The following is a 56450-nucleotide window of genomic DNA, read 5'->3' as shown; positions in this document are numbered from 1 at the left end:
TCGCGCGCGCCCTGTCCAGTTCGGTTCCGCAGCGCGAGGCGGGTCGGGCACTGCCCTCCGGCGCCGTGTCGACCCCGCGCGAGACCGGCGCCGAGTTCATCGAGGACGTCCGACGAGCGCTGTATGCGTCCAAGGTCATCGCCTACGCCCAGGGGTTCGACCAGATCACCGCCGCCACCGCCGAGTACGGGTGGGATGTCGCGCGGGGCGACCTGGCCACGATCTGGCGTGGGGGGTGCATCATCCGCGCCACCTTCCTCGACCGCATCCGTGAGGCCTACGCCGAGAACGCCGACCTCCCCACCCTGCTGGCGGCCCCGTACTTCGCCGAGGCCCTCGCCGACTGTGTCGACAGCTGGCGCCGCGTCGTCACCACTGCGGTCACCGCGGGGATCCCGGCTCCCGGATTCTCCGCCGCCCTGGCCTACTACGACGGGCTCCGGACCGAGCGACTTCCCGCCGCACTCATCCAGGGTCAGCGCGACTTCTTCGGAGCCCACACCTACCTGCGGACCGACCGGGAGGGCAGCTTCCACACTCTGTGGAGCGGCGATCGTACGGAGGTGCGGGCCTGACCGGCTCGGCTCAGACCGATCTGGGCCGCCTCCTCGCCGAGCTCGGCGTGTCGGTCCCGGTCAGGCACGCCGTCTCCACCGTCGTCGACGGAGCCGCGAGCGCGATCCAGGCCGCCGCGCTCGAGGACGCGGTGGCCGGCCGAGATCTCCTCGCGGTCGCTCCGACCGGCTCCGGCAAGACCCTGGTGTTCGCCATCGCCGTGGTGCACCGTCTGGCCGGGGCCCCGAGCCTGCCTCGTCGTCCGCGCGCCGTCGTGGTCGCGCCGACCCGCGAGCTGGCGGTGCAGAACGCCGAGGTACTCGCCGAGGTCGGCGCGGGTGCAGGCCTCCGCGTGGCCACCTTCGTCGGAGGCCAGCCACTGTCCAAGGATCGCCGGACCCTGGTGGCGCCGGTCGACATCGCGGTGGGAACCCCGGGCCGCCTCACCGATCTGCTCCGAACGGGTGACCTGTCCACCGAGGATGTCCGGGTCCTCGCCCTGGACGAGGCGGATCACCTGCTGGGGCCGTCCTTCGGCGAGCAGACGGCGGTCCTGCTGGCGGACTGCGGTGACGCGACCCTGTTGTCGACAACGGCCACGGCGGACCCCGGGGTCGAGGACGCCCTACAACGCCGGCGACCGGGGCTGTGTATCCACCGGGTGGACTCCCCCACCGCCCAGTCACCGGGGCACTCCCCCACCTCCCCGTCACAGGCGCCCGTCGCCGCGGCGGGAGCACCCCGACGACTGATCGTCGTCTCCGCATCGGATCCCGACTCCTATGCGGTCGCCCTGGCGGCCCGGTGCCGACGGGCATTGTTCTTCGTCACCCGCCGCGACGCGGTCGAGCAGTTGCGCGCCTCGATCTCGGCTACCGGCGTCACCGCGGCCGGAGTGGCGGGTTCCGCCTCGCCGACGAGACGATCCGGCGCCTTCGCCGATCTCGCCTCGGGCAAGGTCCGGGTCCTGGTGAGCACCGACCTCGCCGGGCGCGGACTCGATCTCGACGGGATCGGCCACGTCATCCACGTCGGCCCGCCGCATTCCGTCGAGGATCTGGTCCATCGCTCAGGCCGTACCGGGCGCGGGGACGACACCGCCGGGGTGGTGGCCGCGGTGGTCAGACCGTCGGAGGTCGCGCGGATCAGTGCGCTCGCACGTGAGGTGGGCATGACCGTCGACGTCGTCGATCCCACCCGACCACGCGCCGCCACTCTGCTCGACGACCTCTTCGGACCGGAGATCACGCCACCCCGCCGTCGGCGGGAACCCGCGCCACCGGCGCGGTCCCGACGCCCGGCCCGGTCCCGGGTGCACCGCCCCAAGAAGAAGCGACGCACGTGACCACGAGCCATCGCGCACCCGATGTCGTTCTGCTTCCCGAGGCCCTCTGGCGCACGCTGGAACTCCGGCACACCGGGGCCGTGGATTCGATGACCGGAGATCACCTCGAGCGACGACGACGAGGTGAGCCCCACCCGGTCGCGGACTTCCTCTTCACCTACTACCGGACGAGCGTCGCCACCGTCCGCCGCTGGCACCCCGGCCCCGGCATCATCCTGGAGAACGCCCACCTGACCGAGCGGGTCCACTGGCGCCACTACGAGCGGGCCTCGCTCCACGGTCGGGCCGGTCTGATCGTGGATCCCGAGTCCGTCCGGGCCCGCTGCGCCCCGCGGATCGCGCGGGCACGCGCGATCGTCGAGGCCACCGCCTCGAGGCCGGGCGCCATGGGGTGTTTCGGCCTCCATGAATGGGCCATGCTCTACCGCGGTGGGGACGACGACTTCCGGCACCACCGGGTTCCTCTACGGGTGTCGCACGCGCGGATCGACGAGGTCGTCGAGCAGTCCCGGCTGCGATGCACCCACTTCGACGCCTTTCGGTTCTTCACCGATCCGGCCGTCCCCCTCAACCACCACGTGCTCACACGCGAGGGGCAGTTCCGATATGAGCAACCGGCCTGTCTGCACTCCGGCATGGATCTCTACTCGCACGTCGCGGCCATGGAGGCCGGTGCTCCCGGCGAGCTCCTGCGGGACACGCTGGGCGCCGCATTCGATGCCCGCGAGGTCGATATGCGGTCCTCCCCCTACGACCTCTCCGCCTGGGGTCTGGAGCCGATCCCGGTGGAGTCGCCCGAGGGCCGTGCGGTGTTCGTCGCCCACCAGCGCGCGTGGATCGGGCGGACACAGGCGCTCCGAGCCCGCTTCCTGGAGTCGGTCCGGCGCCTGGAGCCCTCGACACTGAAGCCCTCGACACCGGAGTCGTCGAGACTGGACTCGTCGAGACCAGTCCTGTCGGTCGACAGCGACGGACGACCCGTCAGGCGGGAACAGCACCGAACAGCCGCTGGGCGACCCCGGTGATCACGCTGCCGAGTTCGGTGTAGGCGTCGTCGTCGGCGGTCGCGGTGCGAAGCACCAGGCCCATCGTCCGGCCGGGGGCGGGCTCGCGGAACCGGGCCACTCCTAGTCCCGGGTCGCGACTCTCGGACACCACGGCGGACTCCGGGACGATCATCACCCCGAGTCCCCCCGCGACGCATCTCACCGCGGTGGTCAGGGACGCCGCGCGCGACCCGCCACGGCCCAGGATCGGAGCCGACACCCGCCGACACAGGTCCACCGTCTGGTCACGCAGGCAGTGACCCTCGTCGAGCATGAGGAGGGGCAGTTCCACGAGCGCCTCCAGGGAGAGGTCGTCACGCCCGTCGAGCGGGTGGCCGGCCGGGACGAGGAGTGCGAACGGTTCGGCGTACAGCGGCATGCCTGCCGCGCCCGCCGCATCGGTCGGCAGGGCCATGATCGCCACGTCGAGCGCACCCGACCGCAGCTGCTCGAGCAGTCGCGCGGTCTGGTCCTCGACGATCCGCGGCCGCAGATCCGGGAAGCGGTCCGAGAGAGCGGGAAGGAGCCCCGGCAGCAGGTACGGGGCGGCCGTGGGGATCACACCGATCCGGACGTCTCCGGACATCGGACCCCCGCTACCCGCGGCGATGTCTGCCACGGCGTCCATCGCACCCACCGCCGCCCGCGCGAACGGGAGGAGTTGGTGCCCGACCGGTGTGACGAGCACGGTCCTGGTGCTGCGTTCGACCAGATGGACCCGCAACCCCTCCTCCAGTGTCGCGAGGGCCTGGGAGAGGGAGGGTTGACTCATCCCCAACTCCTCAGCGGCACTTCGGAAGTGAAGGCGTTCCGCGACCGCGAGGAACACCCTGAGCTGGGTCACGCTCGGAACGAACCGCTGATTGACCATGTCGATCAGTGTAGAGCGATCGATAGCTCGCCGTCGATGATTATTTGCTCCCCCCTATGAGTGATCTTTGCCTCATTAGGCTTCACCTCTCACCGGATGTCGGGCATAGTCTCTGCTGCCCGTTGAATGACGGCCGCCAACTTCAGGAGGACACATGGCTATTCTCACCATCGGTGACCAGTTCCCCGACTTCACGCTGACCGCGCTCAAGGGCGGCGACCTCCAGCAGGTCAACGCCCAGCAGCCCGAGGACTACTTCGAGACGATCACCAACCAGTCCTACGCCGGCAAGTGGCGCGTGATCTTCTTCTACCCGAAGGACTTCACCTTCGTCTGCCCCACCGAGATCGCGGCGTTCGGCAAGCTCGACGAGGACTTCCAGGACCGCGACACGCAGGTTCTGGGTGGTTCGATCGACAACGAGTTCGCCCACTTCAACTGGCGTGCGACCAACGACGAGCTCAAGGGTGTCCCGTTCCCGCTCCTGTCCGACATCAAGCACGAGCTGATCCGTGAGCTCGGTGTGGAGAACGCGGACGGGGTCGCCGACCGCGCCACCTTCATCGTCGACCCGGACAACGTCATCCAGTTCGTCTCCGTGACGCCGGACGCCGTGGGCCGCAACGTAGACGAGGTCCTCCGGGTGCTCGACGCGCTCCAGTCGTCCGAGGTCTGCGCGTGCAACTGGCAGAAGAACGACCCGACGAAGAACATCAACAAGATGGACATGTTGCAGGAGGGGATCAAGTGAGCATCGAGAACCTGAAGTCCGGACTCCCCGAGTTCGCGAAGGATCTCAAGCTCAACCTCGGGTCACTGGCGCGTTCCACCGAGCTGACCCCTCAGCAGCTGTGGGGCACCTTCCTGGCCACCGCCGCGGCGACCCGGTCGGAGACTGTGTTGTCCGAGATCGCCGATGAGGCGCGCGAGCATCTGACCGAGGAGGCGTTCAACGCCGCCCTGGGTGCCGCGTCCATCATGGCCATGAACAACGTGGCCTACCGCGCCAAGGAGTTCCTGGGCGACGACTACACCCAGGTCCGGATGGGCCTTCGGATGAACATCATCGCCAACCCGGGCGTGGAGAAGGCCGACTTCGAGCTCTGGTCCATGGCCGTCTCGACCATCAACGGCTGCGAGAACTGCACCGCCGCGCACGATGACGTCATCCGCAAGGAGGGCATCACCAAGGAGCAGGCCTGGGAGGCCGTCAAGATCGCCGGCACCGTGGCCGGAGTCGCTCAGGCTGTGGAGATCCACGCCAACGTCTGACGCCCCGTTCCGGGCACCGGAGCCAGAGCCCCGTCGACATCGTCGACGGGGCTCTGCTGTGTGACCTGCCTTTCCCTGAAGTGCCTCTCCCAAAAACGCCGTGGTGGGACTAGGTTCGGACGCGGAGGAGTGGAAATATCATTCACACCAGTTCCGCGCCACCGAACCGACGAGAGATGGAGATGCCATGACCACCGGAGGCACACCGCCGCAAGGCGGGTACCCGAATGATCCGAACGGCCCCGGCCCCACCCCCCAGAGCTGGGGCGGGGAGCCATACGGAGGCCAGGGTGACGCCCAGGGCTTCGGTCAACAGTCCTTCGGGGGCCACGGATACGGGGACGCCTACCCCCAGTCCGGCCCGGCGGATTGGCCGGTGATGTCCGGCAAGGTGTCCGCGACCGACGCCATCGGCGCGGGCTGGCAGATGTTCAAGAACAATCCCCTGCCGTGGGTCCTGATCATGCTGATCATGTTCCTCGCCAACGGCGTGGGGAGCTGGATCCAGAACTCGCAGTCTGCATCGGTGTCGTTCGTGGGCTCGATCCTCACGATCGCGGTGAGCCTGGTGTTCCAGGCCTTCCTCATCCGGGGCGCCCTGCTTGAGGTCGACGGCCACAAGCCGGAGATCGGCGACTTCTTCAAACTCCACAACTTCGGGGCGTTCGTCATCGCGGCGATCCTCGTGGCCATCGCGACGACCATCGGGTTCATCCTGCTGATCATCCCCGGGATCGTGATCGCGTTCTTCCTGTACTGGACTCTCCACTTCGTCGTGGACCGCAACATGACCGCCATCGACGCGATGAAGTCCAGCGTCAACGCGATCAAGTCCGATGCCGGCAACCTCTTCGCCCTAGCCCTGCTCAACATCCTCATCGTCATCGCCGGTGCCCTGGCCCTGCTCGTCGGGTTGCTGGTCGCGGCCCCGGTCGCCGCCCTGGCATCCGTGTACGCCTATCGCACCATCACCGGTCCGAGCGACTTCTCGCGCATGGCCACCAGCGGGGTCTGATCGCAGCCTCACACGCACTCGCGGGAGACCGGTGACCCGCTCCCACAGGGAACTGCCCCCGACGATTCCGTCGGGGGCAGTTCTCGTGTCCACGACCGCAGCCCTCTGCCACCGTGGATCGGGGATCACTCGTCGGAGGCGTCCCGGGCCGCAGCGGGCTCGTTCTCGTGGGCCATCGCCCGTCGGACAGCCCAGATCGTCGCGGCGAACGCCACCAGCGCCAGCGGCCACCCCATGGCGATCCGCGCGGCCCCGAGCCAGTTGACCTCGTCGTTCAGGTAGAGCGCGTACTGCAGGACGGCACGGATCGCGAAGAGACCGGCCCAGATCCAGGTGGCGATGGCGTACCACCGTCGCGCGGGCGGGTTCCGACGCCACGCCATCCCTCTACCGTCGATCAACCCCCAGATCACGCCGACGAGCGGCCAGCGCACGAGCGCGGACAGCGCGAAAGCCCCGCCGTACACCGCCTGCGTGATGATGCCGTAGAGGAAGTACCCCTTCGCGTCGCCTGTCCGCCAGGCGATCAGCACACCGATCGCGACACCGATGAACCCGGAGATCGCCGGCTGAGGGTTCTCCCGTCTGAGCAGGGACCACATCAGCATGGCGACCGCCACACCGAGCGCGGCCCAGATCGCCACCGTCAGCCCCCAGAACCCGTTGACCGGGACGAAGGTCAGGATCGGGATCGAGGAGTAGACGAGCCCGCGGACACCGCCCATCTGCTCGAGCAGCGAGGCGTCCGGGTCACCGAAGGCAGACTTCCGCTTGGGTGGCGTGTCCACGGCGGGGGCGTCCCCGGTGTTCTCTGTGGAGGCCTGATCCCCCGCGCGTTCAGACTCGGTCACACTTCTCCTCCGCGTCCCGCGCCCGGTTGTCCGCTGAGCAACTCGTAGCGTGGATTGAACATGATCTTCTGGCCGGACCGGACCCCGATGCGGCCGGTCACCTTGATGAACCGGCCGGTGTCGATCCCGGGAATCGATCGTCGCCCCAGCCAGCACACGTCGACAGCCCCCGTGCCGTCGTAGACCTCGGCGGTCACGCCCAGGAACTGCTCTCCCCCGCCGGACAGGACCGTGCGCACCCGCCCGGCCAGGGTCACCAGTTGACCTCGCTGCGCACTCTCGACCGGCGAGCTGCACAGTCCCTGCACCCGCCCGGCCAGGTCCACGGCGTCGAGGGACTCGAGCGGCGCGGTCAGGCGGGACGAGAGTCCTCGGAACATCCGCGAGACGGACATGGCTTGCCTCTCAGCGCGTCGGCGGGGTCAGAGGTCGTCGGAGGTGCGGAGTCGGTCCATGGCGCCGGCGTCTCTGCGAGAAGGCGACCCGGGCTGCTGCTGGGCCTGCCCCGGCGACGGTGTCGACGCGGGCGCCTGGGGAGACGAGGGGGCCTGGTTCTGTGCGGCCTGGGGCCGCACCTGCGGCGCGGCCTGGCCCTGCTGACCCGCCGCCATCTGCTGCTGGTAGGCCTGGGCCTGCTGCTGCGCCGCGAGTTGCGACTGCGCCTTGACCAGCGCCTGCTGGATCTCGTCGGGGATGGTCAGCGGCAGCGCCTCGCTTACGGGCATCGGCCCGTCACCACGGTTGATCATGAGGTGCGCGAACACCTCCCGGCCCTCCTCGGCGGCCTGCTCTGCCAACTCCGGGGTGGCCATGATGCGCACCTCGGCGGTCCACCGGTGCCCGTCGACCCCGATGGCGCGGAAGACCGCGCCCGGCATCGCGGCCACCAGCTCACGACCCCACGGGCCGTCGACGACGGTCACCTCGGCTCCCTGCGCCTCGAGTTGCTCGCGCATGCCCGCGACCATGGTCCGCCACTGCCCTGCGGACTTCGGCGCGGCGAAGGCGCGCGGGATGACCCGGGAGACGGAGGTGACCACGTGGAATTCCGGCTGACCGTTCGGGTCCAGCGCGACGTTCAGATCGCGCCCCTTGGGGACGCCGATCACCAGGGACCCTAGATCGATGTGTCCGTACCCGAGGTCGGTGTAGTACCGGGCCACGTCCCCGACCGAGGAGCGGTCGTGAGGACCGGTCGTGGACGGTGCGGAGTCCGCGGGCTCCGCGGGGGCGGCGGCGACGCGGTCCCCGGTCACCGACTTCTTGCGTCCGAACATGGTCGAATCCTCTCCGCGTACGACCCGGTCCCGGACGGGACCGTGCCTCTTGACGCTACCCAACGATGAATGGCGCCGGTCAGGCCAGGCGGTGGTGACCGCCGGTCGACCCGTGACCCCGGTCGCCCCGGGCGGTCTGATCGAGCTCGTCGACCTCGAGGACCTCCCAGAGCTCGACCCTCTGGATGATCAACTGCGCGATCCGGTCCCCGCGGCCGATCCGCACCGGCTCGGACGGATCGAGGTTGACGAGATTGACCTTGATCTCGCCCCGATATCCCGAATCGACGGTCCCCGGCGCGTTGACGATCGAGAGCCCCGCACGCGCGGCGAGCCCGGATCTGGGGTGGACGAGTCCCGCATATCCGTCCGGGATGGCCACGGATACCCCCGTGCCCACAAGTGAACGATGCCCGGGCTCCAGCACGAGGTCCTCGGCGGAGTAGAGGTCGATGCCCGCATCCGAGGGGTGTGCGCGGGACGGCACCGGGAGACCCGGGTCCAACCTCCGTAGACGCAACGGTCCGCCCCCTCCGGGCGAGTGATCCGGGTTGTTCATCGCTGTACGCCCTCCTGCCGGGCGGAGCCCGGGTGATGGATAGTCTTGATCTCGTGACCGAAGATGATCTCCGACCGTCTCCCGACCGTGTCCCGCGTCCCGTTCACTCGGAACGATTGCGGGTACCGGGATGGTGGTGGCTCGTGCTGGCCGCCGTCACCGCCCTCGTCGTCGCGGTGGCCTCGATCCTGGGCGCCCCGTGGTGGCTGTGGCTCCTGTGCGTTGTCGTGCCCGCCCTGTTCGCCTGGCTCTTCGTCACCGTCGGTCGCGAGAGTATCGAGGTCGAGGCCGACGGTCAGGGCGGAGGAACCCTCTACGCGGGCCGGGCGCGTCTGCCGTTCGAGGCGATCGCTCGGAGCGCCGTCGTGCCCGCGACCGCCAAGCAGGCCGCGATGGGGCGCCAGCTCGACCCGGAGGCGTTCGTCGTGCATCGCGGTTACGTCCCCACCATGGTGATCGTCGTTCTGGACGACCCGCTGGACCCCACGCCCTACTGGTTGATCAGCACCCGCGATCCGGAGGGTCTCGCGGCCGCCCTGCCGGACACGCGCTACAGCTGAACGATCAGCCCGCGCAGTCCACGCAGATCGGCAGACCGTCCCTCTCCAGGGCGAAACGACTGCGGTGGTGAACGAGGAAACACTCGCCGCAGGTGAACTCGTTGTCCTGTTCAGGGATCACGCGGACGGTGAGTTCCTCCCCTGAGAGGTCCGCCCCGGGAAGCTCGTAGGACTCGGCGGTGTCCGTCTCGTCCACGTCGACCTCGCCGGTGGCACCCTCCGCCCTTCGGGCCTTGAGTTCCTCCAGCGAATCGCCGGCCAGCTCATCGGCTTCGGTCCGGCGGGGTGCGTCGTAGTCGGTTGCCATGTGTCTCTTCTCTAGCGGTCTGGTGACGAGGGGCGGACGGTGCGATCGTGGACCGACCGGCGCCCGCATATTAGCGGAATCCAGCAGGGATTTCATCCGCGCTGGCGGACCGTGTCCCCGTCGGGTCGCCGATCGCGCGGCGATTACAGTGATGGCGCGGACCCGGGCCGGGCTCCGACACCGTTTCCCCTGCAGGAAGGGCCCTCATGGTCGTCCACCTCAGCGCCCAGGCGACACCCAGTCCGACCCCCGCTCGGGGGTTCGGCCGGATGCGCAGCCCCTACGTCCTGTTCGTGGTGGCCGCGTTGGTCCTCGGGGGTCTCGTGTGGGTGACCGCCCTGAGGGGGAGCGATGCCGCGACACAGGCCGCCGCCTGCCCGGTGACGCCGGCCGCCCAGGAGGCGGGCCTGGAGGAGCAACCCGCCGGCGCGCTCGACTCCGTCGAACCGGCCGTGCTCTCGGACACGAGGATCCGGGTGCTCAACGCGAACGGGCAGAGCGGGCAGGCGGGCGCGGTCGCCGCCCAGCTCGTCGAGCGCGGATTCCAACCGGTGGGAGCCGATGCCACCGGGAACGACCCCGTGTACGCCCAGGATCTGGAGTGTCACGGCCAGATCCGGTACGGGGAGGCCGGGCAGGCGAACGCCCGCTCACTCTCGCTCGCGGCGCCGTGCATGCAGCTGGTGGCCGACGGGCGGACAGATTCGTCGGTGGACCTGGTGCTCGGGACGATCTTTTCCCGGCTGTCGGATTCGGCGGAGAGTGTGGGCGCACTCGACGAGCTGAAGCTGGGTCGTCAACCGATCTCCGCTGAGCTGGACGCGGCGCGCTCGGTCAACTGCTGACCGGACCCCCGAGGCCCTCGAGCGCGGCCAGGAAGTCTTCCGCCACACCGGGCGCGGCGGCGACGGTGGGGACCTCGTCGTCGGCGGCGACCCTCACCATCGCGCCGGCCTCGGCGGCGATCAGCGCCCCGGCCGCGTGGTCCCACGGCTTGAGGCAGCGCTCGAAGTAGGCGTCGATGCGGCCGGTGGCGACCATGCACAGGTCCAGCGCCGCGGAGCCGCACCGTCTGATGTCACGGATCCGTGGGAGGAGGGCAGCGACCGCTCGCCCCTGCTCCGCCCGAACGTCCGCGTCGTAGGAGAACCCGGTGCCGACGAGCGCCATCGACAGGTCGTCACACGCTGACGCCGTGAGTCCGGTCACCGTTCCCGCGGCGGATCGTAGGCTCGATCCGCGGCCGACCGCCGCGGTCCAGGTCTCGCCGGTGACGATGTTGTGCACCGCCCCCGCGAGCACCACCCCGTCGACCTCGGCCGCCACGGAGACAGCCGTGAAGGGGATCCCGTAGAGGAGGTTGACCGTTCCGTCGACCGGGTCCACCACCCACCTGACCACGCCCCGCCCGGCGGCGGCAGGCTCCTCGCCGCCCTCTTCACCGCCTTCCTCGCCACCCTCCTCACCCAGGACCCGGTCACCGGGCCGCTCGGTGGTCACCAGCTCGCGCAGATGCCGCTCGACGGTGGTGTCGATGACGGTCACCGGGTCGGTCGCCGAGCTCTTGGCGCGTGGATCCAGCCCTGTGGAGTCGAACTGCTCCAGCATCCGCCGGGCAACGCCCCCGCCCGAGACCGCGAGCCGGTCCGCGAACATCCTCAACTCGTCGACATCCACCGGATGGTCTCGTCCGGCGAGGCCCTCCACCGTCTGCTCCGACACGTCTTCTCCCCTCGTCATCACCGAATGGCCCGGTCCCCCGGCGCACCGGGCGGATACTCTGACGAACGGGTGCTCGCCCGCCCCCATCGTGCCCCGCCGGCCCGGTGGTCTCCAACCCTCAGCCGTGACCCCGCGGCCCGTCCCACGGGAGCCAGAGATGCCGACCACCAGCCCCTCCGAGCGCACCCAGGCATCGGACACCCCCACCGGCGTGGGGGTGGACGTCGGCGGCACCGGGATCAAGGTCGGACGGGTCGATCTGGGCACCGGCGAACTCATCGGCGACCGGCTGACACACCCCACCCCGCAGCCGGCGACCCCGGACGCCGTCGCCGGGGTCATCCGCTCGATGGTCGAGGAGGTCGGGTGGGACGGACCGGTGGGCGTGGCGCTGCCCAGCGTCATCCACGACGGGATCGCGCGGATCGCCCACAACATCGACCGCTCCTGGGTGGGCTGCGACGTCGTCGCACTGTTCGCCGAGCACCTCCCGGGACGCCCGGTGGTGATGCTCAACGACGCCGACGCCGCGGGGATCACGGAGGTGCACTACGGCGCCGGTGAGGGCGTGGACGGACTGGTGATCCTCCTGACCTTCGGCACCGGCATCGGGTCGGCGTTGCTGCTGAACGGTCATCTGATCCCCAACACGGAGTTCGGGCACCTTCTGGTCCAGGACATCGACGGCCGGGGGGTCGACGAGGCCGAACACCTCGCCTCCGCTGCGGTGCGGCACCGGGACGGGCTGACCTACGAGCAGTGGGCACCGCACGTGTCCAACGTCCTGCGGTCCCTCGAGGACCTGCTGTGGCCTCGCGCCTTCGTCATCGGGGGCGCGATCAGCGAGGCCGCCGAGGAGTGGTTCCCGCTGCTGGAGAACCGCACCCCGGTTCGCGTGGCGGTCCGACGTGGCGACGCCGGGATCATTGGCGCCGCCCTGTACGCGGCGGCGAGCACCGGACTGCTGGACCTGGACGCGACGGTGTCCCCGTCCGACCGCTGATCCCTCGCCGACAGCGCCTGATGCGACCTCCGGGCCCGATCCTCGTTACAATGGCGCAGGCCGGGATCACCTACCGGCCGGGGACGGGCCCGGTACCGCAAGGCGGACGGCTCGCGAGTCGGCACACTGTGCGGCATCGATCCCCGTTTCCCATCGAATCACCGGTTGTGAAGGGGCGTTTGTGGCAGCCACGAAGACCACCAGTTCGGATTCCGCGATGAGCGGCGATCCGTCGGACACCGAGGTCACGGGCGAGGCCCCCGCCAAGAAGACCGCGGCGAGCAGGACACCAGGGAAGAAGACCGCCGCCGCCAAGAAGACCGCGGCCAAGAAGACCGCTCCCGCCCGGAAGACGGCGGCCAAGAAGACCGCCGCGAAGAAGACCGCGGCCAAGAAGACGGCGGGTGCGGGCGATCCCGCGGACGCCGCGTCGATCGACGACGCACCCGTCGAGGCCCTCGAGGTCGAACCGGACACCGCCGAGCTCGAGGACGTCGAGGTCGATGTCGTCGACGTGGAGGACACGGAGGCCGACGAGGAGACCAAGGACGGCCCCACCGCCAAGGACAAGGCGTCGGGGGACTTCGTCTGGGACGAGGACGAGTCCGAGGCCCTCCGCCAGGCCCGCAAGGACGCCGAACTCACCGCCTCCGCCGACTCCGTCCGCGCCTACCTCAAGCAGATCGGCAAGGTCGCCCTGCTCAACGCCGAGGAGGAGGTCGAGCTGGCCAAGCGGATCGAGGCCGGCCTCTACGCCACCTGGTTCATGGCGCAGGTCGCGGAGCGTGGCGAGAAGCTCACCACCGCCCAGCGACGGGACTACAAGTGGATCGAGCGGGACGGGGTCCGCGCCAAGAACCACCTACTCGAGGCCAACCTCCGCCTCGTCGTGTCCCTGGCCAAGCGGTACACCGGTCGCGGAATGGCGTTCCTGGACCTCATCCAGGAGGGCAATCTCGGCCTGATCCGCGCCGTGGAGAAGTTCGACTACACCAAGGGTTACAAGTTCTCGACCTACGCGACGTGGTGGATCCGCCAGGCCATCACCCGTGCCATGGCCGACCAGGCCCGCACCATCCGGATCCCGGTCCACATGGTGGAGGTCATCAACAAGCTCGGCCGCATTCAGCGGGAGCTGCTCCAGGACCTGGGCCGCGAGCCCACCCCGGAGGAGCTCGCCAAGGAGATGGACATCACCCCCGAGAAGGTGCTGGAGATCCAGCAGTACGCGCGAGAGCCCATCTCGCTCGACCAGACCATCGGTGACGAGGGCGACTCGCAGCTCGGCGACTTCATCGAGGACTCCGAGGCCGTGGTGGCCGTGGACGCCGTGAGCTTCACGCTCCTGCAGGACCAGCTCCGCTCCGTTCTCGACACCCTCTCCGAGCGCGAGGCGGGCGTGGTGCGCCTGCGCTTCGGCCTCACCGACGGGCTGCCCCGCACGCTCGACGAGATAGGGCAGGTCTACGGCGTCACGCGCGAGCGCATCCGCCAGATCGAGTCCAAGACCATGTCGAAGCTGCGTCACCCCTCGCGATCCCAGGTCCTGCGCGACTACCTGGACTGAGCTCCGAGACGGAAAAAGGGCCCCGCCGGTGGCGGGGCCCTTCTTCGGTGTCCGGGGGTTGGAGTCGCGGTTCTACCGCGGATCACCAGCTCCGCAGCAAGGAGATACGCTCACGGATCTGATCGGCCGAGGCCATCGGCACCGGTGGACCCCCGCAGGCGTTGCGCAGCTGCGTGTGGATCGCGCCGTGGGACCTGCCCAGACGGCCGGAGTACACCGAGACCAGCGTGTTGAGTTGGCGCCGGAGGTCCTTGAGCTCCGCCGCCGACGCCACCCGGGCGGCCGCCGCGCCCGCGTGCGCCCCCGGGCCGCCGGCATTGCCCGGCAGGGTGGTGCCGGAGATGGCCGGATCCGTTCCCACGCCGACCACGGCGACGGGCCCGGGCGCGGAGGCCTCGCCGGAGGTCCGCCGGATCTGCTCCTTCTCCCGCTGGCGCAGGAGCGCCTTGACGTCATCGGCACCGAGTAGACCCGGAAGCCCGATGTAGTCGGCCTCCTCTTCGCTCCCGGCGAAGGTGGCCGTGCCGTAGGAGGACCCTTCGTAGACGATCTGATCGAGCTCGGCGTCCGCACCGAGGGATATGTATCCCTTGTCCTCCTCGTCGGCGGTGTCGGGTTCGTCCTGCTGCTGGTTCGCCTGGGCCAACAGTTCGTCCTCGAGCCCGTCCTCGCGGTGGGGTTTGCCCAGGACATGATCCCTCTGGGCCTCCATCTGCGAGGCGAGCTGCAACAGGACCGGGACCGACGGCAGGAACACCGACGCGGTCTCCCCGGGCCTGCGAGACCGGACGAACCGCCCGATGGCCTGGGCGAAGTACAGGGGAGTCGAGGCGCTGGTGGCGTACACCCCCACGCTCAGTCGCGGCACGTCCACCCCCTCCGACACCATGCGGACGGCGACCATCCACTCGTCCGTCGAGGCGGAGAACGTGCCGATCCGGCTCGAGGCGGTGGGGTCGTCGGACAGGACGACGACGGGGGCCCGCCCGGTGATCTCCGTGAGCAGTGCCGCGTACTCGCGGGCGCGTTCCTGGTCGGTGGCGATCACCAGCCCGCCGGCGTCCGGGACGCCGCCGGCCCTGATCTGCCGGAGCCGGGTGTGCGCGGCCTGGAGTACCGCCGGCATCCAGTCGCCATGAGGGTCCAGGGCGACCCGCCAGGCGCGGGAGTTCTGGTCCGCGCTGAGCGGTTCGCCGAGCCGGGCGGAGAACTCCTCGCCGGCGTTCGTGCGCCAGCGGGCCTCGCCGGAGTAGGCCAGGAAGACGACGGGCCGCACGACGCCGTCGGCCAGGGCGTCGGCGTAGCCGTAGGAGTGGTCCGCCCTGGACCGCTGATGGCCCTGGCCGTCCGGCTCGTAGGTGACGAACGGGATGGGACTGTCGTCCGAACGAAACGGTGTCCCGGTCAGCGACAGTCGACGCTCGGCATCGTCGAACGCCTCGCGGATGCCGTCGCCCCAGCTCTTGGCGTCCCCGCCGTGGTGGATCTCGTCGAGGATCACCAGCGTTCGGCGGGACGCGGTCCGTTCGCGGTGCTTGAAGGGATGTGAGGCCACCTGGGCGTAGGTGACCACCACGCCGTGGAACTCCGGTGCCAGGGCCCCGGAGGAATTGGAGTACTCGGGATCGAGCGCGATCCCCGCCCTCGCGGCGGCCTCGGCCCACTGGAACTTGAGGTGCTCGGTGGGGGCGACGACAGTGATCGCGTCGACCGTCCGGTCGGCCAGGAGTTCGGTGGCCACGCGCAGACCGAACGTCGTCTTACCGGCGCCGGGGGTGGCCACGGCGAGGAAGTCCTTCGGCCGTGCCATGAGGTACTTGCGCAGGGCGGTCCGCTGCCACGCGCGCAGTGGTGCGCCGGTGGCCGTCGCGGTGGCGGGATCTGCGGTCTGCTCCTCGGTGCCCGGGACCGCGCCGGGATCACTCACCAGGCTTCAGGGTCTCGTAGACGCGCTTGCACTCGGGGCAGACCGGAGAGCCCGGCTTGGCGGACCGGGTGACCGGGAACACCTCGCCACACAGGGCGATCACGTAGGAGCCCATGACCGCGCTCTCGGCGATCTTGCTCTTGTCCACGTAGTGGAAGAACTTGGGCGCGTCGTCCTGCGTCTCCTCGGTCGTGGTGACCTCGGGACGCTCGAGTGTCTTGGTCCGGGTGGTGCTCACCCCCTCATGATGCCGCACGCCACGGCCGCGGCGCCAACGCCGGAGTACCTTGGGGCCATGGCACCCGACTCCCGTCGCACGCGGTCCGAGGATCGGGACGGTTCCGCGAGGCCCGTTCTGATCACCGCCGCGCGTGAGTCCTACCGGGACGAGCTCGCGGCGCGGAAGAAGCGGTACTTCCTCCTGATGTCCGTCCGGATCCCCGCGCTGCTCCTGGCCGCGGGTTCCCTGGCTCTGTGGAACAACCCGTGGATCGCGCTGGCCATTGTCGCGGGGTCCATCCCGATCCCGTGGATCGCCGTGCTCAGCGCCAACGACAGGCCTCCGCTACCCAAGGGACAGGCGCGTCTCTACACCGCGGGTGCCCTGTCCGCGAACACACCGTCCGTCGTGCCGCCGGGGCTCGCGGGCATCTCCTCGCGTCCCACCCTCTCCCTGCAGGGCACGGTGGGTGAAGACCCGGTACCCGAGCGGTCCGCGCCCGGCGACGGGGCCCCGGAGGGCACCGACTCCCCGAAAGGCCCCGACTCCCCGAAAGGCCCCGACTCCCCGGGCGGCGCCGACCTCCCCGACGAGAGCGACGACGCCCGGTGACCCCTGCAGTCCCGACGCTCACCCGGCTCGCGCCGCTCCTGGCGGAGGCCTTCCGAGAGCACCACTTCACGGTCCCCGGGCTGGAGAATGCACTGGGGCCGGCGGCGATCGCGGCCCTCGCGCGCTCTGATTCGGCATCCGTCCGGAGGCACGCCCGCACAGCCGGACCGACCGGGACGTTGGTCCGTCTGTTCGTGCTGAACGACGCGGTCCCCGAGAGCGAGGTCGTCCTGGCCCTGCCCGGGGTGGACGCCGAGGACGGGATCGATGCCGGGTTGTGGACGCGCCCGTCCGCCCCCGGAGGAACCCTTCGTGCACTTCTCGACCTCCGCCCCGTGGACACCGGCCACGGCACGCGATGGGTGTTCGCCGACATCGACGGGTCGATGGTGCACTCCTCGACGAGGTCCGATCACGTTCTCGGGGTGGGTCAGGCCACGCTGTCCCTCCTGAGGATCACCCCCACCTCCCGGGTGGGCTCTGTTCTCGACCTGGGCACCGGCTGCGGCATCCAGATGGTGCACGCCCTCGAGACCGCGGCGACGGCGACGGGCACCGACATCGCCCCGCGGTGCCTGGCGTTGGCCGCCGCCACGCTCGCGATCAACGGGCTGGAGGGGGAACTGCTCACCGGCCCCTGGTTCGAGCCCGTGGCTCACCGACGATTCGACCGCGTCGTCGCCAACCCACCGTTCGTGGTGGGCCCCGCGGATCCCGCCCACTCGTACCGGGAATCCGGGCTCGCCCTCGACGGCGCGAGTCAGACGGTCGTCTCCGGGGCCCACGGCCACCTGACCGAGAACGGCACCGCGGTCATCCTCGCGTCGTGGGTGGAGCGTTCGGACGCCGACTGGAGGACCCACGTGGCGTCGTGGATCCCCTCGGAGGGCGTGGAGGCCTGGGTTCTGCGGCGCGACCGCTCGGACCCCGAGCTCTACGTGTGGACATGGCTCACCGACGAGGGTATGGATCCGCGGGACGAGTCCACCGCCCTCGCCGCGGAGACCTGGCTCGACCACCTCCGGGACCACGAGGTCGACGGGATCGGGTTCGGATACGTCTACCTTCGGCGGATCGACGGCGCCTCCTCCGTGCTCTGTGAAGACCTGACCCACCCCTTCGACGAGGGGCTCGGCGACGAGGCCGAGGCCTACTTCGCACGGTCGGCGTGGCTGCGGTCGGCGACGACCCGGCAGGGTGGGCAGGCGCGGGCCCTGGACACGACCGTGTTCACGGTCTCCCCCGATGTCTATCTCCACTCCTCGGAGAGCCTGGCGCCGGACCCCGATCCCCCGGGAGCGGAGGAACCCGATTCCGCGGCGCGGACCGGATCTGTAGTCGTCGAGCGGGTCACCGGGGCGCGCTGGCGCCACGAGATCGATCCCCTGACCGCGACCGTCCTCCGGGGGGCACGGATGGGCGCGCTACCACTCGAGGACCTGGTGGTCCTGGCCGCCGCCGGGGCGGGCGAGGACCCGGTGGAGCTGGCGGACCCCGTGCGCAGGGTCGTCGCCGATCTGTTCCTCCACGGTGTCGTGGTCCCCGCCGGGGTCCCCGGGATGCTCCCGCCCGGCGTCTCGGCCGCGGCCTCCGCGGGGTCTGGGGGGTCCGGGGGGTCCGGGGGGTCCGGGGACCGATGAGAGCCGTGATCTCCCGGGTCACCGAGGCGTCTGTGACCGTGGACGGGGCTGTCGTGGGTGCGCTCCCCCGCGCCGGGCTGCTGGTCCTGCTCGGCGTGTCGATCGACGACGACGAGACGGACGTCTCCACGATGGTCCGCAAGATCGCGGAATTGCGCATCCTACGGGGCCGGTCGGGCGACGACGACGACGGCGCGGTCCAGGACGCCGCGGGCTCGGTGGGCAAGGTCGATGTGGGCGCTGTCGAGGTGGGCGCTGTCGAGGTGGGCGCGGTCGAGGCCGGCGCGCCCGTCCTGGTGGTCAGCCAGTTCACCCTCATGGGCTCGACGGCCAAGGGGCGCCGGCCGTCGTGGTCCCGCGCCGCCCCCGGCGAGCAGGCCGAAGCAGCTGTCGATGCGGTGGTCCGCGGGCTCCGGGAGCGTGGGCTCGAGGTCGCGACCGGGGAGTTCGGCGCGATGATGCAGGTCAGTTCCGTCAACGACGGCCCGTTCACCGTCCTCGTGGACACCTCTGCGTCCCGCGTCTCGTGACGGGCGTCATCATCCCGGGAACATTCCCGTCGGCCCCGCCGTTGTAGCAGTACGTGACCGTGACCCGGACACGCGCCCGTTCCGTCCATCAGCAACCGACCGCCGGCTCTGATCTCCCCGGGCCGGCAGGAGGAGGAGACATGACGTCAGCCACCACCCGATCGGATCGTCGGACGGAGGCGGAGTCGGAAGGCCAGAGCCCCAGCGCGGACCTCGTCCGCGTCTACCTCAACGGGATCGGCAAGACCGCCCTCCTCAACGCAGAGGACGAGGTCGAACTCTCTAAGCGGATCGAGGCCGGTCTGTACGCCTCCCACCTCCTGGCCACCAAGAAGCGGATCGGTCCAACCAAGAAGGCGGACCTCAAGGTGATCGTCGCCGAGGGGGAGGCGGCCCGTGCACACCTGCTCGAGGCCAACCTCCGTCTGGTGGTCTCCCTGGCCAAGCGCTACACCGGTCGCGGTATGCCGCTGCTCGATCTGATCCAGGAGGGCAACCTCGGACTGATCCGCGCCATGGAGAAGTTCGACTACGCCAAGGGGTTCAAGTTCTCGACCTACGCCACGTGGTGGATTCGCCAGGCGATCACCCGGGGTATGGCCGACCAGTCCCGCACCATCAGGCTCCCCGTGCACCTGGTGGAGCAGGTCAACAAGCTCGCCCGCATCAAGCGGGAGCTGCACCAGCAACTCGGGCGCGAGGCCACCCTGGATGAGCTGGCCGAGGAGTCGGGGATCCCCGCGCACAAGATCGAGGAGCTGCTCGACCACTCCCGGGACCCGGTGAGCCTGGACATGCCGGTCGGTGCGGACGAGGAGGCGCCCCTGGGCGACTTCATCGAGGACGCCGAGGCCACCAGCGCCGAGAACACGGTCGTGACCAACGTGATGCACTCGGACGTCCGCGCGGTGCTGTCCACGCTCGAGGAGCGCGAGCAGCAGGTCATCACCCTGCGGTTCGGGCTCGACGACGGCCAACCGCGCACGCTCGACCAGATCGGCAAGCGTTTCGGTCTCTCGCGAGAGCGTGTCCGTCAGATCGAGCGCGAGGTCATGGCGAAGCTCCGGGAGGGGCGCCGCGCCGACAAGCTCCGCTCCTACGCGGTCTGAGGGACGGACGGGTCACACGGGGACACGACGCAGCCCCGGCCGCCGGAGCGGGTTCACCCCGCCGAGGGAGCCGGGGCTGCGTTGCGCATGGGCCCCGGCTGCCGTGTCCGGCTAGCGCGGTCGCCGGGGGCCCTCACCGGCTAGCGCAGTCGCCGGGGGCCCTCGTCCCCACTGGACCTCGGGGGCGGGCCCAGGTGCACCTGCGCGTACAACACCGCCACCCCGTCGGGGGCGGCGAGCGCGGGGTCGATGGACAGGCGTCGCAGTTCCGGGACGTCCTCCACCAGGCACGACACCCGGCCCATGAGTTCCACCAGTGCCTCCCGGTCAGCCGGTGTGTCCCCGGCGTACCCGTCGAGAATGGGCGCTGCCCGCGGGCGATCCAGGAGCGATCGGGCCTCGGAGGGGGAGACCGGTAGCGTGCTGAACGCGCGATCGGCGAGGAGGTCCGAGAGCATCCCGGACACCCCGAACGAGATGAGCGAGCCGAAGATGGGGTGGTCCGCCACGCGGATGGTCACGGCGACCCCCTTGGTGGCCATCTTCTGCACGTGCAGCGACGGCGAGCCGGTGGTCGTCTGGAGGTCGTCGAAGGCGTGACGGACCGCCGCCGCATCGGTCAGATCCAACCGGACGCCGGACTGGTCGCTGCGGGTCCGCCACTTCTCCCCCATGGCCTTGACGGCCACCGGGTACCCGAGTTCCTCGGCCGCCATGACCGCCTGCTCGACCCCGGCCACGACGAAGTAGTCCACGATCCCGACCCCGTAGCTCTCGAGCAGACTCCGGACCTGCCCCTGGGTGAGTTCGAACGAGGTGCGTCCGGCGTTCGAGTGGCAGAGGGAGTCCACGAGGTCCCGTGCGCGTGTGCGGTCGATGTCGTCGTACTCGGCGGGTTCCTCCGCGGGCTGGTCCAGCCACTCGGCGTAGCGGCGGGCTCGGACCAGGGCAGACACCGCACGCTCGGGGTACGGGTAGGAGGGGATGGAACCCCGCGAGGCGACGCCGGAGTCGTCGGTGACGGTGAGCCCCTCCGGCAACCCCTCCCCGGCCAGGAACGTACTCACGACCGGCTTGGAGCTGCCGGACGCCGCGGCGCGGATGGCCTCGGCGTACGCGTCGGGCTCGGTGGCCACCGGTGGCACGAACACCGTGAGGACCGAGTCCACCTCGTCCCGGGCGACCACGTCGGCTATCGCGGTGCGGAAGTCCTCGGGAAGAGCCCCGGCTCCCAGGTCCACCGAGTCCGCCACCGTGAATCCCTGCAACCGCGCGGAGTCCCCGCCGAGACGGCCGACGGCCGTCGAGTTCCCGACGATCGCCAGGCGTCCGCCCGCGGGCAGCGGTTGGTAGGCGAGCAACGTCGCGGTGTCGAACATGTCGGTGATGGAGTCCACCTGGATGAGGCCGGAGTCGCGGAACAGTCCACGGATGGCCGAGGCGGTCAGGCCCCGTACCCCGGATTCCAGGTCGTCGACGGCCCTCCGGACCACGACGACCGGCTTGTTGCGGGCCACCCGGCGCGCGATCCTGGAGAACTTGCGGGCGTTGCCGAAGCTCTCGAGGTAGAGCAGGACCACCTCGGTCCCGGTGTCGGTGTCCCAGTACTGGAGTAGATCGTTGCCGGAGACATCGGCCCGGTTACCCGCGGAGACGAAGGTCGACAGCCCCAGACCGCGGCGGGCGGCGGCGGCGAGGATGGTGATGCCGAGGGCACCGGACTGGCAGAAGAACCCGGCCCGTCCGGGTCCGGGGACCACCTCGGCGAGGGTGGCGTTGAGTTGGACGTCGGCGGAGGTGTTGATCACCCCGAGCGCATTGGGGCCCACCACCCGCATCCCGTGCGCCCGGGCCTCGCTCACCAGACGACGCTCGGGCACCACGCCGGCGCTGCCGACGTCGGAGAACCCGGCCGAGATCACCACGAGCGTCGACACGCCCTTGGACAGGCAGTCGTTGAGCACCTCGGACATGGACGCGGCCGGGACCGCCACGACGGCGAGGTCGACCGGGTCGGGGATGTCGCGGACGCTGGCATAGGCGCGGACGGACTGCACCGAGGTCGCATCGGAGTTGACCGGGTACACCGGACCGGAGAACCCGTTGCCGATGAGGTTGCGCAGGACGGTGTGGCCGATCTTGCCGATCTGGTCCGAGGCGCCGATGACGGCCACCGACGCGGGGGTGAGAACCCTCGCGACACTGCGCGCCTCGGCCGCCGTCTCGCGCGCGTTGCGGACGTTCGTCAGGGCCTCGGTGGGGTCGATCGCGAACTCGAGGTGCAGGGTGGATCCGTCGAAGGAGCGGGAGATCTCGTACCCCGCCCGACGGAACACCTGGATCATCGACCGGTTCTCGGACAGGACCTCCGCCTCGAAGTGGTCGATCCCGCACTCGGCGGCGGACCCCGCGAGGTGCTCCAGGAAGATCGATCCGAGCCCCCTGCCCTGGTGCTGGTCAGAGATGGTGAACGCCACCTCGGCGAAGGTCGAGTCGGGAAGGCGTTCGTAGATCGCCATCCCGATGATCTCCGCTCCCAGCTCCGCGACGAACGCCATGCGGTCGCGGTAGTCGACATGGGTCATCCGCTGCAGTTCCTTGGCCGACAGGACGTCATGGGAACCGAAGTAGCGCAGGTAGCGCGTCCGCTCGGAGAGACTCGAGTGGAAGCGCGCGATCTTCTCCGAGTCGTTGGGCAGGACCGGGCGGATCCGCACCGCCCGGCCGTCGGAGCCCAGGACGTCGGCCGCCCACTCGTGGGGGTACCCCTCCGGATACTCGTCCACCGTCGTGTCGGTGGAGGCGTGCTCCGGCGGAGTGACGACGGGCGCATCGCCCTCGGGGGTGCCGCCCTCGGGGGTGCCGCCCTCGGGGGTGGCGCCCTCGGGGGTGCCGACGTCGGTCGTTCCGTCACCGGGGTTGGCCATCGTGGTCCTCCAAGAGACTTCAGTGGTGGATGGTGGGCACCCGCGCGCGGGCGTGGCGGTCAGTCCCGGGGGTCGTCCGGGTCGAGCCCGAGAAGGGGGTAGACGGAACGGCGGGTGTCGAGGATCGACTGGTCGAGTCGGGCCAGCGTCCGGTCGACCTCTCCACCGCGATCGGCGCCGGCGGGCTCCCACGGCGTGTGCGCGGGGGCGGCGCCGTCACTCATCGTCCGCGGGACCCTGTCCGGAACGGTGTACCGCGCGGCCATGGCCGCCCATTCCTCCGGCACCCGGGTCCCCGGATCCACGGGGGCCCCGAGGATCGCGGCGATGAGATGGGTCCACGACCGCGGAACCACCCGGACCAGTTCGTACCCGCCTCCGCCGATCGCGATGATCCGCCCCTCGCAGAGCTCCTCCGCGAGCGCGATCACCTGGAGGTAGGACTCCCGGTGCCCGTCGACGGTGAGAGAGAGGTCGGCCAGCGGGTCCTCCCGGTGCGAGTCGCACCCGGCCTGCATGACGATGATCTGCGGCTCGAACGCACGCAGGGCCCCGGGGACGACGGCGTGGAAACCCCTCAGCCACAACCCGTCAGTGACCGCGGGCAGGAACGCGAGGTTCACCGCGGTGCCCTCCGCCCGCCCGACACCCGTCTCCGACGCCCACCCGGTCGACGGCCACAGCGTGGCGGGGTGCTGGTGCAGGGACACCGTCAGCACACGCGGATCCTCGTAGAAGGCCGCCTGGACACCGTCCCCGTGGTGGACGTCGACGTCGACGTAGGCGATGCGGTCGTACCCGTTGTCCAGCAACCAGCTGATGGCGACCGCGGCGTCGTTGTACACGCAGAACCCGGCCGCGGCGGCGGGCATGGCGTGGTGCATGCCGCCCGCCACGGACACCGCCCGGGTCGCCGCGCCGCTGGCGATCGCGCGCGCGGCCGCGAGGGTCCCACCCGCCACCGCGGCGCTCGCCTCGTGCATGGCCGGGAACGTCGGGTTGTCCGCCGTGCCGAGTCCGTGGCTCATCCCGTAGTGCTCACCGGGGGGCAGGTCGCCGGCCGCCTTGACCGCGCCGATGTAGCGCGAGGTGTGGACGCGCAGCAGCTCCTCATCACTCGCCGAACCGGGGTCGAGCATCTCCACGCCCTGCAGAACCCCCAGCTCAGTGGCGAGAGACATCGTCAGATCGAGTCGGCGGGGGCTCATGGGATGGTCGGCGGAATGCTTGTACTCCATCAGCGACGGACTCCACACCACCGCCGCGGCGACGCCGTCCCGGATACCGGCCATTGCCACCCGTCCTCCCCTCTCACCGGGACGCTCCCGGCCACCCACATCCGGTGGGATCACCGAGATGTACGCCCCACGAATCTACGCGGCGAGACCTGACTCGGCCCCCGATTGCCCGCTCCCCACCCCGGTTCGAGGACCGGCGGTAGTCTCGTCTGTGAACCCGGAGGGGATCGTCGACCACCGGGGCACCTACCTGCGACGATCCGACGTGGAGGATTCAGCGTGAAAGACCTGGTGGACACCACCGAGATGTACCTCCGCACGATCTACGAGCTCGAGGAGGAGGGTGTGATCCCGCTCCGTGCCCGCATCGCGGAGCGACTCGAGCAGAGCGGACCGACCGTGAGCCAGACGGTCGCGCGCATGGAACGCGACGGCCTGGTGCACGTGGCACCCGACCGGCATCTGCAACTCACCACCAGCGGCCGGGACCTGGCCGTGGACGTCATGCGCAAGCACCGTCTGGCCGAGCGGCTGCTCGTCGACGTGATCGGGCTGGAACTGGAGAAGGTCCACGCCGAGGCGTGCCGCTGGGAGCACGTGATGAGTGACGACGTGGAACGGCGTCTGATCGAGGTACTCGAGGATCCGAGGACGTCCCCGTACGGCAACCCGATCCCGGGACTCGACAAGATCGGCTACGCCTCCGCGATGGCCGACGAGACCGCGTTCACCCGTCTGTCCGCCCTGGACACGGACATCCCGCACAGCGTCCGGATCCAGGCGATCGGCGAGAACGTCCAGATCGACACCGACCTGATCTCCGAGCTCCGCGCGGCCGGGGTCGAGCCGCTGAAGACCGTGACCGCCACCCGGCGGGGCCACCTCGTCGAACTCGACTCCGGTGACGGTCATACGGTGGAGCTCGACGGCGATCACGCGCACGCGATCCAGGTCGAGATCCTCCCGTGAGACTGCTCGTCACAGGAGGAGCCGGGTACGTCGGCGGGGTCTGTGCGACGGTTCTCGTCGAGCGCGGACACGAGGTGGTGATCCTCGACGACCTCTCCACCGGCAACAGGGACGGCGTCCCCTCGGCGGCGACGTTCATCGAGGGGGACGTCGCCGACCTGGCGGGCGAGGTCCTGCGGTCGGGACCCGGCTTCGACGGCGTGGTGCACTTCGCCGCCCGCTCGCTCGTCGGGGAATCGGTGGAGAAGCCCGGGGAGTACTGGCAGGGCAACGTGGTGACCTCCCTCGCGCTCCTCGACGCGATGCGCGCTGCCGACGTGTCCAACCTCGTCTTCTCCTCCACCGCGGCGACCTATGGCGAGCCGGAGCAGATCCCGATCACCGAGGACATGCCCACCCGGCCGACCAACACCTACGGCGCCACCAAGTTGGCGATCGATCACGCCATCACCTCGTACGCCGCAGCCCACGGGCTCGCTGCCACCAGCCTGCGCTACTTCAACGTGGCCGGGGCCCACGGTCCGGTGGGCGAGAACCGTGTCGTGGAGACCCACCTCATCCCGTTGGTGCTGCAGGTGGCCCTCGGGCACCGATCCGACATCAAGGTCTTCGGAGACGACTGGCCCACGCCCGACGGGACCTGTGTCCGCGACTACATCCACGTCGCCGACCTCGCCGATGCCCACCTGTTGGCCCTGGAATCCAACCGGCCCGGCGTCCACCGGATTCTCAATCTCGGGAGTGGGGAGGGATTCTCCGTCCGGGAGGTGATCGACGTGTGCCGCGAGGTCACAGGGCACCCCATCCCGGACGTCGTCGCGCCACGCCGGGGGGGCGACCCGGCGGTACTCGTCGCCTCGAGTGAGAAGGCGATGACCGAATTGGGGTGGACTCCCACCCGGACCGATCTCCACACCATCGTCCGCGATGCATGGGCGTTCACCTCGGCTCTGGGAGACCGGGCGCACTCCGCGCTCCGGTAGACCGGGGCGGCAACCCTCAGGCCGCGGCCGCCCGGCGGAGCCGCTCCGGGGCGAGCCCCTGCTCCAGACCGTGGAGGAGCAGACGCGCCAGAGAATTCGCCGGATCCGCGGACACCGCGGCCTCGAGGGCGGCCCGGGCGTGGACCCCGCCACCGGCGAAGTACGCCGCGGCTCCCAGTAACAGCAGCGCTACCGAGCGCTCGCGGCCGGGCCTGCGGCGAGCGAGCGACCACCAGAGCAGACGACGACCGTCCTGATCGCACAGACCTCGCTGGGCCAGACGCCGGTAGACCTCGTCCCGCACCGCGATGTCCAGCAGGGCGCGTCCGATCCCCGCCAGGTCGTCGTCGTCGATCTCCTCCCCCACCTCCAGGCTCCGTACCGCGTCCTCGTGCGCCTCCACCGCGCGGTCGACCTCGCGGGAGCCACCGAGCCTGACCGGTCCGCTGCCGTGCGGGTCGTCGTCACACGCGTCGTCGTCACGCACCAGATACAGGTCCTCGATCTCGCCCCGTGACCCGGCCCGGATCCGACCGTCGAACGCATGGACCGCCGCGATCTCCGTCGAATCAGGGTCCACCTGCGTGCCCCGGACCATCCCGAACAGGTCGACCCACGGCGAGCCGTGCGCGAACTCGCCGACCCCGTACGCACCGACGACCCGCGTCCCGGACAGCCCCAGCCAGTACTCGAACGCCGCGGCGACGTCCTCCGCCCGGAGGCCGGCGGTCTCCCCGTCCGCACAGTTCTCGTGGACCACCACCAGATGAACGCCCGTCACTCCCTCTCGAGCGCAGAACCGTGCCAACCCGCGCGCCGGGCCGTCGTCGACCGTCATCGGTGGGAACTCGTCCCGCCCGGAGAGCACGTCTTGATCACCTCCGAGCAGTCCGTCGACATCCATCCTGACGACCGGACCGGCGCGGCCTCCGGCGGTGCGTCCACAGACGATCACCACCGATCCCGTGCCCGGCGGGAAGCCCAACATCGACGGGATGGACGCGATGAGCTCCTCGGGGGAGGTGATCACCACCGTCGGAGTGTCATCGATCCCGTCTCCACCGATCCGTCCGTTCCCCGTCATCGCCGTCCACCCGTCTCCTCGTCTCACGGCCGCTCCGCCGACCGGGCGAACCGTGGGTGCCGGTGCACCGGATCAACCTTCGGACACGGCGCCGACGGCGGGCGCCCGGAAACCGGCGCTGAACGGGCCGCTGGGGAGCCCGAGAAATGATGGGGAATCATCTGCGGCCCGCTGTCGTTGGCACAGAGGTGAAACCCCGTCCCGGTGGGACGATCCATTCGGACCGGTCCGGACGATTCGGGGTGTCGCGACGAGAGGAGTCGACATGGCCAGGCACAGCGATCTGTACCGACTGATCGAGCCCGTCCCCGATCTGCGGTCGGAGTCCGGACAGGGCCCGGTGCTGGTGCACGCGTTGGAGGGGTTCTCCGACGCAGGCCAGGCGATCCAGGGCGTCACCGAACACCTCAAGGGGAGCCTGGACTCCCAGCTGATCGTGGAGTTCGACGCGGACCAGCTGGTCGACTACCGCTCGCGTCGCCCGCAGGTGCGGTACTCGTTCGACCATTTCGCCGGGTACTCGGAACCGACCATCCAGATGCACGCCGTCAAGGACGCGGACGGGACGCCATTCCTCCTGCTCTCCGGTCTCGAGCCGGACCTGAAGTGGGACGGGTTCACCGAATCCGTGATCGACCTCGCCGGGTCGTTCGGGGCCCGGATGTCGATCGGCCTCGGCGCCATCCCCCTCGGGGTGCCGCACACCCGCCCCACCCAGTCCAGCGCGCACGCCAGTGACGTCGACCTCATCCGCGGGTTCACCGCCTGGCCCGGGGAGTTCTCCGTCCCGGGGAACGTGAGCGCCCTGCTGGAGCTCCGCATGGCAGAGCACGGGATCCCGTCGGCGGGCTTCACCGTCCACGTCCCCCAGTACCTGTCGCAGACCGCCTACCCCGCGGCGGTCCTCAACCTGGTCGGGAACATCGCGCAGATCTCCCAGCTCGAGCTGCCGTCCGGTGAGCTCGAGTCCGCGGCTGCGGACTTCACCGCACAGGTCACCGCCCAGATCGCCGACAGTCCGGAGATCCGGACCGCCGTGGAGCTGATGGAGAAGCAGTACGACGAGTTCATGGAGAGCCGCCACGGTTCCGACTCGCTCAACCCCGGCGGCACCCCCCTGCCGTCCGGCGACGAGATCGGCGCGGAGTTCGAGCGGTTCCTCGCGGAGCAGACCGGCGACGACGGGCCCGGCGCCCAGTAGCGCAGGCAGGCGGGAGCGGCCGGGCGGCTAGGCTCGGTCTGGTGCACCTGCCCGACCTCCTCGCCGACCTGGACGACGTCCCCTCCGATCTCCTGGAGGAGGCGGTGTTCGACGCCTTCGTGGCATGGGCCGACGCCCAGGGCCTGACGCTCTATCCGGCGCAGGAGGAGGCGGTGCTCGAGGTGTCGGCGGGGAGCCACGTCGTCCTGGCCACCCCGACGGGATCGGGCAAGTCCCTGGTCGCGCTGGGTGCGCACTTCTCCGCGATGGCCAGGGGCACGCGGAGCTACTACACCGCGCCGATCAAGGCTCTGGTCAGCGAGAAGTTCTTCTCCCTGTGCGCGGTGTTCGGCGCGGAGAACGTGGGGATGCTCACCGGCGACGCCGCCGTCAACGCCGATGCGCCGATCGTCTGCGCGACCGCGGAGATCGTGGCCAACATCGCGCTGAGGGAGGGCGCCGACGCCGACATCGGCCAGGTGGTGATGGACGAGTTCCACTACTATTCCGAGCCCGACCGGGGCTGGGCCTGGCAGGTGCCGCTGATCGAACTCCCCGACACGCAGTTCCTCCTCATGTCCGCGACCCTCGGGGACGTCGACTGGCTCATCGAGGACCTGCGCACCCGCACCGGACGGGAGTGCACGCTCGTCGGGGGGACCGAGCGGCCGGTCCCGCTGACGTTCGACTACGCGCTGCAGAGCGTCCACGAATCGGTCGAACTGCTGCTCCGCGACGGCAAGGCCCCCGTGTACATCGTCCACTTCACGCAGGCCTCCGCCCTGGAACAGGCGCAGGCGCTGACCTCGGTGGCCGTGTCCTCCAAGGAGCGCAAGGCCGCGATCGCCGAGCAGATCGGCGGATTCCGGTTCACGACCTCCTTCGGTCGGAACCTGCGCAAATTGCTCCTGCACGGGATCGGCGTGCACCACGCGGGCATGCTCCCGAAGTACCGCCGCCTCGTGGAACGGCTCGCCCAGGACGGGTTGCTCACCGTCATCTGTGGGACCGACACCCTCGGCGTCGGAATCAACGTCCCCATCCGGACCGTGCTGTTCACGGGCCTGACCAAGTTCGACGGCCGCCGACAGCGGGTCCTCAAGGCCAGGGAGTTCCACCAGATCGCCGGCCGCGCCGGCCGCGCGGGATTCGACACCGAGGGCCTGGTGGTGGTGCTGGCACCCGAGCACGAGGTGGAGAACGCCAAGGCGGCGGCCAAGACCGCCGCCAACCCCAAGAAGAAGAGCAAGGCGGCCAAGAAGAAGCCTCCGGAGGGATTCGTCAACTGGACCCGCGCCACGTTCGACAAGCTCGTCGGTGCCCAGCCCGAGCAGCTGACCAGTCGCTTCGAGGTCAACAACGCGATGCTGCTCAACGTGATCTCACGGCCCGGGAGCTGCTACACCCACATGCGGCATCTGCTGCTGTCCTCACACGAGACCAGGGCCCGCGTCCGGCACCACGTCCTGCGGTCCATCGAACTCTTCCGAGGGCTCGAGACGGCGGGCATCGTCGAGCGGATGACGGAGCCGGACGACGAGGGTCGGCACGTCCGACTGACAATGGATCTGCAACGGGACTTCGCCCTCAACCAGCCCCTCGCCCCGTTCGCGATCGCCGCGATGGAGGTCCTCGACCCCGACTCCCCCACCCCGGTCCTGGATCTGGTCTCGGTGATCGAGTCCGTCCTCGACGACCCGCGCCCGATCCTCTACGCACAGCAGCGGGCCGCCCGCGGCGAGGCGATCGGGGCGCTCAAGGCAGAGGGGGTGGAGTACTCGGAACGGATGGAGCTGGTCGAGGACATCTCGTGGCCCACACCCCTCGGCGACCTCATCGCGGACGCCTACGACGCCTACCGGGCCGGGCACCCGTGGGTGGCGGGGGTCGAGCCCTCCCCGAAGTCGGTCGTCCGCGAGATGGTCGAGCGGGGGATGACCTTCTCCGATCTGGTCTCCGCGTACGGACTCAGCCGGTCGGAGGGTTCCGTCCTGCGCTACCTCACCGACGCCTACCGTGCGCTGCGGCAGACCGTTCCGGCCGACCTGCGGACCGACGAGTTCGACGACCTGGTCGAATGGCTCGGGGAACTCGTCCGCCAGGTCGACTCGAGCCTGCTGGACGAGTGGGAACTGCTCACCGACCCCGAGGTCTCCCCGGACCAGGTGGCCGAGCTCGCCTTCGGACAGTCGAGCGGCACCACCCGGCCCGTCACCGCCAACTCGCGGGCGTTCCGGGTGATGGTCCGCAACGCGATGTTCCGCCGCGTGGAGCTCCTGTCGCGAGACGACATCGACACCTTGGTGCAACTCGACGCCGACGTCCCGCTCCATCCCGACTGGGACACCGAGATCGATGCGTACTGGGACGAGTACGACGCGATCGGAACCGGGCCCGCGGCGCGCGGACCCGCCCTCTTCTCCGTCACCGAGTCGGGCGACGGGGTGGAGCCGGGGACCTGGAGGGTCCGGCAGGTGCTCGACGATCCGGAGAACGACCACGGCTGGGCCGTCGAGGGTGTCGTGGACCTCGGCGCCAGCGACGAGGCGGGCGAGGTCCGGTTCGCGTCGCTGACCCTCGCGGGGTGACGCAGCGGGGAGGCTGAACCGGGCCGCGGTTCCGGTGTCCGTACGATGACCGACGAACACCGATCCGACCCCTGGAGGACATCTGTGACCCCCCGCATCCTGTACAAGAGGCTCGCGCTCGCGGAGGTGATCACGTGGACGCTGCTGATCCTGGGCATGGTCGGCAAGTACGGGTTCGGTCTCGACTGGGCCACCACGGTCGGTGGCAGCATCCACGGTTTCGTGTTCCTGTGCTACACCGTGGCGACGATCGCGGTCTGGACGGACAAGCGCTGGTCGGCGGGGACCGGCCTGATGGGCCTGGCGTCCGCGGTCATCCCCTACGCCACCGTGCCGTTCGAGAGGTCCGTCGAGCGCCGCGGGCTGCTCGAGGGACACTGGCGGCTCGGGCCCGGAGGCGAACAGTCGCGCACCCTCGCCGAGCGCACGCTGGCCTTCGCGCTCCGGTCCCCGGTCGTCGCACTGGTGGTGACCCTCATCATGGTGGCCGTGGTCTTCTCGCTCCTCCTGGTGGCGGGCAAGCCCACCGAGTGGTTCTCGTGACCCTGGCCCGTGAGCCGGGACGCCGGGAGCTGAACAAGGCGGACAAACAACGCCGGATACTGGCCGCCGCCCGCGACCTGTTCTTCCGCAACGGGTACTCGTCGGTCACCACCCAGGAGGTGGCCGATCAGGCGGAGGTCGGCACCGGGACACTGTTCAGGTACGCCCAGTCGAAGGGCGAGCTCCTGTGCATGGTGGCCAACGAGGAGTTCCGCGCCATGGTCGAGACCGTCCCGGATACCGGGGACCCCGTCGAGGATCTGGTCACACTGTGCGACCCCCTGTTCTCCGCCCTCGAGAACCAGCCGGAGAACATCGTCGCCTACCACCGCGAGACGGTCTTCGGGGAACCCGGCCCGCACCCGGCGGAGGCGCAGCGCATCCTCGGGGAACTCCGGGGCATCATCGGACTCGTGCTCGCCCGGCACTCCCCGCGGGCACCGGAGGCGGAGGACCTCGACGGTCCCGCCCAGACCGTCTTCGACGTCCTGTACATGAGCATCGTCCGTTCGGGGATCGACCGGTCGCCCGGTCGCGACCACCGAGCCGACCTCCGCGAGCACGTCGATCGTGTCCTGCACGGAGTGCTGGCACGTCGGGTGTCCTCCGACAGCACGTACTGACGGCGCCGTCCGGCCACCCCGACGAACCGTCCTCCACCGCGCCGGGTGAGACTTGTCCGCATGACCGAAGGCAACGACCCCACCGCCCGCCCGATCAAGGACGCGTCCACCGTGATGGTGATGCGGGACTCCGATCGCGGACCCGAGGTGTTCGTCGCACGCCGCGTCCGCGGGATGGCGTTCGCCGGCGGTATGACGGTGTTCCCGGGCGGGGGCGTGGACGCCTCGGACGACGATCCGGATGTCGCCTGGTCCGGCCCCGCGCCCGCGTGGTGGTCCGAGCGGTTCGGCTGCGACGTGCCTCGAGCGCGCCGGTTGGTGTGCGCGGCGGCGCGGGAGACGTTCGAGGAATGTGGCGTGCTCCTCGCCGACCACCTCGACGGGTCCCCGGTCGCGGACGCCGGCCGGTACCACTCGAGCCGCGAGGAGCTCGAGAGCCACCGACTGACCTTCAGCGCGTTCCTCGCCGACGAGGATCTCTCACTCGCGGCGGGCAGACTCCGCCCCTACGACCACTGGATCACGCCCTCGGTGGAATCGCGGAGGTACGACACGAGGTTCTTCCTCGCCGCGCTACCGGAGGGACAGGAACCGGATGACCTCACGACCGAGGTCGACCTGACCATGTGGGCCCGCCCCGTCGACCTCCTCGAGGACTTCCGTGCCGGCCGGTCCATGCTCCTCCCCCCGACGTGGACCCAACTCCGCGTCCTCGCCGGGTTCCCCGACGTCGCGGCAGCACTGGACTCCGAGCGCAGGATCGTTCCCGTCCAGCCGGAGGTCGTCGAGCACCGTGGCGGGGTGCGCGTGCGCTTCGACGGTTCGGACGAGTACTGGTCCGACTACCAGGCGGGCCGGCCGGAGGCGGGGAGCTGATCACTCCCACCGGACATCCCGAAGTACCGACGTGCTCGGCTGTGCGGTGGTTGACTGCCACTCATGCTGGATTTCGAGTTCGACGTGGACGCGTCGATCGCTGCCGGGTGGAACCGCTTCGCGACCCGCCTGGCCGGACTACTGCGTGACCTCGTCCCGGGAGCCACGTTCGACCTGGCCGTTCCCGTCCTCGGGTCGCCGTCCACCCGCACCCCGTACGTGCGTTTCACCGCCACCGGCGGCGGCAGCGTCCACGCGGAGGTCTCCGGCGGCGGGTCCGCGGATTCGCCGGAGCCGCTGGGGCCCGTCCGGCTCGAACAACTCATGGCCCTCGGTTGGGCGCTCCGGCGCCCGACCGACCAGGGTGCTCCGGGGGCGGACCTCACGTTCCCGGTGAACCGTGCACCCGAGGTGGCGCACCTGGTCGCCGGCACTATGGAGCGCGTCTTCGGGATCCCCCACCCGGTATTCCTCCATGACGTGTCCGATCCGGAGGACGCGACCGGGGCCGGTTCGGGTGAACCCGTGTCGGCGGACGCCGACTTCCGGTCGCAGCCCATCGCGACCCCGGACGAGGCGACCAGAGCACTACAGTCGGCTCTGTCGGAGGTCTACGAGCGTCGGGTCACACCCGACGAGCATGACGTGTTCACCGTTCCCGCCGGGTGTGTCCTGCTGTTCGTCCGTGCGCACCGCTCGCTCCCCCTCGTCGTGTTCCGGAGCCCACTCGTGTCCTCCGTGGAGGATCCCGCGGCCGCGGAGACCGAGGTCGCGATCCTCAACCGGGACTCGCTATGGTGCAGGTACGTGTTCGACGGCCAGACGATCTCCGCCGAGGCGGAGTTCGTCGACCGGGTGTTCGTCCCGGTCAACTTCAAGATCCAGTTGGCCGAGATCTCCGCCGAACTCGACGACGTCTACTCGGACCTCGCGCACCGGGTCGCGGGCCGACGATGGCGTGACCTGCGCGCCTCTGATGACCACCGTCCCGGTGAGCAGTAGGATCTGAGACCGTGCCGGGACGGGCCCGGTGTGAGAACTCGCCCCAGGAGCGCCTACATGCGTCGCGCCGTCCTCGCTGCAGTGATCGTGACCGCGGCCGTCTCCACGTCGGGTTGTTCACCGGCCTCCCTGTTCGGCGATGACGACTCCGCGGGCGTCCCCGTCCCGACCGCCCAGCAGTCCGGACCCCTGCCCTCGTCGCAGCAGTTCGACAGGCCGTTCCCCGTGGCCGGAGAATCGTGGGACGCCACCGTGACCCTGTCCGACCTCCGCATCGTGCCCTCGACCACGTACTCGGACGCGGTCGTGGTGGTGGACGTCCGCGCGGTGCAGGCGTCCGGTCAGCCGGAACTGGGCCCGGAGGACTTCTCGGCCTTCGACCCGTCGGGGCGACCGTTCGAGCGGATCGAGAACCCCGCGGGGACGGTCGAGGACCCACTCGTGCCCTCGGTTCTGAGCTTTCCCGGCGAGGAGATCCGGGGGATGGTCGCCTGGACGATGCCCAGAGGGAACCGTATCGGGCGCATCGACGTGACCGCCCCGAGGACGATCGGTTCGGTCACCGTGACCCGCCAGCCGGAAGACCCGACCGCCACCTAGGGCTCAGGACGATCCCGTGCCCTCGAGATACGTCCATCGACCACCTCTGCGCTCGAACGCCGATCGCTCGCGCATGACACCGGGGCCCTCGGGCCCGACATACCGGGCCTCGAACTCGACGGTCCCGGTCCGGTCGGCGGGGCCACCGGCAACCACATCGAGGATCGCGAGGCCGGTCCACTCGACGTCACCTGCCTCCACCCGGGCCGGCCGCGTCCGCGGGCTCCAGGTGCGCCAGAGGTGGTCCTCCCGACCCAGAACGAAGGCCGTGTACCGCGATCTCATCAGTTGCTCCGCGGTCTCGGCCGGGACACCATCCTCGACGAGCGGTCCGCAGCAGCGATCGAACGGGCGCCGGCTCCCGCAGGGACATGCGTTCACGTCGCCCTCCTCCGTCCACCCGCATCCGCGATCAGGCTACCCACACGACGACCGGTTATCCTCAAGCCCAGAGATGTCCAGCTTCCGTGCACTGCCCTTCCGGCCCCGGCGACAGCCCGATCCCGACGGCGTCCCCCTACGGGTCCGCTCGTGCCGCGACCTGTGCGAGTGGACGAGGACCCCGGTGGAGCGCCGCGGTGAGCCCCTGTTCGCGTGCCAAGGGTGCGGATCCCAGTGGGTCCCGAGCGAGCACTGGACCCCGCGGGACAGCAACGGGGCGGTCCCCCCGGAGGTGTTGGAGATCGTCGCCGCCGAACCATGACCTCGCCGGCTGACCTCTAGGCTGAGACGATGACCACACCCCCTCGATTCCCCGGTCCCGCCGTGAGTTCCGCGACGGTCGACGCCGTCCTGCGCCGGGCGGCGGCCCGGTTCCCCGACCGCGTGGCACTCACCTTCGCCGAACGCCGGTGGACCTACGCGGCGCTGGACTCCGCGGTCGACCGGGTGGCCACGACCCTCGCCGGCCAGGGCCTCGAGGACGGCGCCCGGGTTGCCGGCTACGGGGTCAACTCCGATGCCTATCTCATCGGCTTCCTCGCCACCTCCCGCGCCGGGTTCACGCACGTGCCCGTCAACTACGCCCTGACCGGCGGCGAACTCGAGTACCTGTTGACCGACTCGGGGGCGTCCCTGGTCCTGGTGGACCCGGCACAGGCCGCCACGCTGTCGGACGTACTCGAGACCATGCCGGGGCTGCGCTCCCTGCCTCTGCTGCCCCGTGAGGGGGAGACCGCGGACGGCACCGTTCTGGGTTCGGCGACGGACGACTCCCCGTGTACCCCGGTGCAGTCCCCCTCCACCGGCGACGATCTGGCCCAACTCCTCTACACCTCGGGGACGACCTCACGCCCCAAGGGCGCGATGATGACCCATTCCGCGCTCGTCCACGAGTACGTGAGCTGCATTCTCGCCCTGGACCTGACCGCGGACGACGAGCCGCTGGTGACCATGCCGCTCTACCACTCGGCCGCGATGCACGTGTTCGCGCTCCCCTACCTCTCCCTGGGGGCGACGGTGCACCTCATGGCCGCCCCGGACATCACCGAGATCCTCCGCCGGGTCGAGGTCGACAGGATCGGCTCGCTCTTCCTCGCGCCGACGGTGTGGGTGCCGTTGGCCTCACATCCGGACCTGGAGTCCCGGGACCTGTCGAGTCTGCGCAAGGCCCAGTACGGCGCCTCGATCATGCCGGTGACGGTGCTCCAGCGCCTGCGCGGCAAGTATCCCGACCTCGGGTTCTACAACTGCTTCGGACAGTCGGAGATCGGCCCACTGGCCACCGTCCTGCGCCCGGAGGAGCATGACGCCCGCCCGGCGAGCGCCGGCCGACCGGTGTTCTTCGTGGACGCCCGCGTCGTCGACGAGACGGGCGCAGAGGTCGCGGACGGCGAGCGGGGCGAGGTGGTCTACCGGTCTCCGCAGTTGTGCACGGGTTACTGGAACAAGCCGGACGCCACCGCCGAGGCGTTCCGCGACGGGTGGTTCCACTCCGGCGACCTGGTGGTGCGCGACCCGGAGGGGTTCATCGAGGTCGTCGACCGCATCAAGGACGTCATCAACACCGGTGGTGTCCTGGTGGCGTCCCGGGAGGTCGAGGACGCGGTCTACCAGGATGAGCGCGTGGCGGAGGTGGCCGTGATCGGCACACCGGACGACAAGTGGATCGAGGCCGTCACCGCGATCGTGGTCCTCAGGGACGACGTCCACGCCACCGAATCCGAGATCATCGACGGCACCCGCGCCCATCTCGCGCCGTTCAAGGTGCCGAAGCGGGTCGTCTTCGTGGACGAACTGCCCCGGAACCAGTCGGGCAAGCTCCTCAAGCGGGAACTGCGCCAGTCCTGACACCGGGACCGTGCCCGACCCACCCGGGTCTCCGGCGTCAGCCGATCCTGTCCAGGACCTCCGCGGCCACCACCTCGGGGGCTTGTTCGGGGAGCCAGTGCCCCATGCCCGCCAGCGGGACGAAGCGGTACTCCCCCGCCATCCGGGAGGCGGTGGCCTCGGCACCGGAGCGCCCGATCGCTGGGTCGTCCTCCCCCCACAGATAGGTCGTGGGGACCGACACGTCGGGCAGGTCGTACCGCCGCATCGCGCGGTACCAGTTGAGCGCTCCCGTCAGCCCCGCCCGCGTGCCGACCACCTCGAGGTGCTTGGCGATGAGCTCGTCAGACACGTGCTCGTCGAACATCGCCCGCAGACGTCGGGCTCCGTCCTCGAGCAGGACGTCCTCGGCTTTCCCCTCCTGGCGGAAGAGGGCAAAGTAGGCCGATCGGGCCTGCTGGTCCGGGTCGGACTGCAGAGCCCACGCGAAGGCCGACAGGTGGGGGACGGACACCACCGTCAGGCTCGACACCCGCCCGGGGTGGTGGGCGGCGAGCCACCATGCGACCGATGCCCCCCAGTCGTGGCCGAGCACGTGCACCGTCTCCAGACCGAGATGGTCGACGACCGCGAGAGCGTCCGCGCTCAGGTGCTCGATCGCATAGGCCCCGACGTCGTCCGGGCGTGCACCGGCCGAGTACCCCCGCTGGGCCGGAGCGACGACCCTGAGTCCCTGCTGCGTCAGCACCCCGGCGACCGCCTCCCACTCCCACGGGGATTCCGGGAAGCCGTGCAACGCCAACACGGTCCCGCGCTCGGGCCCGGTGGTACGCCAGTCCAGTACGTCGAGGGTGCCGGCCGGGATGTCGACGGTCATGCTCTGCGGTTCCATGGAGCGGACACTATCTTCTCCGCTGGTTCACCGCGGGCGGCCGCCGCGCGGACTCTCCGCGGACGACCCCGACTGCGCGACCATCGAGCGCCGGTCATGCCAGTCGCGCACCACCCACATCTCGACCACGAGCGGGTCGACAGCTGCCTCGTCCGCCCACGCGGAGATCACGTCCAGATACCGCTGATACCGGCGTGGCGTCATGCGACCGAGCGAGTCGATCTCGGTCCATCCCGCGTGGACCAGCGTGGCGATCCCGGCCGAATCGACGGGAACGATGGTCTGGTCCGACCACGCCATTCCCAGGGACGACAGATAGAGCGAGGCGAGCGGGAACCCGAGATCGGGCACCCCCCTGCCAGCCCTGCCGTACGGCGCGCCGTTGCGGAGCAGGTTCATGGCCTCCGCCGGGGCGTCCAACCAGTCCGCCACCTCGTGCAGGACCAGGGGATATCCGTGAGGTGACACCGAGCGCCACGCGGAGCGGTCGCGCTCCGGTACACGGAAGTCCGGCAGACCCCTGCGGACGCCCGATCGCTGCGGGTGCCCGGCGAGCCAGGCCGCACACATGTAGAGCGCGACCACGGACTCCTCCAGGCTGCCCCGAGCCCTGCGGCCCGCTGCCCAGAGGTCACTCCTGCGGAGGTATCCGGACCCGGACTCGACCCGGCCGCCGTCGGGCCCACCGGCGACCAGCCGGAGGTCGACCCCTCGCTCCGCCAGCCTGAGGTTCCACAGGTCGAGGTCGACCTCCACGTATTCGTCCGCCACCAGCAGTGCCGGAGGCTGGGCGCGACACCACGTCAGGCACGAAGAGGGGAGATCTGGAACGGGACGGGAACCGGTCGTCGTCATGCCCGCACGGTGTCACGCGGGTACGACAACGCCGGCCCCCTGCGCCTCAGTCCTCGGCGAACGCGTCCAGCGGAGGGCAGGAACACACCAGATTGCGGTCGCCGTACGCGCCGTCGATCCGCCGCACCGCGGGCCAGACCTTGGGGCGCCACTCCGAACCCAGCGGGTAACCCGCCAGGCTGCGCGGGTAGGCGTGCTCCCACTCGTCGGCGGAGACGCTCTCGGCGGTGTGGGGAGCCCCGCGCAGCGGATTGTCCTCCACGGTCCACTCTCCCGAGGCGACCCGGTCGATCTCGGCGCGGATCGCGGCCATCGCGTCACAGAAGGCATCCAGCTCGGCCAGGTCCTCACTCTCGGTGGGCTCCACCATGAGCGTGTTGGGCACCGGGAAGCTCATCGTGGGCGCGTGGAAACCGTAATCCGCCAGCCTCTTGGCCACGTCGTCGATCGAGATGCCGACCGAGTCGATGAGCGGCCGGAGGTCGAGGATGCACTCGTGCGCCACCCACCCGCCGTCCCCGGAGTACAGCACCGGGAAGTCCGGGCCGATCCGCCGGGCCAGGTAGTTGGCACTCGCGATCGCGGTGAGGGTGGCACGACGCAGCCCGTCCGCGCCCATCATGCGGACGTAGGCCCACGTGATGGGGAGGATCGAGGCGGATCCGAAGGCGGCGGCCGAGACCACCGCGCCCGAACCGAGACCCTCCTCGTAGGGGTGGCCGGGCAGGAACTCGCGCAGGTGCTCGGCCACCGCGACCGGGCCGACCCCGGGACCGCCACCACCGTGCGGGATGCAGAAGGTCTTGTGCAGGTTGAGGTGGCTCACGTCGCCACCGAACCGCCCCGGACGGGCGACACCCACGAGCGCGTTGAGGTTGGCCCCGTCGATGTAGACCTGTCCCCCGGCGTCGTGGACGATCGCGCAGATCTCCTCGATGTCGTGCTCGTACACCCCGTGGGTCGAGGGGTAGGTGATCATGATCGCCGACAGCTCGGCCGCGTGCCGGCCGACCTTCTCGCGGAGATCGTCGACGTCGACGTCCCCGTTGGGTCGACATCCGACGACGACGACCTTCATCCCCGCCATCACCGCGGACGCGGCGTTGGTCCCGTGAGCCGAGGACGGGATGAGGCACACCCTGCGATCCTCGTCGCCGCGGGAGCGGTGGTACTGCCGGATCGCCAGCAGGCCCGCGTACTCCCCCTGGCTGCCCGCGTTGGGCTGCAGACTCACCGCGGCGTAGCCGGTGATGTCGACGAGCCACTGCTCCACGTCGGCCACGAGCCGGCGGATCCCTCGGGTCTGCTCGACCGGTGCGAAGGGGTGGAGGCCCGCGAACTCGGGCCACGTGATGGGCTCCATCTCCGTGGTGGCGTTGAGCTTCATGGTGCAGGAACCCAGCGGGATCATGGTGCGGTCCAGCGCCAGGTCCTTGTCCGCGAGGGCTCGCAGATACCGCAGCATCGCGGTCTCGGTCCGGTACCTGACGAACGCCTCGTGCTGGAGGAAGCGCGAGGTCCGGTCGCCGTAGGCGGGATCGACGAGGATCTCCAGCTGTCCGGCGTCCGCGATGTCGGCGACGTCACCGCCGAACGCTTCGAGGACGAGCGCGAGGTGGTCCCCGGTGGTGGCCTCGTCGCAGGAGACGGACACGTGGTCGTCGTCGACCCTCCACAGGTTCACCCCCCGCTCGGCGGCGGCGGCGAGCACCTCGGAGGCACGGCCGGGCACCCTGGCCAGGACGGTGTCGAAGAAGTCGGCGTGGACGACCTGGACACCCGCGGCGACGAGGCCGTCGGCCAGGACCGCGGCATGGGAATGCACGCGCCGGGCGATCGCCGCCAGGCCCTCCGCTCCGTGGTACGAGGCGTACATCGCGGCGACCACCGCGAGCAGGACCTGAGCGGTGCAGATGTTGGACGTGGCCTTGTCGCGGCGGATGTGCTGCTCGCGGGTCTGCAGCGCCAGCCGGTAGGCCGGCCGACCGTCGGCGTCCGTCGACACGCCCACGAGGCGGCCCGGGAGGTTACGGGCGTGGGCGGTGCGACAGGAGAGGAAGCCGGCGTGGGGGCCACCGAAGCCCATCGGGACACCGAAGCGCTGGGACGAGCCGAAGCAGGCGTCCGCACCCTTGTCCCCGGCCGGGGTGAGGACGGTCGCGGCGAGCAGGTCGACGCCCGCCGCCACGAGGACTCCCCGGTCGTGGCACTGGTCGATCAGCCCGGCGACGTCGGCGACGCGGCCCGAGGCACCCGGCGTCTGCACGAGTGCTCCGAAGAAGTCGCCCTCCGGCAACCCGTCGTCGATCAGGTTCGCGGTGACGATCTCGATACCCAGCGGCTCGGCGCGGGTGGCGAGGATGGCGGCGGTCTGTCCGAAGACGTCCGTGTCGACCGCGAAGCGGGGGCTCTTCGAGGACCGGTTGGCCCTGCGGAGCATCGTCATGGCCTCGGCGGCCGCGGTCCCCTCGTCCAGCATCGAGGCGCCCGCCATGTCCATGCCGGTGAGGTCGGCGACCATGGTCTGGAAGTTGAGAAGAGCCTCGAGTCGGCCCTGGCTGATCTCCGGCTGGTAGGGGGTGTACCCCGTGTACCAGGCGGGGCTCTCGACGACGTTGCGGCGGATCACGGCCGGGGTGAGCGTGTCGTAGTACCCCTGCCCGATCATGGAGACCGCGACCTCGTTCCGGTCGGCGAGCACGCGCAGCGCGGCGAGCGTATCGGACTCGGACAGGGGCTCGGGCAGCGCGTCGATGCCCGCTGCCCGGCCGTCGGGACCCACCTCGTCGAGGATGACCGACGGGAACGCGCGCTCGGCGAGCTCGTCGAGCGAGTCCACGCCGATGGTCCGCAGGATGTGGGCCAGGCCGTCGGCGTCGGGTCCCAGATGGCGGGCGACGAACTCGCCTCCGGTCCGGGCGGTGTGCGGGGTCGTCGTCACAGGTGCTCCTCGAAGGGCGGGGCCGCCCGGACGGGCGGCCTGCGGGCCGGTGCTACCCTCTCCGCTCTGTCCCCAACCGGCTGACGCCGGCGCCTGAGAGATTCACGGGGCCCACCTGTGGGCCGCGCTTTCCCCGTGGGCGGGTGGTCTGTTCCACCGCTCTCCAGAGGCGTTCGACGACTACACGGTTCGGGTGCCTGAGAGATTCTCGGAGAGGAGTTGCTCCTTCGGCGCCCGCGGTGGATACCGCGGGACTCTCCCGTGAGTCGCGTGAACGCACCGCCGAGTCTAGACGACTCCTCCGATCAGCCCGTACGCCGCGAGGCGCGGGCGCGGCGACGGGCCGCCAACTCGTCCTCGAGGGGCTCGATGACGTCCTCGGCGGAGACGGTCTCGGCGGGGAACTCGGAGATCGACCCGGCGAGCTCCCGCATCGCACCACCGATCCCGATACCGAAGACTCCCTGTCCGCCCTGGAGGAGGTCGAAGACCTCCTCCTTCGAGGTGCACTCGAACACCGTGCGACCGTCGGAGAAGAGGGTGATGGTGGCCAGGTCCTTCACTCCCCGGGAGCGGATCTGGTCCACGGCCTTCCGGATGTTCTGCAGCGAGATCCCGGTGTCCAGCAGTTGCTTGACGATCTTGAGGACGAGGATGTCTTTGAACGAGTACAGGCGCTGGCTGCCGGACCCGGCGGCGTTGCGGATCGACGGCACCACCAGATCGGTCCGGGCCCAGTAGTCGAGTTGCCGGTAGGTGATGCCGGCGATCTGGCAGGCGATCGGCACGCGGTATCCACTCGTGCCGTCCGGGATGCCGTCGTCGGGGAACAGTCCCGGTTGCACCTCGTCGAACGTGGCCTGGGTGGCCTCGACGTCGCCTCCGAAGAGACCCTCCGTGTGCGTACCGGTGGAGGACGACTCCGGATCCCGGGTGTGGTCGGCCACGATTGCTCCCTCAAGCTGTGGGGTGCCGCCGCTGTCGCGGGGACACGGTGCCGGACTCTGTCGAGTCCGGATCCTTGAACACGTGAACACCATCGGTGTAGTTCACTGGGAGCAACGCTAGGCCCGCGAGGGTCCGCGATCAATAGGACACGCGGTAAACCTCAACCTCAAGTTGAACTTGAGACCTGGCCGCGACCTGCGCACTGGTGCTGGAGTGGCTCCTGTGGAGACGGAAATACCTGGTCGCAGCGCTCAGGACGTGGGGCCGCCGGGCTCCTGCGGAGCGTCTCCACCACCGAGGAAGTCATCCGGGCTCACCTGGTCGAGGAACTCACGGAACGCCTCCACCTCCTCCTCGCCCTGCTCCACCAGCGAGATCCCGACCTCGTCGAGCACCTCACGGCTGACCAGGACCGGGGACGAGGTCCTCAGTGCCACGGCGACGGCGTCCGACGGCCGGGCTGAGACCCGCGTGCCCTCGAAGACGAGCTCCGCGATGAACGTCCCCTCGGACACCCCCACGATCTCCACCTGCTCGAGTGGATGGGCGAAGGTCTCGAGGAGCGTCGCCACGAGATCGTGGGTCAGCGGCCTGCCCGGCTGCACGCCCTGCTGCTGGAGACTGATCGCGGCGGCCTCGGACGCTCCGATCCAGATCGGGACGTACCGCCCCCCGTCCTTCTCGTGCAGGATCAGTACTGGTGCGTACTCCGGCTCCTCGAAACGGATGCCGACGACGTTCACCTCTCGCATGTTCTTTCCCATGTCCTCCGCCTCTCCCACGGGTCCAGCCTAGCCCCGATCCGTCCCGGGGCGCGTGCGTCAGGACTCCAGCGCGTGCCGGACGGCCACGGTGACGAGCGTGGAGTGCAGAGCGACCGACAGCGCGGCGATCTCCCGGGCCAACTCGGCGGCGCGATCCCGTGCATCCGCGTCGCCCTGCCGTGCCACCGGGCCGGCGATCTGGGTGATGAGGCCCGTCTGCCGGTCGGCGGCCGTCCGGAAGCCCCGCAGATGACGGACGTCCACGCCGTGGCCGGCGAGGTCGTGCGCCGTCCGCGCGACCAGGACCGCCTCCGGGTCGAAGAATCCGCCGGGGCCGGCCACGATGAGCCCGGCGTCCACGAGGGAACCGACGAGCTCCGCGTCCACCCCCGACTGCTCGACCACGTCCTCACGGGTGAGGCGCAGAACGGTGTCGCTGCGGAAATCGTCCGGGGTCGACCCCGGCACACCGTCCCCGCCGGGCCGCGGGAGCAGGGCGGTCGTGGACCCGTCCGCGATCGCGGAGTCGAGCGCCTCCAACTCCTCACGGATCACCTTGAGGGGCAGATACCGGTCGCGCTGCGCCGTGAGGACATAGCGCAACCGTTCACGATCCCCGACGCTGAACCGGCGGTACCCGCTGGCGGTCCGCTCGGGGGTGACCAGTCCTTCGTTCTCGAGGAACCGGACCTTCGACACCGTGAGGTCCGGGAACTCCGGACTCAGGAGTGCGATGACGCCGCCGATGGAGAGGTGTCCCTCCTCGGTGGCGCCGTGTCCGGCGGCTGTCACTGCCCGGGCGTACCCGTCAGGAAGACGAGGCGGAACTTGCCGATCTGGACCTCGTCGCCGTTCGACAACGAGGCGGAGTCCACGGGTTCGCGGTTGACGTACGTCCCGTTCAGGGATCCGACGTCGACGACGTTGAACGTACCGCCCTCGCTCCGGAACTCCGCGTGGCGACGACTCACCGTGACGTCATCGAGGAAGATGTCGCTGTCCGGATGGCGGCCGGCCGACGTGGTGGCCTGGTCCAGGAGGAAACGGGAGCCCGCGTTGGGCCCTCGCTTGACCACCAGGAGCGCCTGCCCCTCGGGCAGTCCCTCGACACCGGTGACGGCGGGCTCGGACTGAGCCGCCTGCTGATCGGACTCGTTGAGAAGCTCCGCGCGGAACACCGAGGTGGTCTCGGCGGTCGCCTCGGGCATGTTCTTGTTCTCGGTCACGTTCGTCTCTCCTCGTCCGAGCCCGGGCGTGGGGCTCACCATGCGGTGCCTGCGATTCTATGTCGGACCGTCCGGCCGCGGGGCCGGGGGCGGTCCCTACCCCTCAGCCCTCCGTGATCTTGGCGTATCCGTCCGAGTCCAGCGTCTGCTCGAGCTGCGTCTCCAGATCGTCGACGTCCGGGATCTCGAGGACGACGATCCACCCCTCACCGTACGGGTCGGAGTTGACCAGCTCGGGCGACGTCTCGAGGGCGGTGTTGACCTCGACGACCTTCCCGCTCAGCGGCGCGTACAGGTCGGAGACGCTCTTGGGCGACTCGACCTCGCCGAACGGTTCACCCGACTCCGTCTCCCCGCCCACGTCCGGGAGCTGGACGAAGACGATGTCACCCAGCTTGGACTGCGCGTACTCGGTGATGCCGATGCGAACTCGGGTGTCGGACACCCGCTCCACCCACTCGTGCTCGTCGGTGTACCGGAGCTGGTCGGGGATGTTCTGGTCACTCACTGACGTGCCCTTCTCGCGTGGCTCACTTGGCGTGTACAACTGGCGACATTACACACCGCCGGACGGCTCCACTGCAGTAGATCCGGGACGGCGCGGGGGCACGGCGCGGGCGATCCTCCAGGCCTGCCACAGGTAGATCGCGCCGCTCCACGAGTAGAGGCCCACACCCCAGTACAGACACGCCTCACCGAGGATCAGGAACGCCTCCCCTCCGGGGACCCCCGCGAACCCGGCGAGAAGCAGTGGGAGGGACCAGAACAGCGCGAACGTGGCGGCCTTGCCCAGGTAGGTGACCTCCGGTTCGATCCCTCTCCGGCGGTACACCGGCACGGTCCCCACCAGCAGCGCGTCCCTGACCAGGAGGACCACCACGACCCAGACGGGGATGTACCCGGCGACGGCGAAGGCCACGGGCACGGCGGCCACCAGGATGCGGTCGGCCAGGGGGTCGAGACGCTCGCCCCAGGTGGATCGCATGTTCCACAGACGTGCGATCTTGCCGTCGAGCCAGTCGGAGACCACCAACGCACCGAGGAGCCACAGCGCCAGGGGCGGGTCGTCCCAGACCAGGATGCTCACCACGAGCACCGGGATCAGGGCGATGCGCGCCAGCGAGATGACATTGGGAAGCGTCCAGAACCTGTCGCTGACCCGGGGGTCACGCGGCGGCGGTTCGTACCCGAGGCCGGGTGGCACCGCGGCGGAGAGGTGTCCGTCGCGCGGTTGCGGGATGCGCGCACCGAGGACCCTGCCCTCACCGGTCCGCCATTCCCTCAGATCGGTCTCACGCCGTCCCTCCCGCGCCGCACTCATCGGAAGGTCGACATCATCCCGGAGAAGACGTTGCCACCCGCCGCCATCGGGTTGTCGTGGACCATGTAGGTCCACGTCGAGGTGGGCCGCGCCATAGCGTTGGCGACGAGATCCACCCCCGAATCGGTGAACTCGATCTCGGCGAAGGTGGTCTCCGACTCCCGGACGGCGTCCGAGGCGAGGTCTCTGAAATGGTCGATCGCGATCCGGTGGAACTCGTCGAGAGGGTTCTCCCGACCCAGTGCCCTGAGGTGGATGGACTCGCGGACGTCGTTCATCGTCTCCAGGTGACGGGCCCAGCCCCGGTCGAGATGCCACAGCATGATGTCCCGGCACCCCTGCACCACAGCATCGCGGCCGTGCGCCTCCACGAGTTCGGCACTGCGCGCCGGATCGTGCGCGGTGAGTTCCTCGAACGCCTTCTCCGTGACCAGGAGGGCCGCCCGGCGCTCGGCGAGGATGGCGCGTTGCTCGGCGAGCAGTCTGCTGTACCGCCAGGTGTTGGAGTGGATCGCGAGCATCTGCCCCTCGGTGACGCGCTGCGCGTGGTCGACCGCGTCCCGGCCACGGTTGCCCTTGAGCAGCCCGCTGATCCTGTCGTGCGAGGTGGGGATCTTCTCGGGCTCCAGGGCCGAGGTCACGACCGGATCGTCCATCGCGGCGAAGAACACCGACCTACCGGGGTCCCCCTGACGCCCGGCGCGCCCCCGCAGCTGGTTGTCCAGCCTCTCCGTCCGGTGCCGCCCGGTCCCCACCACGTGCAGTCCGCCGAGTTCGACCACCTCGTCGCGGCGGGATTCGTCGGACCCACCCAGTCTGATGTCCGTGCCGCGGCCCGCCATCTGGGTCGAGACGGTGACGTTGCCCACGTCCCCCGCCTCGGCGATGATGGCCGCCTCCTCCTCGTCGTTCTTGGCGTTGAGCACCACGCACTCCACGCCCTTCTCGAACAGTCGTGCGGCGAGTTCCTCCGACTCCGCGACGTCGTGGGTACCCACGAGCACCGGCTGGCCGGTCGAGTGGACGGCGGCGATGTGCTCGACGACGGCGCGGGTCTTGCTGTCGACGTCGATATACGTTCGATCGGCCTCGTCGACCCGGACGCAGGGGGTGTTCGGGTCGATCTGGGAGACCCCCAGGGAGTAGAACTCACGCAGCTGCGCCCCGGCCGCGAGGGCCGTTCCCGTCATCCCGCACACGCGGTCGTATCGGCCGATGAACGCCTGGACCGTGATGCTGTCGAGGATCTGACCGGCCTCGGAGACGGCGACCCCCTCCTTGGCCTCGACGGCCGCCTGCAGCCCGTCCGGCCACCGTTGCAGTTCGGCGACGCGACCCCGCGAGGCGTTGATCAGCTGGACCCGCCCGTCACGGACGATGTAGTCCACGTCCCGCCTCAGCAGGAAGCACGCGTGGAGTGCGACGTTGACCTGCACCAGCGTCGTGGCGACATGCTCCTCGTCGTAGAGGTCACCGATCCCCAGTTCGCCTTCGATCGCCTCGGCGCCGTCGTCCGTCAGGAAGATGTTGCGCCGTTCGGAGTCGGTCTCGTAGTGGCGGCCCGGTCGCAGTTTCCGGACCGCGGAGAGGATCTCCCCCGTGGGCGCCTCCCCGGAGGTGGACCCGGCGAGCACCAGCGGGACCAACGCCTCGTCGACGAGGACCGAGTCGGCCTCGTCGACCAGAGCGACGTCGGTCGTGGGCGCGATGAGGTCCGCGGGATCGGTGACCAGCTGCTCCCGCAGCACGTCGAAACCGATCTCGGAGACGGACCCGTAGGTGATGTCGCAGGCGTAGGCGCCGCGACGGTCCTCGCGGGACGACGACTCGGTGACGTGACCCACCGTCAGCCCCAGCAGCTCGAACATCGGCCCCATCCACCGCGCGTCCCTGGCCGCGAGATAGTCGTTGACCGAGATGACGTGGACGGTGTGCCCCTGGAGTGCGTAACCCGCCGCCGCGACCGCACCCGAGAGGGTCTTGCCCTCTCCGGTCGCCATCTCCACCACGTCCCCCGCGAACATCCTCAGAGCGCCCTGGAGTTGGACGTCGAACGGCCTCAGTCCGACGGCCCTCGTCGCGGCCTCTCTGGCCAGAGCGAGGAAGCGTGCGAGGTCCTCGGGGGACTCGCCGAAGAGCTGCAGATCGTGGGCGGCGTCCGCGAACTCGGCGTCGTCCATCCCCGAGGCCCAGTCGTCGAACCCGTGGGACGCCTCGACCGCACTCTGCGCGCGCGAGGTGTCCCGGCCCTGGGTGGAGCCCATAAGCTTCCAGAAGCGGTTGGCGAATCCCACGCGTGGAGTCCTTCCCGGTCTACAGAACAGTTGATGCCACCGTACGCAGGGGCTGACGGGGTCGGCGGCGCACCCCGCTGGTCTCCGCGTCAGCGCTCAGGGTCGATCTGTCCGCGCAGCCTGCGCATGGCCTCGGTGGAGAGCATCCGGTCACCGGCGCGTGCGGCCAGGTGCTCGGCCGTGAGGTCGGCGGGACTGGGCGCGTGCACGGTCGACGGAGGCCTCACACCGTGCTCGCGGGCGATGTCGTCGAGCCGCGCGGCCTCCGACACCGCGGCGTCGGCGCGGGTCTCCACCGACTCCACCAGTTCGCGGAACGCGACCGCCCGCTCGACCACCTCGGCCCAGACCTCGTCGATCGCCGCACCCATACCGGTCAGGGTGGTGAACCCGTCACGCGCGGGCGGGACACCCGGCGTCGCCGCCGTCTCCCGCAGCCGGCAGAGGTCTCCGGCGAGCCCCACCACCTCGGTCTCCGCGTCGAACTGCAACCGGATCTCCTCCACCGACCGCCCGCCGCGGACGTAGGCCCGGATGAGTCGGTCGTACAGACCGCCGACCTCCATGAGCAACGCGGTGTACATCTCGGGGAGTCGGCGGTTGTCCGCCCGGATCCGTGGGAGCGAAGGCAACGACTCCACCACTGCCTGGACGCGGTGCGGCAGGACCACCCGCCCCATCTCGCGCTGCCCGTAGGCGGCCGCGGCCGTGCCCAACTCGACCATCGTCCTGGGCACCATCGGCACCGGTGCCCTCGTCGGCGTGGAGGCGAGGGCGTCGAAGAGTCGACCCCGGTCCTCCGGGTCCAGGTGGACCCCGCGCTTGCGGTCTGCGCGGATGTCCTTGATCCGATACGCGAACACACCTGCGCCCCGGGTGAACCCGGTGCGTAGCGAGACGTACCTCCGGTCGAGGTCGGCCAGTCGGGTGCGCAACGCCACCCTCAGGACCGACGGCAACGGGGTGCCCAGCAGACGCCTGAGGTCGTGACGTTGTTCCTCGATCACTCGCAGCTGGTGGAAGCCGCCGACGGTGGGGAAGGGGAGATTCCGATGGAGTCTCGCGAGCACCACGCTGACGATGCGTGGTTCGACGAGGCCACAGGCCACCAACAGGGCCGCCCGATCGGAGAGTTCTCCGGGTCCCGAGGAGGCCGTGCCCGCGCACAGGTCGTCGACGTGGCGGATCAGGCGGGCACGGGCGTCCTCGCCGTCACCGTCCTGATCGTGACTGGTCATACCCGAGCACCTCTCCCCCGCTCCGACGGTCACCGCCGATGGACTTCATGCTGCCATGATGCCCCCTCCGGGGATCCCATGCCGTCCCGCTCGACCCGAGCGCGGATCCGTCGGCGTGCCACGTGTGGGGTGTTACCGCCGCTCGGGCGCGATCCGTACGACCATCTTCCCGGTGTTGGCGCCGCGCATCATGCCGAGGAACGCGTCGACGGTGTTCTCGATGCCGTCGACGACGGTCTCGTCGTAGGCGATCTCCCCCGCGGCGAACCACGTCGTCATCCGCTCGGCGAACTCGGCGCCCAGGTGGAGGTGACCGCCGAGCGTGAAGCCCGTGAGTGTCAGTCCACGGACGATGATGTTGGCCAGGTTGTCCGGGCCGGGTGTCCGACCCTTGTCGTTGTACCCCGAAATCGCCCCGCACAGGGCCAGTCGCCCACCGTCGTTCATCACATCGAGTGCCGCCTCGAGGTGGTCGCCTCCGACGTTGTCGAAGTACACGTCGACGCCCTCCGGCACCAGTGCGCCGAGTTGGTCGCGTACGGGCGCGTCCTTGTAGTCGAGCGCCGCGTCGAAGCCGTACTTCTCGGTGAGCAGACGCACCTTCTCGGGAGATCCCGCCGATCCGATGACGCGACCGGCGCCCAGGAGCCGGGCGATCTGCCCCGCCGCGGTCCCGACCGCGCCTGCGGCACCGGAGATGAAGACCGTGTCGCCCGGCGTCAGGCCGGCGATCGCGGTGAGCCCCACGTAACCGGTCAACCCGGTCATGCCGAGGATGCCGAGGTACAGGGAGAGCGGTGCTCCGTCGAGCTCGGGCACGACGGTGAAGGTCGACGCGTCGGCCTGAACGATGTCCGACCACCCGTGCTGGTGCGACACGACGCTCCCGACGGGGACGGAGTCGTCGGTGGATGCGGTGACGCGGCCGACCGCGCCGCCGGTGATGGTCGCGCCGACGGCGTAAGGGGCGGTGTAGCTGCGCACGTCGTTCATCCGGCCCCGCATGTAGGGGTCGACGGAGACGTAGAGGTTCGAGACCCGGACCTGACCGGGTTCGAGTGGTCCGTAGCTGACGGTGGTGGTGCGGAAGTCCTCGTGGGTCGGCCACCCCGAGGGGCGTGCGGCGAGCTGGATATGGGTACTGGTGACGGTGCTGGTGACGTCGGTCATGGTTCTACCTCCGGGTGTGGTCGGGATGGGTGGTGGGGAACGGGGTGACGGAGCGGGCCGCTAGAGAGCGATCGCGAGCGCGAGCACCGAGAGCAGCGGGAGCACGCCCTGCTTGAGGGCCGCCCCCCGCTTGTCGGGCGCGGAGAGGAACAGGACGAGGGCCGCCGCCGCCATGGAACCGGCACCCGCGAACAGCAGCGCGGCACCCACGGGAAGCGGGCCGGCCAGGACGAACGCGATGCCGGCAGCCGTGACGATCGCGAGGAAGAGGTTGTAGAACCCCTGGTTGAAGGCGAGCTGCTGGGTGGCGCGCGCCTCGTCGAGGCTCGTGCCGAAGATCCGGCGGGCACGTGCGCTCGTCCACATGAGTGATTCGAGCGCGAAGATGACGACGTGGATCAGCGCCGCGAGGGCGGCGAGGACCAGGGAGACGATGAGCATGGTGTGACCTTGTCGGATCGAGGGGGCGGATAGGTTCTGAACTGATCGTTTCAATATATACTAGACCGGACGTTTCACAAAAGGAGGCCGACCATGGGTCGTACGCAGGGATTCGACACCGACGCCGCCGTGCGCTGCGCTCGCGAGGTCTTCTGGGAGTCTGGCTACGAGGACGCGGCGATCCCCGCCCTCGAGAGCGCCACCGGCCTCAACCGGTCGAGTATCTACAACGCCTTCGGCAGCAAGCGCGGCCTCTTCGACGCGGCGGTCGACAGCTACCTCGACGAGGTCGTCCGTCCACTACTCCGGCCGCTCACCGCGACCCCTGTCGCCCCCGACGCGATCGTCGAGTACCTCGCCAGGCTGCGACACGCGTTCCTCGACGAGAGCTCCCCTGCGTCCGCGAACGGGTGCCTTCTCATCAATTCGGCGAACGCGCCGATAGCGCGGGACTCGGCGGTGCGCGAGGTCGTCGCCGCGTATCGACAGGAGCTGCGCTCGGCCATCGGGCGCGGCGTCGTCGCCCACCGCCCCACGCACGCGCCGGAGGCCAACGCCCGGCTCGCAGACGCCTGCACCGCCATGATCGTCGCGGCCTTCGCGCTCACCCGCGTCGACAACGAGGCCGCACTGCAGTGCATCGACACCGCCGCACACCTCCTCGACAACCACGCCTGACGCGGCGACGGCATCGGCCCCGGTCGACGGACTCCGGGCCGCAGGACCCCTGGGTGTAGGCTTATTGACAACGATTACCAATAAGCCGCGGAGGCGGGTGATCGGCGTCGTCCGATCGCCGGTCGCGGGCCCGCCCGCCGCGGGCCGCACAGCTGTGTGCCGCAGGAAAGGGACTGCCGTGACCTCAGAACCCCCGATGCTCGATGCCCTCGTCATCGGCGCAGGCCCCGCCGGGATCGGCACCGCACTCGCACTCGCCGCGGTCGACGACCTCGTCTTCGGCGTCGTCGACCGGGGCGCGATCGGGCAGACCTTCCTGGACTGGCCGGCCGAGCAGACCTTCCTCACCCCCTCCTTCACCGGGAACGGTTTCGGGGCCACGGACCTCAACTCCGTGCACCCGGAGACCTCTCCCGCGTTCAGTCTCGGGGTCGACTACCCCACAGGGCGCCAGTACGCGACATACCTGCGCGGTGTCGCCACGCACTTCGCCCTTCCCCTGCTCGAGGGGACCGAGGTCACCTCCGTGACACCTCGAGACGGCGGCTTCGAGGTGCGGTGCTCGCGCGGTCCGGTCCTGGCGCGGTCACTGGTGTGGGCCGGTGGCGAGTTCGGCGACCCCGTGGCTCCGCGGATCGCCGGCCACCCGCTGCTCGATCACAGCAGCGGGGCCGCCGCCTGGGAGTCACGCCCGGGTGACGTCGTGGTGATCGGCGGATACGAGTCGGGCATCGACATCGCCTGCCACCACGTCCGCCGGGGCTCCCGGGTGACCATCGTCGACGAACAGTCGCCGTGGGATGCAGGGTCGGGTTCCGACCCGTCGTTCCGGCTCGCTCCGCGCTCCCGGATGCGCCTGGTCGCCGCACTGTCGACCGGGAAGCTCACCCTGGTCGCCTCGCACGCCGTCGCCGTCTCCCCGACCTCGGACGGCTATTCGACCCGGCTGGGCGATGGCCGCACGGTGACCAGCGGGAGTCGCCCGATCGCGGCGACCGGCTTCGGACCGGGGCTCGGCCCGGTGGAGCACCTCTTCGCGTCCCGCGGGGACGGCTGGCCCGAACTCGACGAGGACGACCAGTCCACCCTCACCCCCGGGTTGTTCCTGTCCGGGGCCACCATCCGGCACGGCGGGATGAAGTTCTGCTTCGTCTACAAGTTCCGGCAGCGCTTCGCCCATGTCGCCCGGGTCATCGGCGACCGGGCGGGTAAGGACGTCGCCGCCCTCGAGGCGTGGCGGGCCGCCGGCATGCTCACCGATGATCTGTCGTGCTGCGGAGTGGAATGCGCGTGCTGAGCTCCGTTCCGGAGCATCGGGCGTCGCCTCGGCCACTCGCCGCCACGGGACTCTTCCTCGCCGCGATCATCGCCGGTGGCGCGACCGGGACGTGGTGGCCGGGCATCGCGGACCGGCTGGGGGGAGCCGTGGACCACCTGGTCATGCTGCTGGTGGCTGTCATCTTCTTCACCCTTCCCTCGGGCGGCCTGCTGGATCGACGCCGGGTGCCCCGGATCGCGTTCCTGGCCGTCGCCATGAACTTCCTGCTCATCCCGGTGGTCGCGTTCGCGCTGACCTCGGTGCTGATCCCGGACGACGCCCTGCGTGTGGGGATACTGATCTACTGCCTGGCCCCCTGTACCGACTGGTTTCTGGGGTTCACCCGCATGGCCGGAGGAGACACCGCGGCCGGGTCGGCGCTCATCCCCGTCCAGCTCGTCCTGCAGTTGGCGCTCTACCCGGTGTGGCTGGGGGTGTTCGCCGGACACCAGGTCGTGAACACCGTGTCGGCCGCCGGCCCGGCGCTGATCATCTGGTTCGTGATGCCGGCCGTGCTCGCGGTCGCCCTGCGAGGGGCTCTACGCCTGGTCGCTCCACGCTCCACACGCGGTCGGGTCGTCGATGCCGCCGACGGTGCGGTGCCCGTCATCCTCGCCGCCCTGATCGTGTGCCTGTTCGCCGCGAACGTGGGCACGATCCTGTCCGACCCCTCCGCGTTCGGCCGGGTGCTCCTCGTGGTGTTCCTCTTCTTCGTCGTCGTCTACGTCGTGGGCGAGGCGATCGCCCGGGGATTCGGCCTCAGCCACCCCGAGCACGCACTGCTCACCATGACCACCTCCGCCCGCAACGCCCCGCTCATGTTGGCGGTCACCACGATCGCGCTGCCTGATCACCCCGCCATCGCGGCCGCGATCGTGATCGGCATGATGGTGGAGTTCCCGCACCTCACCGCTCTGACCCACCTGCTCGCCACGCACCGTCACCGCGGGCACGCGCACGGTGCGGTCGCCACCCGGCCGGGGCGGTGTCGCGACCGGTGGCAGAGGTCGATCACCGGGGCCGTCAGCGGGTGAGAAGCGTCGCCGTACTCCCCCGGGGTTTCCTGGTCAGGGAGTACCGTCGGCCAATGCGATCCGCCGAGTCAGCGTCCGCCGAACTACGGGCGATGGAACCAGAGCTGTGGCCGGCGTACCTGTCGGCGCGCTCCGGTCTCCCCGGACCTCGCGCCGACCTCTCGTTGCTCACCGTCGCCGCGAGACTCGCGGACGGCCGCGCCATCGAGGCGATGATGTCCGACGGCGGCGAGTACCCCGCGATGTGCGCGGCCGCGGCTCTCGGGCTGAGAGCGGGCAGCGCGGAGTGCGAGGCCGGAGCCCGGGCGCTCGCGACGGATGACCGGTGGCGGGTGCGGGAGGGCGTCGCCATCGGTCTCCAGCTCCTGGGCGACGACTTCCCCGATGTGGTGAGGGGGATAGTCCGGAGGTGGGCCGACGATCCCGAGCTGTATGTCCAGCGCGTCGCCGTCGTCGCCATCTGCGAACCGCGACTGCTGCGCACCGCCCCGGCGGCGGCCGTCGCCGTCGACGTGTGCCGACGCTGTACACGCCACCTCGTGGCGCTCCCGCCGGCTCTGCGGACCAGCCCTGCAGCCCGGAACCTCCGCCAGGCGCTGGGCTATTGCTGGAGTATCGCCGTGGCCGCCGATCCGGAACCCGGCCTGGCCGCCTTCCGTGACCTCCCGACGGACGACCGCGACGTCGAGTGGATCGTCACCCAGAATCTGCGCAAGAAGCGACTCGCGGCGCTGATGTGACGCCTGCGCACCGGAATCCGGGACAGAGCGTCACCTCACCCGTCGTCGCGTAGTGGGACCCGGACGTCCCCACCCGACTCCTCGGTGATCCGCCTGCCCATCTGCACGTATGTCGGCTCGGAGACGAAACCCCCGGCGAAGAGCGCCTGGCCCTGCGCGAACGAGGCCGATCGCCGTATCTGATCCTCGCCGGCGAACCCGAACACCTCCGCCAGCTCCATGAGGTCTCTGGGCGAGTTGACGCGCATCAGACCCAGGTTGTCGCACTGCGAGAGGACGTTGGGGTGGATCTTAATCGGTCGCTGCGTGGATAGCAGCAACCACAGCCCGAACTTCCGGCCCTCCGCGGCGATCTGGACCAGCTGACGGGTGAGCGCCCGCTCGACGTCGGTCTGCGGATCGGGCGGGCACACGTTGTGCGCCTCGTCGATCACGATGAGGATCGGCTCGCGATCCTCGCGCCTCGACCACAGGTGCTCCACGAGGGCCAACGCCGCAACCTTCGATTCGGCCGGGTGGGTGAAGCCGCCGAGATCCATCACCGTGGCGCGGGGCCGTTGACCGATCACGTCGACGACCGAACCCGCGCCTCGGGACCACAGATCCCACTCGAGCACCTGGAGGTTCTCCATCCGGTAGGACAGCTGGACCTCCCCCGGGTCGGACGAGGCCCGGAGCGTCGCGAGCGCCTCCACCGAGTCGAAGTCCTCCGCGCGGACATTGGTGCGCAGGAGGACGTTGTACTCCTCCGCGTCCGCGATCGGATCGAGCTGCAACAAGGCGGCCTTGGACGCCGGGGACAGGTCCACGTACCGGGCGCGCAACCGTTCCCCCGACCCCTCCGAGGAGCGCAAGACCCTGATGTCGAGCTCCGCGAGCCGGGCCACCTCGGCCGCACCGGCCTCGTCGCGGGCTTCGGGCAGCCTGACGAAGTCGGCGTTGGGATCGAGGATGACCATGGGGAGCTCGGTGTGCAGCAAGAGCTGTTCCAGGACCACCCCCAGCGCGTAGGTCTTCCCGCTGCCGCTCTGCCCGCACCAGAAGGTGTGGCGGTTGAAGCGACGGGCGTCCAACCGGGCCGGGGCTTCCGGAGCGCCCACCGCGCTGCCGATCGTGATCTCGGTCATCGTCACCCCTTGCGTGCACACCGGTGGAGGAGATCCCATCTAATCACCGGCGTTCCGCCCCCAGGCGCGAAATCGGTCAGTGCGGTACTACCCCTCGTCCGGGAGGTTGATCGTCCACTCGTCACGGTGCGACACGATGAGCACCGAGGGCCCGGGAGCCAGATCGAGGCCGAACTCTGCATCGGCACTGGGGGTGGTCACCACATTTTTCGGAGTCCCGCCCGAGCGGGGCAGGGAGAACTCAGTGACCGCCATCCCGACAGAGGTGTCTGCTCGGCTCCCCGTGATCACACCGCCCTCCCCGTCGTACAGGAAGACCCGCGTGCCTCGTCCCCCGCTCGCCAGCGGCGGGGCCGACGACACCGGCACCACCGAGAGCTCCCACACGCCGTCCCCCTCGACCTCGAGCCCGTGCGGAGCGGGATTCGCCGGCCACCACATCGACTCGCCGTCAAAGGTCCCCCGGTCGGCGGTGTTCGCTTCGATCACGCCGTCGATGAGGATCATCTGTTTCTCGCCCTCGGCATCCAGACTCCACAGAACTAGTGGGTGTCTCCGTTAGTTCGTCGGGGG

At 70.0% G+C, this 56450-nt stretch carries 57 protein-coding genes, 1 pseudogene and 1 riboswitch (1 of these 59 running past the window's edge); of the genes and pseudogenes, 29 read left to right on the top strand and 29 right to left on the bottom strand.

Annotation, left to right across the window (positions count from 1 at the left end; translation table 11 throughout):
• The 3 genes in view from gndA to CEY15_RS14460 are tightly spaced (each overlapping or abutting the next) and all read left to right on the top strand, a layout consistent with a single transcriptional unit that may run on beyond the window.
• Positions 1-575, top strand: partial view of an NADP-dependent phosphogluconate dehydrogenase gene (gene gndA / locus CEY15_RS14470; RefSeq protein WP_095719027.1) — the 3' portion only. The gene continues 898 nt to the left of window position 1, outside the view; 575 of the gene's 1473 nt are visible here — the last part of the coding sequence; the start codon falls outside the window, past its left edge; its stop codon occupies positions 573-575.
• Positions 542-1900 (top strand): DEAD/DEAH box helicase, encoded by a 1359-nt coding sequence (locus CEY15_RS14465; protein ID WP_095719026.1) that lies wholly within the window; start codon positions 542-544, stop codon positions 1898-1900. Before gndA ends, CEY15_RS14465 begins: the two co-directional genes overlap by 34 nt.
• A complete protein-coding gene (locus CEY15_RS14460; protein ID WP_245847632.1) occupies positions 1897-2925 on the top strand; it encodes a hypothetical protein in 1029 nt (342 codons plus the stop codon). Before CEY15_RS14465 ends, CEY15_RS14460 begins: the two co-directional genes overlap by 4 nt.
• Here the strand turns inward: CEY15_RS14460 and CEY15_RS14455 are convergent.
• Positions 2882-3817 carry a hydrogen peroxide-inducible genes activator gene (locus tag CEY15_RS14455; RefSeq protein WP_017837727.1) on the bottom strand — a complete coding sequence of 312 codons (936 nt, stop codon included), beginning with the start codon at positions 3815-3817 and terminating at the stop codon, positions 2882-2884. The two genes, CEY15_RS14460 and CEY15_RS14455, sit on opposite strands and share 44 nt — an antisense overlap.
• Positions 3818-3971: 154 nt before the next feature.
• Between CEY15_RS14455 and CEY15_RS14450 the strand changes: the two genes are divergently transcribed.
• From CEY15_RS14450 to CEY15_RS14440, 3 genes are all read left to right on the top strand, one after another.
• Positions 3972-4568, top strand: coding sequence for a peroxiredoxin (locus CEY15_RS14450; protein ID WP_017837726.1), 597 nt, complete (start codon positions 3972-3974; stop codon positions 4566-4568).
• Complete coding sequence (locus CEY15_RS14445) at positions 4565-5089, top strand: carboxymuconolactone decarboxylase family protein (protein ID WP_017837725.1); 525 nt, start codon at positions 4565-4567, stop codon at positions 5087-5089. Before CEY15_RS14450 ends, CEY15_RS14445 begins: the two co-directional genes overlap by 4 nt.
• Before the next feature lie 187 nt (positions 5090-5276).
• Positions 5277-6104 (top strand): hypothetical protein, encoded by an 828-nt coding sequence (locus CEY15_RS14440; RefSeq protein WP_095719025.1) that lies wholly within the window; start codon positions 5277-5279, stop codon positions 6102-6104.
• A gap of 125 nt (positions 6105-6229) precedes the next feature.
• On the opposite strand, the gene CEY15_RS14435 is transcribed toward CEY15_RS14440, so the two are convergent.
• From CEY15_RS14435 to dut, 4 genes are all read right to left on the bottom strand, one after another.
• On the bottom strand, positions 6230-6955 hold the full coding sequence (locus CEY15_RS14435; RefSeq protein WP_095719024.1) for a DUF3159 domain-containing protein: 726 nt from the start codon (positions 6953-6955) through the stop codon (positions 6230-6232).
• A complete protein-coding gene (locus CEY15_RS14430; protein WP_245847631.1) occupies positions 6952-7335 on the bottom strand; it encodes a hypothetical protein in 384 nt (127 codons plus the stop codon). Before CEY15_RS14430 ends, CEY15_RS14435 begins: the two co-directional genes overlap by 4 nt.
• 42 nt (positions 7336-7377) lie before the next feature.
• On the bottom strand, positions 7378-8232 hold the full coding sequence (locus CEY15_RS14425) for a DUF3710 domain-containing protein (RefSeq protein WP_095719022.1): 855 nt from the start codon (positions 8230-8232) through the stop codon (positions 7378-7380).
• Between the two features lie 79 nt (positions 8233-8311).
• Positions 8312-8791 carry a dUTP diphosphatase gene (gene dut / locus CEY15_RS14420; protein WP_017837720.1) on the bottom strand — a complete coding sequence of 160 codons (480 nt, stop codon included), beginning with the start codon at positions 8789-8791 and terminating at the stop codon, positions 8312-8314.
• Positions 8792-8844: 53 nt separating this feature from the next.
• Here dut and CEY15_RS14415 point away from each other — a divergent pair, with 53 nt between their 5' ends.
• Positions 8845-9351: a DUF3093 domain-containing protein gene (locus CEY15_RS14415; RefSeq protein WP_245847630.1), complete on the top strand. Its 507-nt coding sequence runs from the start codon at positions 8845-8847 to the stop codon at positions 9349-9351.
• A 4-nt stretch (positions 9352-9355) separates the two neighbouring features.
• Here the strand turns inward: CEY15_RS14415 and CEY15_RS14410 are convergent, their stop codons facing one another.
• A complete protein-coding gene (locus CEY15_RS14410; RefSeq protein ID WP_017837718.1) occupies positions 9356-9658 on the bottom strand; it encodes a DUF4193 domain-containing protein in 303 nt (100 codons plus the stop codon).
• Between the two features lie 206 nt (positions 9659-9864).
• Between CEY15_RS14410 and cei the strand changes: the two genes are divergently transcribed.
• Positions 9865-10503 carry an envelope integrity protein Cei gene (gene cei, locus CEY15_RS14405; protein WP_017837717.1) on the top strand — a complete coding sequence of 213 codons (639 nt, stop codon included), beginning with the start codon at positions 9865-9867 and terminating at the stop codon, positions 10501-10503.
• On the opposite strand, the gene CEY15_RS14400 is transcribed toward cei, so the two are convergent.
• The gene (locus tag CEY15_RS14400; protein WP_095719020.1) at positions 10493-11380 is read right to left on the bottom strand and encodes an inositol monophosphatase family protein; all 888 of its coding nucleotides are present in this window, start codon (positions 11378-11380) and stop codon (positions 10493-10495) included. The two genes, cei and CEY15_RS14400, sit on opposite strands and share 11 nt — an antisense overlap.
• A gap of 157 nt (positions 11381-11537) precedes the next feature.
• On the opposite strand from CEY15_RS14400, the gene ppgK reads away from it, so the two are divergent.
• Together ppgK and CEY15_RS14390 are read left to right on the top strand one after the other, a co-directional pair.
• Complete coding sequence (ppgK, locus tag CEY15_RS14395) at positions 11538-12383, top strand: polyphosphate--glucose phosphotransferase (protein WP_017837715.1); 846 nt, start codon at positions 11538-11540, stop codon at positions 12381-12383.
• A 181-nt stretch (positions 12384-12564) separates the two neighbouring features.
• On the top strand, positions 12565-13950 hold the full coding sequence (locus CEY15_RS14390; RefSeq protein WP_017837714.1) for an RNA polymerase sigma factor: 1386 nt from the start codon (positions 12565-12567) through the stop codon (positions 13948-13950).
• A gap of 82 nt (positions 13951-14032) precedes the next feature.
• Here the strand turns inward: CEY15_RS14390 and CEY15_RS14385 are convergent, their stop codons facing one another.
• Together CEY15_RS14385 and CEY15_RS14380 are read right to left on the bottom strand one after the other, a co-directional pair.
• Complete coding sequence (locus CEY15_RS14385) at positions 14033-15877, bottom strand: DEAD/DEAH box helicase (RefSeq protein WP_176475130.1); 1845 nt, start codon at positions 15875-15877, stop codon at positions 14033-14035.
• Complete coding sequence (locus CEY15_RS14380; protein ID WP_017837712.1) at positions 15870-16115, bottom strand: DUF3039 domain-containing protein; 246 nt, start codon at positions 16113-16115, stop codon at positions 15870-15872. The genes CEY15_RS14385 and CEY15_RS14380 overlap by 8 nt, the downstream gene beginning before the upstream one ends.
• Positions 16116-16172: 57 nt before the next feature.
• Here CEY15_RS14380 and CEY15_RS14375 point away from each other — a divergent pair, with 57 nt between their 5' ends.
• From CEY15_RS14375 to CEY15_RS14360, 4 genes are all read left to right on the top strand, one after another.
• On the top strand, positions 16173-16709 hold the full coding sequence (locus CEY15_RS14375; RefSeq protein ID WP_095719019.1) for a DUF3099 domain-containing protein: 537 nt from the start codon (positions 16173-16175) through the stop codon (positions 16707-16709).
• Entirely contained in the window at positions 16706-18349 is a 1644-nt protein-coding gene (locus CEY15_RS14370) for a DUF7059 domain-containing protein (RefSeq protein ID WP_095719018.1), read from the top strand. The genes CEY15_RS14375 and CEY15_RS14370 overlap by 4 nt, the downstream gene beginning before the upstream one ends.
• A complete protein-coding gene (locus CEY15_RS14365) occupies positions 18346-18879 on the top strand; it encodes a D-aminoacyl-tRNA deacylase (protein ID WP_095719017.1) in 534 nt (177 codons plus the stop codon). The genes CEY15_RS14370 and CEY15_RS14365 overlap by 4 nt, the downstream gene beginning before the upstream one ends.
• Positions 18880-19019: 140 nt before the next feature.
• Positions 19020-19988, top strand: coding sequence for a sigma-70 family RNA polymerase sigma factor (locus tag CEY15_RS14360; RefSeq protein WP_017837708.1), 969 nt, complete (start codon positions 19020-19022; stop codon positions 19986-19988).
• Between the two features lie 140 nt (positions 19989-20128).
• Here CEY15_RS14360 and CEY15_RS14355 read toward each other — a convergent pair whose 3' ends face one another.
• Positions 20129-22915 (bottom strand): GNAT family N-acetyltransferase, encoded by a 2787-nt coding sequence (locus CEY15_RS14355; RefSeq protein ID WP_095719016.1) that lies wholly within the window; start codon positions 22913-22915, stop codon positions 20129-20131.
• A gap of 59 nt (positions 22916-22974) precedes the next feature.
• Positions 22975-24207, bottom strand: coding sequence for an acetoin utilization protein AcuC (locus CEY15_RS14350; RefSeq protein WP_017837706.1), 1233 nt, complete (start codon positions 24205-24207; stop codon positions 22975-22977).
• A 225-nt stretch (positions 24208-24432) separates the two neighbouring features.
• Here CEY15_RS14350 and CEY15_RS14345 point away from each other — a divergent pair, with 225 nt between their 5' ends.
• The gene (locus tag CEY15_RS14345) at positions 24433-25122 is read left to right on the top strand and encodes a metal-dependent transcriptional regulator (RefSeq protein ID WP_095719015.1); all 690 of its coding nucleotides are present in this window, start codon (positions 24433-24435) and stop codon (positions 25120-25122) included.
• Entirely contained in the window at positions 25119-26105 is a 987-nt protein-coding gene (galE, locus tag CEY15_RS14340; protein WP_095719014.1) for a UDP-glucose 4-epimerase GalE, read from the top strand. Before CEY15_RS14345 ends, galE begins: the two co-directional genes overlap by 4 nt.
• A 16-nt stretch (positions 26106-26121) precedes the next feature.
• Here the strand turns inward: galE and CEY15_RS14335 are convergent, their stop codons facing one another.
• The gene (locus tag CEY15_RS14335; RefSeq protein ID WP_095719013.1) at positions 26122-27189 is read right to left on the bottom strand and encodes a DUF4192 domain-containing protein; all 1068 of its coding nucleotides are present in this window, start codon (positions 27187-27189) and stop codon (positions 26122-26124) included.
• Positions 27190-27454: 265 nt separating this feature from the next.
• Here CEY15_RS14335 and CEY15_RS14330 point away from each other — a divergent pair, with 265 nt between their 5' ends.
• From CEY15_RS14330 to CEY15_RS14300, 7 genes are all read left to right on the top strand, one after another.
• Entirely contained in the window at positions 27455-28390 is a 936-nt protein-coding gene (locus CEY15_RS14330; RefSeq protein ID WP_095719012.1) for a PAC2 family protein, read from the top strand.
• Between the two features lie 41 nt (positions 28391-28431).
• Positions 28432-30978, top strand: a complete 2547-nt coding sequence (locus tag CEY15_RS14325) for a DEAD/DEAH box helicase (RefSeq protein ID WP_095719011.1) — start codon at positions 28432-28434, stop codon at positions 30976-30978.
• 84 nt (positions 30979-31062) lie between these two features.
• Positions 31063-31521 (top strand): DUF3817 domain-containing protein, encoded by a 459-nt coding sequence (locus CEY15_RS14320; protein ID WP_095719010.1) that lies wholly within the window; start codon positions 31063-31065, stop codon positions 31519-31521.
• Entirely contained in the window at positions 31518-32144 is a 627-nt protein-coding gene (locus CEY15_RS14315; RefSeq protein WP_095719009.1) for a TetR/AcrR family transcriptional regulator, read from the top strand. Before CEY15_RS14320 ends, CEY15_RS14315 begins: the two co-directional genes overlap by 4 nt.
• A gap of 60 nt (positions 32145-32204) precedes the next feature.
• Entirely contained in the window at positions 32205-33020 is an 816-nt protein-coding gene (locus CEY15_RS14310; protein WP_095719008.1) for an NUDIX hydrolase, read from the top strand.
• A gap of 63 nt (positions 33021-33083) precedes the next feature.
• Entirely contained in the window at positions 33084-34022 is a 939-nt protein-coding gene (locus CEY15_RS14305) for a TY-Chap domain-containing protein (protein WP_095719007.1), read from the top strand.
• Positions 34023-34079: 57 nt separating this feature from the next.
• Complete coding sequence (locus tag CEY15_RS14300) at positions 34080-34622, top strand: hypothetical protein (protein WP_095719006.1); 543 nt, start codon at positions 34080-34082, stop codon at positions 34620-34622.
• Positions 34623-34625: 3 nt separating this feature from the next.
• On the opposite strand, the gene CEY15_RS14295 is transcribed toward CEY15_RS14300, so the two are convergent.
• The gene (locus tag CEY15_RS14295) at positions 34626-34910 is read right to left on the bottom strand and encodes a YchJ family protein (protein ID WP_277815223.1); all 285 of its coding nucleotides are present in this window, start codon (positions 34908-34910) and stop codon (positions 34626-34628) included.
• A 39-nt stretch (positions 34911-34949) separates the two neighbouring features.
• Positions 34950-35003, bottom strand: a pseudogene (locus tag CEY15_RS19075) (SEC-C metal-binding domain-containing protein); the annotation flags it as partial.
• Positions 35004-35076: 73 nt separating this feature from the next.
• On the opposite strand from CEY15_RS19075, the gene CEY15_RS14290 reads away from it, so the two are divergent.
• Together CEY15_RS14290 and CEY15_RS14285 are read left to right on the top strand one after the other, a co-directional pair.
• Positions 35077-35325, top strand: a complete 249-nt coding sequence (locus CEY15_RS14290; protein WP_095719004.1) for a hypothetical protein — start codon at positions 35077-35079, stop codon at positions 35323-35325.
• Positions 35326-35354: 29 nt separating this feature from the next.
• Positions 35355-36911, top strand: a complete 1557-nt coding sequence (locus tag CEY15_RS14285) for a fatty acyl-CoA synthetase (protein ID WP_095719003.1) — start codon at positions 35355-35357, stop codon at positions 36909-36911.
• Between the two features lie 37 nt (positions 36912-36948).
• Here the strand turns inward: CEY15_RS14285 and CEY15_RS14280 are convergent, their stop codons facing one another.
• The 13 genes from CEY15_RS14280 to CEY15_RS14220 form a co-directional block, all read right to left on the bottom strand.
• Entirely contained in the window at positions 36949-37782 is an 834-nt protein-coding gene (locus tag CEY15_RS14280) for an alpha/beta fold hydrolase (protein WP_095719002.1), read from the bottom strand.
• 27 nt (positions 37783-37809) lie between these two features.
• Complete coding sequence (locus CEY15_RS14275; protein ID WP_095719001.1) at positions 37810-38637, bottom strand: hypothetical protein; 828 nt, start codon at positions 38635-38637, stop codon at positions 37810-37812.
• Between the two features lie 46 nt (positions 38638-38683).
• Entirely contained in the window at positions 38684-41578 is a 2895-nt protein-coding gene (gcvP, locus tag CEY15_RS14270; protein WP_095719000.1) for an aminomethyl-transferring glycine dehydrogenase, read from the bottom strand.
• Positions 41579-41753: 175 nt separating this feature from the next.
• Positions 41754-41850, bottom strand: a riboswitch (glycine riboswitch).
• Between the two features lie 33 nt (positions 41851-41883).
• Positions 41884-42525, bottom strand: coding sequence for a MerR family transcriptional regulator (locus CEY15_RS14265; protein WP_095718999.1), 642 nt, complete (start codon positions 42523-42525; stop codon positions 41884-41886).
• A gap of 252 nt (positions 42526-42777) precedes the next feature.
• On the bottom strand, positions 42778-43278 hold the full coding sequence (locus CEY15_RS14260) for a bifunctional nuclease family protein (protein WP_095719041.1): 501 nt from the start codon (positions 43276-43278) through the stop codon (positions 42778-42780).
• A gap of 69 nt (positions 43279-43347) precedes the next feature.
• A complete protein-coding gene (locus CEY15_RS14255; protein ID WP_095718998.1) occupies positions 43348-44082 on the bottom strand; it encodes a MerR family transcriptional regulator in 735 nt (244 codons plus the stop codon).
• Positions 44079-44498: an oxoglutarate dehydrogenase inhibitor Odhl gene (gene odhI / locus CEY15_RS14250; RefSeq protein WP_176475132.1), complete on the bottom strand. Its 420-nt coding sequence runs from the start codon at positions 44496-44498 to the stop codon at positions 44079-44081. Before odhI ends, CEY15_RS14255 begins: the two co-directional genes overlap by 4 nt.
• A gap of 121 nt (positions 44499-44619) precedes the next feature.
• Positions 44620-45024 (bottom strand): glycine cleavage system protein GcvH, encoded by a 405-nt coding sequence (gene gcvH, locus CEY15_RS14245; protein ID WP_095718996.1) that lies wholly within the window; start codon positions 45022-45024, stop codon positions 44620-44622.
• Positions 45025-45072: 48 nt separating this feature from the next.
• Complete coding sequence (locus CEY15_RS14240; protein ID WP_095718995.1) at positions 45073-45837, bottom strand: CDP-alcohol phosphatidyltransferase family protein; 765 nt, start codon at positions 45835-45837, stop codon at positions 45073-45075.
• Positions 45834-48131 (bottom strand): accessory Sec system translocase SecA2, encoded by a 2298-nt coding sequence (gene secA2 / locus CEY15_RS14235; RefSeq protein WP_095718994.1) that lies wholly within the window; start codon positions 48129-48131, stop codon positions 45834-45836. Before secA2 ends, CEY15_RS14240 begins: the two co-directional genes overlap by 4 nt.
• Positions 48132-48220: 89 nt before the next feature.
• A complete protein-coding gene (locus tag CEY15_RS14230) occupies positions 48221-49369 on the bottom strand; it encodes a hypothetical protein (RefSeq protein ID WP_095718993.1) in 1149 nt (382 codons plus the stop codon).
• 132 nt (positions 49370-49501) lie between these two features.
• Positions 49502-50539 (bottom strand): NADP-dependent oxidoreductase, encoded by a 1038-nt coding sequence (locus CEY15_RS14225; protein WP_095718992.1) that lies wholly within the window; start codon positions 50537-50539, stop codon positions 49502-49504.
• A 60-nt stretch (positions 50540-50599) separates the two neighbouring features.
• Positions 50600-50980, bottom strand: coding sequence for a DUF1304 domain-containing protein (locus tag CEY15_RS14220; RefSeq protein WP_095718991.1), 381 nt, complete (start codon positions 50978-50980; stop codon positions 50600-50602).
• Between the two features lie 93 nt (positions 50981-51073).
• Here CEY15_RS14220 and CEY15_RS14215 point away from each other — a divergent pair, with 93 nt between their 5' ends.
• The 4 genes from CEY15_RS14215 (at position 51074) to CEY15_RS14200 (ending at position 54750) form a co-directional block, all read left to right on the top strand.
• Positions 51074-51658 carry a TetR/AcrR family transcriptional regulator gene (locus CEY15_RS14215; protein WP_095718990.1) on the top strand — a complete coding sequence of 195 codons (585 nt, stop codon included), beginning with the start codon at positions 51074-51076 and terminating at the stop codon, positions 51656-51658.
• Between the two features lie 178 nt (positions 51659-51836).
• Positions 51837-52955 (top strand): NAD(P)/FAD-dependent oxidoreductase, encoded by a 1119-nt coding sequence (locus CEY15_RS14210; RefSeq protein ID WP_245847629.1) that lies wholly within the window; start codon positions 51837-51839, stop codon positions 52953-52955.
• Positions 52943-54010, top strand: a complete 1068-nt coding sequence (locus CEY15_RS14205; RefSeq protein WP_095718988.1) for an arsenic resistance protein — start codon at positions 52943-52945, stop codon at positions 54008-54010. The genes CEY15_RS14210 and CEY15_RS14205 overlap by 13 nt, the downstream gene beginning before the upstream one ends.
• A 53-nt stretch (positions 54011-54063) precedes the next feature.
• Positions 54064-54750, top strand: a complete 687-nt coding sequence (locus CEY15_RS14200; RefSeq protein ID WP_095718987.1) for a PBS lyase heat domain-containing protein repeat-containing protein — start codon at positions 54064-54066, stop codon at positions 54748-54750.
• Between the two features lie 35 nt (positions 54751-54785).
• On the opposite strand, the gene CEY15_RS14195 is transcribed toward CEY15_RS14200, so the two are convergent.
• Positions 54786-55877 carry an ATP-binding protein gene (locus CEY15_RS14195; RefSeq protein WP_095719040.1) on the bottom strand — a complete coding sequence of 364 codons (1092 nt, stop codon included), beginning with the start codon at positions 55875-55877 and terminating at the stop codon, positions 54786-54788.
• A gap of 87 nt (positions 55878-55964) precedes the next feature.
• Positions 55965-56384 (bottom strand): hypothetical protein, encoded by a 420-nt coding sequence (locus CEY15_RS14190; RefSeq protein ID WP_095718986.1) that lies wholly within the window; start codon positions 56382-56384, stop codon positions 55965-55967.
• Positions 56385-56450 lie beyond the last annotated feature (66 nt).

This window comes from Dietzia natronolimnaea (genome assembly GCF_002289575.1).
GTDB lineage: Bacteria > Actinomycetota > Actinomycetes > Mycobacteriales > Mycobacteriaceae > Dietzia > Dietzia natronolimnaea_A.
This window is presented reverse-complemented; position numbering and strand designations above follow the sequence as displayed.

Excerpts from the sequence above, each read along its gene's own strand:
- CEY15_RS14190 (WP_095718986.1), bottom strand. The coding sequence starts at position 56,384 with ATGATCCTCATCGACGGCGTGATCGAAGCGAACACCGCCGACCGGGGG.
- CEY15_RS14450 (WP_017837726.1), top strand. The coding sequence starts at position 3,972 with ATGGCTATTCTCACCATCGGTGACCAGTTCCCCGACTTCACGCTGACC.
- CEY15_RS14440 (WP_095719025.1), top strand. The coding sequence starts at position 5,277 with ATGACCACCGGAGGCACACCGCCGCAAGGCGGGTACCCGAATGATCCG.
- CEY15_RS14215 (WP_095718990.1), top strand. The coding sequence starts at position 51,074 with ATGGGTCGTACGCAGGGATTCGACACCGACGCCGCCGTGCGCTGCGCT.
- CEY15_RS14330 (WP_095719012.1), top strand. The coding sequence starts at position 27,455 with ATGGCCAGGCACAGCGATCTGTACCGACTGATCGAGCCCGTCCCCGAT.
- CEY15_RS14260 (WP_095719041.1), bottom strand. The coding sequence starts at position 43,278 with ATGCGAGAGGTGAACGTCGTCGGCATCCGTTTCGAGGAGCCGGAGTAC.
- CEY15_RS14195 (WP_095719040.1), bottom strand. The coding sequence starts at position 55,877 with ATGACCGAGATCACGATCGGCAGCGCGGTGGGCGCTCCGGAAGCCCCG.
- CEY15_RS14360 (WP_017837708.1), top strand. The coding sequence starts at position 19,020 with ATGACGTCAGCCACCACCCGATCGGATCGTCGGACGGAGGCGGAGTCG.
- CEY15_RS14200 (WP_095718987.1), top strand. The coding sequence starts at position 54,064 with ATGCGATCCGCCGAGTCAGCGTCCGCCGAACTACGGGCGATGGAACCA.
- cei (WP_017837717.1), top strand. The coding sequence starts at position 9,865 with ATGGTCGTCCACCTCAGCGCCCAGGCGACACCCAGTCCGACCCCCGCT.
- CEY15_RS14365 (WP_095719017.1), top strand. The coding sequence starts at position 18,346 with ATGAGAGCCGTGATCTCCCGGGTCACCGAGGCGTCTGTGACCGTGGAC.
- CEY15_RS14225 (WP_095718992.1), bottom strand. The coding sequence starts at position 50,539 with ATGACCGACGTCACCAGCACCGTCACCAGTACCCATATCCAGCTCGCC.
- CEY15_RS14305 (WP_095719007.1), top strand. The coding sequence starts at position 33,084 with ATGCTGGATTTCGAGTTCGACGTGGACGCGTCGATCGCTGCCGGGTGG.
- CEY15_RS14310 (WP_095719008.1), top strand. The coding sequence starts at position 32,205 with ATGACCGAAGGCAACGACCCCACCGCCCGCCCGATCAAGGACGCGTCC.
- CEY15_RS14240 (WP_095718995.1), bottom strand. The coding sequence starts at position 45,837 with ATGAGTGCGGCGCGGGAGGGACGGCGTGAGACCGATCTGAGGGAATGG.
- CEY15_RS14290 (WP_095719004.1), top strand. The coding sequence starts at position 35,077 with ATGTCCAGCTTCCGTGCACTGCCCTTCCGGCCCCGGCGACAGCCCGAT.
- odhI (WP_176475132.1), bottom strand. The coding sequence starts at position 44,498 with ATGCCCGAGGCGACCGCCGAGACCACCTCGGTGTTCCGCGCGGAGCTT.
- CEY15_RS14350 (WP_017837706.1), bottom strand. The coding sequence starts at position 24,207 with ATGGCCGGTATCCGGGACGGCGTCGCCGCGGCGGTGGTGTGGAGTCCG.
- CEY15_RS14455 (WP_017837727.1), bottom strand. The coding sequence starts at position 3,817 with ATGGTCAATCAGCGGTTCGTTCCGAGCGTGACCCAGCTCAGGGTGTTC.
- dut (WP_017837720.1), bottom strand. The coding sequence starts at position 8,791 with ATGAACAACCCGGATCACTCGCCCGGAGGGGGCGGACCGTTGCGTCTA.
- CEY15_RS14285 (WP_095719003.1), top strand. The coding sequence starts at position 35,355 with ATGACCACACCCCCTCGATTCCCCGGTCCCGCCGTGAGTTCCGCGACG.
- CEY15_RS14430 (WP_245847631.1), bottom strand. The coding sequence starts at position 7,335 with ATGTTCCGAGGACTCTCGTCCCGCCTGACCGCGCCGCTCGAGTCCCTC.
- CEY15_RS14300 (WP_095719006.1), top strand. The coding sequence starts at position 34,080 with ATGCGTCGCGCCGTCCTCGCTGCAGTGATCGTGACCGCGGCCGTCTCC.
- ppgK (WP_017837715.1), top strand. The coding sequence starts at position 11,538 with ATGCCGACCACCAGCCCCTCCGAGCGCACCCAGGCATCGGACACCCCC.
- CEY15_RS14355 (WP_095719016.1), bottom strand. The coding sequence starts at position 22,915 with ATGGCCAACCCCGGTGACGGAACGACCGACGTCGGCACCCCCGAGGGC.
- CEY15_RS14425 (WP_095719022.1), bottom strand. The coding sequence starts at position 8,232 with ATGTTCGGACGCAAGAAGTCGGTGACCGGGGACCGCGTCGCCGCCGCC.
- CEY15_RS14205 (WP_095718988.1), top strand. The coding sequence starts at position 52,943 with ATGCGCGTGCTGAGCTCCGTTCCGGAGCATCGGGCGTCGCCTCGGCCA.
- CEY15_RS14410 (WP_017837718.1), bottom strand. The coding sequence starts at position 9,658 with ATGGCAACCGACTACGACGCACCCCGCCGGACCGAAGCCGATGAGCTG.
- CEY15_RS14230 (WP_095718993.1), bottom strand. The coding sequence starts at position 49,369 with ATGACCAGTCACGATCAGGACGGTGACGGCGAGGACGCCCGTGCCCGC.
- CEY15_RS14335 (WP_095719013.1), bottom strand. The coding sequence starts at position 27,189 with ATGACGGGGAACGGACGGATCGGTGGAGACGGGATCGATGACACTCCG.
- CEY15_RS14275 (WP_095719001.1), bottom strand. The coding sequence starts at position 38,637 with ATGACGACGACCGGTTCCCGTCCCGTTCCAGATCTCCCCTCTTCGTGC.
- CEY15_RS14280 (WP_095719002.1), bottom strand. The coding sequence starts at position 37,782 with ATGGAACCGCAGAGCATGACCGTCGACATCCCGGCCGGCACCCTCGAC.
- CEY15_RS14375 (WP_095719019.1), top strand. The coding sequence starts at position 16,173 with ATGGCACCCGACTCCCGTCGCACGCGGTCCGAGGATCGGGACGGTTCC.
- CEY15_RS14220 (WP_095718991.1), bottom strand. The coding sequence starts at position 50,980 with ATGCTCATCGTCTCCCTGGTCCTCGCCGCCCTCGCGGCGCTGATCCAC.